The following is a 50769-nucleotide window of genomic DNA, read 5'->3' on the forward strand; positions in this document are numbered from 1 at the left end:
TTGCAAAACATTCCATGGTTCAAAGCATGTCGCGAAAGGCGAACTGCTGGGACAATGCACCGATGGAAAGCTTCTTTGCGGTGCTGAAGACGGAGTGTTTCTATCGTGCAGGGGAATTGACGGTGGACGAATTGATGAAGCAGATAGATGATTATATGGATTACTACAACCGCGAGCGTTGCAGTTTGAAATTGAAAAAGCTGAGTCCTGTCGCATACAGAACCCAGCTTGCACAGAGCGCCTGAATAGGCTTTTATGAGTGTCCAAGATTTGGGGGCCAGTTCAAATATTTTCAGACGACCTTTTTATTTCAAGCCAACCATTCCGGCTGACAGATTCCGTATCTCAATCTTTTTTATGTTCGATGTAAGCCTGATGCTTCGTATCCGAATCTTCACCCGTTACCGTATATTCGCCCTCAATCACATCATCATCTTGTGCTTTAGTTGAAAACGGCCGCTGCCCAAATATATTCCCATCCGTCTCCGCTTGCACAACCGGGCGACCTTTAAACGGCAACAACAGCAATAATGCCAATCCCGTCGAAATAAAGCCCGGACTCATCAGGCACACCGCTGCCACAGCATAGCGTATCGGCCATAGCATCTGATAAAGCGAAACCTTTCCTCCGCTCCGTATCGTCGCTCCTGCCAGTAAAATTCCGGACAGACCCGTATTGCGCAGCATAAATACGCCGGATACGAAACTGACGACCATCAGCAGCAACGCCACGCTGCCGCCAAGCCAGTCGGCAACCCAGACAATCGACATGATTTCCAAAAAAATCAAAACCAAAAAACCGATACCGAAAAATTGCATAATTACTGTTCCTTAATCTCTAAGCCGAAGCGATTCTGACCAATCCGTATTTATATTCGAAGCCATAGCGGATACTAACATAAAGATAAAATCCCTGCTTTCAAGCAAGGAAAATGTGAAAAACGGTAAGTATTTCCCACCTTTTCAAACCCAAGCCGATAGATATATCGATAAGATGTTTATTATCCAAATATTTATCCGAATCCCGACAGTTTCTCCGACAAAATCCGTGCATCCTGCCGAAAATTCCTCTATAATGCCTGCTCATTCGGAATGTAGCGCAGCCCGGTAGCGCACTTCGTTCGGGACGAAGGGGTCGGAGGTTCGAATCCTCTCATTCCGACCAAATATCAAAACCTGCTTTGATTTCATGATCAAAGCAGGTTTTTTCATATCGTGGTTTTAAGTATGGTTCCTGACATTTTAATAGGGTGGAAAATGACAATGGTTTTTAGTGTATCCAGCTATATCCCCTGTTTTGTTTTCAGACGACCCTTTTCTTTATGGTTTTCCCCTGAAAAATGCAAAATTCCCAGATATTTTCACTATACTGCTTTTTGATATTCAGTTAAGAACCGTTAATCCGTTCGCGTATAATTTCAAGTTTTCCCAATAAGGCAGATGGTGTTTTATGTCTTCCAACCAACCCCGTCAAACTTGGTCCAACCGTTTGACTTATATCCTTACCGTTGCCGGCGCGACTGTCGGTTTCGGCGCGACGTGGCGTTTCCCGTATTTGGTCGGTGAAAACGGCGGCGGCGCGTATGTGTTTTTATTCTGTATCGCCATGTTTGTTATCGGTATTCCGATGATTTTGGTGGAAAACGTCATCGGACGGCGCAAAGGTGTGAACGCGCTGGATGCGTTCGGCGGCTCGATGAACGGCAAACCCGTCGCCAAAATTTGGAAACTGGTCGGCTGGATGGGCTTGCTCGGCTCGTTCGGCATCATGGCTTATTACATGGTACTCGGCGGCTGGGTGATCAGCTATATCGTTAATATTATTAGCGGAAATCTGAATATTTCCAGCCCTGTCAGCGGCGAAATAACGAAAAGCTTCTTTACCGAACACATCGAAAACAGCCCTTGGGAAATTGCGTTCTACACGTTCTTGTTTGTCGTTGTGAACCAATGGATTTTGGTCAAAGGCGTCATCGGTGGTATTGAAAAAGCGGCGAAATACCTGATGCCGCTGCTGTTTCTATTCCTGATTGCCATGGTCGTGCGCAACGTTACCCTGCCGGGCGCGATGGAAGGGATTACTTTCTATCTGAAGCCCGATTTCAGCAAGATTACCGCCGAACTGTTCGTCTTTGTTTTGGGGCAGGTATTTTTCGCCTTAAGCTTGGGTTTCGGCGTGATGATTACTTTGTCCAGCTATCTGGATAAAAACGAAAATTTGGTGCAAACCGCAGTCATTACCGCAATTACCAACACCATCATCGCCGTACTTGCGGGCTTTATGATTTTCCCGTCGCTCTTCAGTTTCGGCGTCGCGCCCAATTCCGGCCCGACTTTAGTGTTCCAAAGTTTGCCGATCGTGTTCTCGAATATGTGGGCTGGACCTGTGTTCGCCGTGATTTTCTTCTCGCTGCTTCTGATTGCCGCGCTGACGACTTCGCTGACGATTTATGAAGTGTTGATTACGACGATTCAGGAGAAAACCAAAATCCGCCGTACTGCCGCGATTACGATTGTGTTGGCTGCTATCTTCATCTTCGGCAATATTCCGTCCATTCTGAGCTATGGTCCGTGGAAAGATGTTTCCGTGTTCGGCAAAAATATTTTCGATGCCTTTGACTACATCAGTGGCAATATCTTGTTTATGCTGACCGCGCTCGGCTCCGCGCTGTTTGTCGGTTTCGTGATGAAGGACGAAGCGAAGGACGAATTGCTTTATAAAGGCAACCATACGACGGTCAATATTTGGTTTGCCTATGTGAAATACCTTGTGCCGTTGGTGATTTTGCTGATTTTTGTCAGCAACCTGTTCTAAAGTCTAATTAGGACAACAAGGTCGTCTGAAAACCTTTTCAGACGACCTTATTTTATCAGAAACGGTAAATACGGTATAATTTAGACCTTACACACATTACACCCGACGGATTGATTCCCCGTCGGTTTTCCCTTTTCAGACGACCTATACCGAATATCAAAAATCCATCCATGACCGCAAAATCCTCTAAAACCGCATCCAAACCGAAAGCCAAAACAAACGCCAAACCGACTACGCGCCGTCAAAGCCAAACCAAGGCGCAGACCGAGCCGAACAAGGTTTCCGAGCGTTTGAAGGCTGCCAAAGCGCTGCAAAAAAATGAAGAAAAAAAAGCGCGCCCCGAACATGTCGTCAATCTGATTAACGATGCGCTGTGGCTTTTCGGGCTGATGGTAACGGTCTTCATCGCCATTTCCCTTGCCAGCTTCAAAATGACCGATCCCGCATGGTCGCGCAGCGTGCCGAAACCGGACGGCATCGCTAATTTCGGCGGGCTTTTTGGCGCGTATGTTTCCGATGTCGGCTATTATCTCTTTGGTTTGTCGTTTTGGTGGTGGATCGCCGCTTCGTGCGTGTTCCTCTATAAAAATTTCCGCCCGCTGCAAAAGCGTGAAAACTACAAATCCTACAACCACGGTGTTGCCGCGCTGGCTTTGTTCCTGCTTTTGGTGTGCAGCCCGATTCTCGAATACTTCACCCTTCAAAATACCTTGGACGAAACCCTGCCTGTCGGTGCGGGCGGTTTGGTCGGTGCTTTGGCAGGTTCGGGCTTGGCTTGGCTGTTGGGCAAATCCGGCAGCCTGCTGATTATGTGCGTCATGCTGCTACTTTCCGTTTCCTTACTGGCACAAGTGTCTTGGCTGGAAGTGATGGCGAAAACAGGACGCAATACCGAAAGCCTTTTTTCAGGCATTTGGGGTCGTCTGAAAAAGGCATTGGGCAGACGAAAAGACGACGGCTCGACCGCCGAAGCCTTGGAGACGGAAAACACCCGCCGCATGGTGAAAGAAGCCAAAAACATCACCGCCACACCCGTTGCCCCGCTTGCAGGCAGTACCAGCAACCGCAAATCCGTCGCGGTCTCCGTTGCGCCGCCGCCCAAAATTCAGGCTTCTTTGTTTGAAGACAACGAGCCGCAACAGACAGGCGAATACCACAAACCCAGCATGAGCCTGCTGCGCCTGCCCAACGGCGAACCCGTCAGCATCAATCCTGCCGAATTGGAGCGCACTGCCGAACTGATTGAATCCAAGTTGGCAGAGTTCGGCATCGGCGTGCAAGTCGTGTCCGCCACTTCCGGCCCTGTAATTACGCGTTATGAAATCGAACCCGCGCAAGGCATAAAAGGCAGCCAAATCGTTGCCCTGTCTAAAGACTTGGCGCGTTCCATGTCGCTGCAAGCCGTGCGTATCGTGGAAACCATCGCGGGTAAAAACACGATGGGCATCGAGTTGCCCAACGAAAAACGCCAAGACGTCATGTTGAGCGAAATTTTGTCTTCGCCCGTGTTTACCGAAGCCAAATCCAAGCTGACCGTTGCATTGGGCAAAGACATCGCCGGTACGCCCGTCGTCGGCGATTTGGCAAAAATGCCGCATCTTTTGGTCGCCGGTATGACCGGTTCGGGTAAATCCGTCGGCGTGAACGGCATGATTATGTCCATGCTTTTCAAAGCCACGCCGGAAGAAGTCCGCTTTATTATGATTGACCCGAAAATGCTCGAATTGAGCATTTATGACGGCATTCCGCATTTGCTTTGCCCAGTCGTTACCGATATGCGTGAAGCGGGGCAGGCGTTGAATTGGTGTGTCGCAGAGATGGAAAAACGCTACCGCCTGCTTTCACACGCCGGTGTGCGTAATCTGGAAGGCTTCAACCAAAAAGTCGAGGCCGCCAAAGCATCGGGCAAACCCATGCCCAACCCGTTCAGCCTGAATCCGGACGATCCAGAACCGCTGGAAAAACTGCCGATGATTGTGGTCGTTATTGACGAGTTGGCAGACCTGATGATGACCGAACGCAAAGCCGTCGAGCAACAAATCGCCCGCCTCGCCCAAAAAGCGCGTGCCGCCGGTATCCATATGATTGTCGCGACTCAGCGTCCGAGCGTCGATGTCGTCACCGGCTTGATTAAGGCAAACATTCCGACGCGTATGGCGTTTACCGTACAAAGTAAAATCGACAGCCGCACCATTCTCGACCAAATGGGCGCGGACGAGTTGCTGAAATACGGCGACTCCCTGTTCTTGCAACCGGGCAGCGCCGAGCCGACCCGCCTGCAAGGCGCGTTTGTTTCAGATGACGAAGTGCATCAAGTCGTCAACTACGTCAAATCGCAAGCTCCTGCCGACTATATCGAAGGTCTGCTCAGCGGAGAAGCCGCGCTGGAAACCACCAATATCGTCAATCCGAATGCAGGCAGCGACGAATTGTTCGACCAAGCCGTCGCCTACATTTTGGAAAGCAAAAAAACTTCCATCTCCTCCCTGCAACGCCAGTTGCGCATCGGCTACAACCGCGCCGCCAACCTGATGGAAGCGCTTGAAAACGCCGGTGTTGTCTCCCCCGCCGACATCAACGGCAGCCGCAGAATTCTGGCGCAAAAAGACCAGTTGTAATCTCAATAATTATCAAAGGTCGTCTGAAAACCGAAATATTGGTTTTCAGACGACCTTTTTATCAAACATAAGTAAACCTACCGTTCACCCTTAAGAAATGATTCTCATCCTTTCCTATGTTAAGATAAACATCTTTACAACCTCATACAAAGGACGACCATCATGAAAAAAATCATCTTCGCCGCGCTCGCAGCAGCAGCCATCGGTACTGCCTCCGCCGCCACTTACAAAGTGGACGAACACCACGCCAACGCCCGTTTCGCCATCGACCACTTCAACACCAGCACCAACGTCGGCGGCTTCTACGGTCTGACCGGCTCCGTCGATTTCGACCAAGCCAAACGCACCGGCAAAATCGACATCACCATCCCCGTTGCCAACCTGCAAAGCGGTTCGCAACACTTCACCGACCACCTGAAATCTGCCGACATCTTCGATGCCGCCAAATATCCGAACATCCGCTTCGTTTCCACCAAATTCAACTTCAACGGCAAAAAACTGCTCTCCGTTGACGGCAACCTGACCATGCACGGCAAAACCGCTCCCGTCAAACTCAAAGCCGAAAAATTCAACTGCTACCAAAGCCCGATGGCGAAAACCGAAGTTTGCGGCGGCGATTTCAGCACCACCATCGACCGCACCAAATGGGGCGTGAACTATCTGGTTGATGCAGGCATGACCAAAACCGTCCGCATCGACATCCAACTCGAAGCTGCCAAACAATAAGCCGCTTCGCAACACAAAAGGTCGTCTGAAAACGAAGTTTGCTGTATCCGTTTTCAGACGACCTTAAAATATTTCACAACGCCTTTTAGAGATTTCACATAAAATCCGCGATAATAACGTTTAATTTTCAGACTACGAGAAACACTCCAATGAACAAAACCCTTAAACTCACTTTCGCCGCCCTTGTCCTTGCCGCAGCCTTCAACGCCCAAGCCGAGACACGCGCCGTCATCGAAACCAATATGGGCAATATCAACCTGTCGCTCGACGAAGCCAAAGCGCCAAAAACCGTCGCCAACTTCGTCAGCTACGCGCGCAAAGGCTTTTACGACAACACCGTCTTCCACCGCGTTATCGACGGCTTTATGATTCAAGGCGGCGGCTTTACCCCGGACCTTGCCCAAAAAGCCACAGATAAAGCTGTTATCAACGAAGCGGACAACGGCTTAAAAAACACTGTCGGCACCATCGCCATGGCGCGTACCGGCGATCCTAATTCCGCCACCAGCCAGTTCTTCATCAACACTGCCGACAACGCATTCCTCAACTTCAAAAACAAAACCCCGCAAGGCTACGGCTATGCCGTCTTCGGCAAAGTAACCTCGGGCATGGATGTTGTACGCCAAATCAGCAAAACCCCGACTGAAACACGCGGCTTCCATCAAAACGTCCCAGTCAAACCCATTATTATCAAACGTATAACCGTCACCCAATAAATATCGCGAATCCAAATAAAAAGGTCGTCTGAAAAATCGAAATAACGGACTCCGATTTTCAGACGACCTTTTTTTGTCTTAAATGGCTACGCCACAAAAATCAACTCAATGACTTACAACGATTTCAAGCGGTTCCAAAACGCCCTGACCTGACCGCCATACAAATCAGCGGACGTACAATACGCAATTTCCAAACCACATTGACCTTGCGTCCCATATTTTTTAATACATTGGTTCAACGCAGTCTGATGGACGCTTTTAAAACGCGGGGAAGTAATGGCAACCACATTTTCCGCCGTGAGGCCGCCTTGCACTTTCGGATAAGCAAGCGCGATACAGGTATTGTGAAGTGGAATAACCGACTTACACCCCGTCGCCTGCCCCTGCTGCACGCCCGAAAGTGTATCTTGTGCGCGGCAAAAAGCCTCCAATTCGGCATTTGCTTCCAGTTGCGAAGCATTTTCTTTGGTTGTTTTGAGCTGTACGGCACTGCCGCCATCCGCAGGATTCTGCCACATGACCAAGTAGCCATAAGTATCCGCCGCCCCCGCAGTACCTGCACATACGGCAAGAAGCAATGCAATAACTGTTTTTTTCATATTCATCCCTGATTACTTTATTTACATCGGCTATTGTCATTATAAAACAAAAGAACGGCATGATATATGCCCCTTTCAGACGACCTTATCCTGCTCGGACGGACTAAAGGTCGTCTGAAAGCTGCTTACTCCTGCGGCTGCTTTCTGTGTTTCACACATTCTGCGGCGTATTGCACGCCCCAACGGTGCATCGCCTCGATAACGGGCATCAATGTCTGTCCGAACGCCGTCAACGAATACTCCACCTTCGGAGGAACCTGCGGATACACTTCACGATGGACAATACCGTCGTTTTCCAGCTCGCGCAGTTGCAACGTCAACATCCGCTGGGTAACGCCCGCAAGCAGACGCTGCAACTCATTGAACCGTCGGATTTCTCCGTTTAAATAATATAAAATCAACACCTTCCATTTTCCGCCGATAATGTCCAAAGTATTGACAACCCGACAGCAGGCGCCATGTGGCAGTTCTGTTTCCGCCATTATCGATCTCCAAATGACAGTATAAAAATTGTGCGTACTTGTGAATAAGTTTGTACCCCATATAATACATGCAACACAAGTGGCTAACACGATATTTCATGACACAAAGGTCGTCTGAAAATTTTCAGACGACCCCACAAGAAGGAACCTCATCATGCGCAACGTTAAACAAATCTACCGTGCAAACAGCCAACACTGGGTCGGCGACGGATTCCTCGTCCAACCCCTGTTCTCCCACATGGGCGACGACCGCGGCACCAATCCCTTCCTGATGCTGGACTACGCCGCACCGCATGAATTTTCCCCCAACGAAACCCGCAACCCGCGCGGAGTCGGACAACATCCGCACAAAGGCTTTGAAACCGTTACCATCGCCTACCACGGCGAAGTGGCACACCGCGACTCCAGCGGAGGCGGCGGCATCATTTACGAAGGCGACGTGCAATGGATGACCGCAGGCTCGGGCATCATCCATGAAGAATTCCACTCCGAAAACTTCAGCAAAAAAGGCGGACTGTTTGAAATGGTTCAACTTTGGGTCAACCTGCCCGCCAAAGACAAAAACACGCCGCCGCGTTATCAGCATCTCGCCAAAGCCGCCATTCCCGTCGTCGAGTTCCCTGACGAGGCAGGTTATCTGCGGCTGATTGCGGGCGAATTTGAGAGCGTAAAAGGCGCAGCCGACACCTTTACTGAAATGAACGTTTGGGACATCGTTTTGAATGCCGGTAAAAAAACCGTATTGGAAATACCCGAAACCCACAACCTGTCCATGGTCATCCTGCGGGGCAACGTTACCCTAAACGGCAAAGAGCAGGCGGGCGCAGGAGAGCTGGTCGGCTTTGAACAAAACGGCGGCAACGTGCATATAGAAGCCGGCAGCGAAGAAGTCAAAATCCTTTTGCTGTCAGGCGTCCCGATTGACGAACCCGTCGTCGGCTATGGTCCGTTTGTGATGAATACCACCGAAGAAATCCGCCAAGCCATCAGCGATTTCAAAAGCGGCAAATTCGGCAACATAGATTAAACAGTTCAAAGAAATCTTAGCTATGGGCAGCCTACCTGCCTTCCATCTTAATTATATTTTTATTTAAGGTTGTCTTAATTGCTTGGGACAACCTCTTTTTTATCTATGAAACATAAAATATAGCTCGACTAAAATGATGCAAAACATGACATACAAGCCTTATTAATATTTAATTACTTACATTAGTAAATTTATATAACCAGGCATACAAATATCTGATACTTATTCAAATATTACCTTATTTAAACAATGGGTTACATATTAAAATATTAGCATTACCGTTTGTTGGTATTCATACCACATTGATTTTTAGACTTCCCAAACACTCATAAAATAGTTTTCTAAACTCATAATATTGATATAAAATGAAAAAAATTAACCCAAACTAACCCTCTCTAAAGATAAGTGGATCTGTATATGTTGAAAAAAACTGTTTTGATGTCCCTCGTGTTATCTGCACTGGTCGGCTGTTCTCCCACCTATGGCAATATGCGCTTCTTACCTTCACCTGAACAAGAAGCAACAATGCGAGCTGATTCCCAAAGAGTTCAGCGCGATGAACGAGTAGAGCGTGCCGAACGCCGTCGCGAACGCCGCGAGGAAATGATGGATGAAGCAGATGCCATCAAACGTGCTTACGGTAATCAAAAAATTTATATCCTCCACTAAATTTACAATACACCCGCTTAATTTTTTTACTAGGTCAAAATCATGAAAAAAACAATTGCTACCCTGCTTCTTTCTTCTCTGGTAGTAACAGGTTGCGCTACTCAAGGAAGCTCCGTAGGTGACTTGGCTATCGGTGACGATTCCGCAGCCATCAAAGCAGGCCGTAACCGCGCCTCTGCCCAACTCTCCCGTGCGGAACTGGAACAACACCGTCGCCAACGTGCAAACGTTTCTGAAGAGTTGGCATTGGAACGTGAAAAACGCGCCAACAAACGAGACCAAGTCAACGGTGCAATGGGTACCGCAGCCAATGCAGTCGGCTTGATCGGCGGTATCGCAGGTACTGCTGCTCTGATCAAAGCTTGGTTCTAATTTAGCAGGTATTCGTAAAAACGACCGGTACAGCGTATCGGTCGTTTTTCTTATTCTCGGCTTCAAACTCATTCATCCCGAATAAAGTCATAAACAAAACCCAAAAGGTCGTCTGAAACTTGAAACCCAAGTTTCAGACGACCTTTATCTATTGAATATCATCAAGCCGCTTTGCGGTGGTAATGCCGTAGCGCGTGTTCTTTGCGCCGACCGCTACTGAAGGCGGATACGCGTTTCAGGTAGCCGATGACGCGGGTGCCGTAGTCGATGTCGTGCGAACCGCAAGCGGAACAGGCGTGCAGGGTGCGTTTGTCGATGTGGCCGCATTCGTTGCAGATGGTGATGCGCACGTTTACGCAGAAGTAGTTGCAGCCGGTTTGTGCGGCGATGTCCAGCAGCGAGCGGTAGCCGGATTTGGGCAGGGCTTCGTCGAGGTTCAGGTGCAGCGCGGAGCCGCCGTCGAGCCAGTCCACCAGTTCTTTGCCGTGCAGCAGGAATTTGTCGAGCGCGTTGATTTCTTCGTCTTCGACGACGTAGAAATAGGAGTTGTAACATTCGCGGCTGACTTTGTAGCCGTCGGCTTTGTCCCATTTGGCGTTTTTCACGCCGAGGTTTTCGGCAGGGACAAACTCGGTGTTGAACTTTACGCCGTAGCGTTTGCTGGCGGCTTGGTTGGCTTCAAATATGGTTTTCAGACGACCTTGGACGAAGTGGATGTAATCATCGTTGTAGCCGACTTTGATGCCTTGCGATTCGGCGGCTTCCGCCATGCCGTTGATACCGATGGTGAGGAATTGTTTGTCAAGCGTGATGAAGCCTGCATCGTAAACGGGCAGCATTCCGGCGGCTTGGTATTCTTCCATCAGTTTGCGGTAGGCGTATTGGTATTTGTGGATTTTGGCGACTTCGGCGGCAAGGTCGCGCCCGTCTTGTTCCAATCGGTTCATGTTGATGGTGATGACGTTGATGGAACCGGTTGCCACTCCGCCCGCGCCGAGGGTGTAGCTGAAGGTGCGGTCTTCAATGGCGTTGCGCAGACGGCAGCAGGAAGCCAAGGAGTCGGGGTTGTCGGAAAGATAGACGAAGAAGGAATTGCCCTCCGCCAACTCTTTCGCCATTTCGTCGGCGAACACGGTGTCTTTGCATTTGCCTCCGTCAGTCAGCATTGCAGCGGTCACGACAGGGAAGGTCAAAACGGCTTTGGTGCGCTCTTGATTGAACCATTTGAGGAAGAAGTTTTGCAGCTTCGCCACGCTCGCCCACACCGGTTTGCTGAAATCGGGGAAGACGAAATCGCCGAACATCGCATCGAAATAGTATTGATCGTAAACGGAAATATTCCAGAATACGCTCTGATAGCCGCGCGCGGCGGCGGGCTGGTTGATGCTGTACACCACCTGCTGCATGTGGTTGGCGATTTCTTTGCCGTGGGTTTCCAAATAATCGTCGCCGTAGTCTTTGCGGGCGAAGTAGTCAAAATAGGTCAGAAATTCCACCGTCGCCACCGCACCGGCAAACTGCGCGCTGATAGCAAACACCAGGTTGATAAACGAACCGCAAAACGAAGCCAGATGCTGCGGCGCCTTGGATTCGCCGCCGAGTTTGCTTAACCCGTCGAGCAGGAAGGGATACAGCGTAACCGACACACAATAAGGCTTGAGGCTGGTTTCGTCGTGCACATAAATCTCATGCGCCTCAATCTGGCGGATGTATTCGTCGGCAACGGATTGGTCGAAAATTTCGGCAATTTTGCGCGACACTTGGGCGCGGTTAATCTGCACGAAAAAGTCTTTCATGATTTCCGCTTCCATCGTGGCGATGTTTTTCTGGGTAACGTTGGCGTTGGCGTCCATTTTCGAACCGTCCGCCGCGTTTTGCGCGCTGATGTAGTCGTGCATGAATTGCAGTTTGCCGTTTAACTGTTCGGGATGCAGCCGAATCATGTTAAGTCCTCCTGTGTGGGTTGGATAAAAAGCCTCAGGCCGTCTGAAAAGCCGCTGCCTGCGGCTGAGTTGTAATCGGGATGATTTTGGGCGCGGGTTTGCCTTTGATAAACAAGCGGTTCAACACCTCGCCCGTGCGCAAATCGATAAACTTCTGATTGGTTGTCGGGCTGTCCAAGCCGCCCAGCTCCATCTGCCAGCGACCGGTTTTCAGATACGTCAGATAAGGCAGGATGCCGTCTGAAACCGCCTCCAGCTCCTCACGCTCCAAACCGGTATACAAACAGGCTTTCAGACCCGCCTGCGTCACGATGCCCAACATTTTCTGCAAGGCTTCCGGCTGCCATTCCCCGCCCATAAACAACACGCAGCTAATCAGCCCGCGATAGCGTTTCAGACGGCCTCTCAAATAATCCTCGGTCAATTCCGTGCCGATACCCTCTTTCCACGCATCGGCACTGTGGCAGCCCTTGCAGCGCAACGGGCAGCCTGAAAACAGAAACGCCAGCGACACTTCGCCCGGCACTTCCTGCCATACGATTTGCTCGATTGTGAATTTCAACGTTTTCATGATTTATCACACAAACACAACATATGGTGTAAATTAAATCACAAAGACACAATATATGGTATTTTTATTTAACAATACAACAAACAGTGGTAATAGCTTTTTATAATTATCTATATTGATTTTTCAAATTAAAAGCAGTGTGAATAAAGAACTCGTATCCACAACCACGGTTTAAAATACAAATCAAAAGATAAGCAAACTCCGTTGTAGCAAAAACACTCAATAACCCTAAAATCAAAAATACAAAAAGTCGATTCCTTCGCAAAATTCCCTAACCTCTTCCGAAGATATTTAAGGGAGCTTTTCAAGAGCATCTGTTCCCAGCAAACCACACAAGCCATGATGAGATCTTTCATTATTGAACAAGAAAAATGATGTTCTCACTAAAATACCAAATAAAACAAAGTTGCTATTTAAATAATTTTAGATTTTTTTCTTATAAATTCAATTAAGAAACACTATTTAATAACGGAAATTATTAAATAAACCTCATACTTTAATATGCTATAAATATACTTAATCACATGATTTTAAACAAAGAAATAGAATAACCATACTTGACACACTACCAAAATAATTTAATATATCGTTTCTTTTAACCAAAATTCAAAAGAGAGACTCATGAAAACATCAGCTTTATTGGCAACTCTGCTAACCGCACTGTCTTTGTCCGCATGTGGCGGCAGCTCTTCTTCTGCTGTTTGCGACGAATACGAAAAAGCCTTTGCCGACATTACTAAAGGCGTTGATGCAGGCACAAAAGACCTGATGCAAAAATCATTTGAGCAAACTAAAGCAGCCTTGAAAGATATGCCTGCCGATCAAAGAGACGCTACCTGTAAAGCTGCTTTGGATGGATTGAAAGGCAATGCCCCTGCCGCTTCTCCGGAAGATAAAGCCGAAGAAGCAAAAGAAGCTGCTGAGGAAGCAAAAGACGCTGCGGAAGAAGCCAAAGATGAAGCTGCGGCAGCAAAAGAAGAAGCTAAATAATACGAGACATCTTATAGCGAAAACGGATTCCGACTACTCGGAATCCGTTTTTTATTTATACCTTTCAATCTGCAACTTGCTTTCAGACGACCGTAAAGGTCGTCTGAAACATTCAAAACGGCAAACCGCCAATTAGATGACCACGTTTGTGCTGCCGCTTTTTACTAGCAGACAGGTTTTCGGCACGAGGGAAATGTGCGGAGAATTTGGTTTTAATCAGCCGCCAGCGCAGGGAATAATCCGCATCGTCGGGCGGTAGCGTCCAAATAGCGTGAATGTGGTTCGGCAGCACGCATACGGCGACGGTTTCAAAGGGATATTGTTTTTGCACATCCATATAAGCCGCACGCAATAAGCTGATATGTTCGACAAGCAGGCGCGATTTCGGGTTGGCGAGTTTGACGGTGAAAAAAAATGTGCCGCCGGCAATGAAGTTTCTGCGATAACGCGCCATAGGTTTTTTGCTTGTGGGTTGGGGATGTAGACTACGGCTTGCTTGTTATAGGTTAGAGTTCAATAAATTTATTAACTCTTCTTCTAAGTAGAAAATTTTTGTACTTAAATTTCTATAATCCTCTGTAATTTGTTCTTGACTTTTTGTTCCAAGAAAAAATAAATTTTCACTAATTTCTATTAGTTTATGTACAATTAAATCATTAATATTCTGGTTATTATTTTTCCATCTTTTAATAGCCAAACTGGATAAACTGTATAATTCCTCATTCCAAGGATAAGAATTAACAATATCTAGAATTTTATGCTGAGTATCTATCCTATTTTTAAAATCAGATTGCATAACAAAGCCTTTCCATATTCACCATCCAAATATCAATATATTTAATATTATTTTTTACTTTCAAAATCATCTCTTGATTAATTCTTTCACCGATACCCCGTGTTGATAAAATTCTTGCACTTTCTAATATGTGAAAAATAGATTTTTCAATTTGTATTGGATGATCAATCAACAAAGGAGAGCGCCTTGAAAATATTGGTTTGTTACAGGCTAAGGAATAGCATGTAGAAATATTTCTTAGCGCTAGAAATATACAAGATAGGTTGAATACGATATTTTTCCCTTTCATAAAATTATTTACGGATTCGATATAGATAGTTTTAAACTTTTCAAAATCTATAATTATATTTTTGTAGTTATTTGGCATGCCTAAATTATCAATAAAGTTTGTATTATCAGATGAGTAAATTAATTTAGACTCTGAATATAAGTGCCAAGCAAAAGGATTACCTTCTTTCCATAACTCAACTATTCGTTCGTAACGATAAATTGAAAATTTTTCTAAGCTAAATTCATGATATTCATGGCTACCGATGCAAATAAGCAGATCTATATCAGAATTTTGACTGTATTCACCTCTACAGATTGAACCAAACGCATAAATATGCATAGTATTATCTCGAACTTAATTTTTTTATAACAATTGCTAATAATAAACCAAACGATATTGTTCTTGATAAAGTTAATATCATAGCGACCCATTCTCCAAATTTTATACTCGATTCAGAGCCTATAAAGTACATAAAAATGTATTTAAAATTTTGCAAAAAATTTGTTCCACTGTGTACTATTGAAATAATAGTACTGCAAAGAATTAGAAATACTAATATGCTTATAAGACATTGGGAAAAATTTTCTCCATGTCCCCAAATTAATTGATTGAATTTAAAAAATAACCAGCTAAAAAATTTATGAATTTTTTTAATTCCTGGGTATTTTTTCTGGTAATAAGGTTTTTCCCCAGTCCAACTTTTATACAAATATATTCTTTGTGCTTCTAGCTCTTTAACTAGAGCAAAATTTTCTTCTTTTAACAATCCTAATTCAAAATAATTTTTTCTTAAATTTCTAGCTAGCTTAAATTGTAAATTTTCTTCTCTTGGACCTGAATCATCTAGAATCTCTTTGTAAACATAAGTTGATTCAAATTTTGCATACCATAATTTACAATTTATAAAAGTACTACCTTTAAAGTCACAATTTTTAAATTTACAACCTGTGAAATTACAATCTTGAAATTCAACATTTCTCATCGCGCAGTCTTCGAAAAAAGAATGTTCAAAGTTAAAATTTTTGAAAATTATTTTTTTTTTTCAGGATAAACACGGATATAAACAGAATTTCGATATAAATTTTGTTGCTCTTTAGAGAAGGTGAGCATATCTAGAGTATTACTATTATCAAGATTTGAAAAACATAAATCTATATAGATTCTTTTTCCACTTGGTTTCAATGCTTCAGGAATTTGTTTTTTATTACATGGCTTATACATATATATCGTGACTTTCAATTCTAGGTAAATATATAGCAGGCAACATATTTAGAATATTTATAGAATAAATTTCAAATACTTCCCAGTATAACTCCCCTTAACCTTCGCCACCTGCTCAGGGCTACCTGAAGCAATAATCCTCCCCCCGCCATCACCACCTTCCGGCCCCAAATCCACAATCCAATCCGCGGTTTTAATCACATCCAGATTATGCTCGATAATCACAATCGAGTTGCCTTTGCCTTTCAGACGACCTATCACTTCCAGCAATAGGGCGATATCGGCGAAGTGCAGGCCGGTGGTGGGTTCGTCGAGGATGTAGAGCGTTCTGCCGGTGTCGCGTTTGGAGAGTTCCAAGGCGAGTTTGACGCGCTGGGCTTCGCCGCCGGAGAGGGTGGTGGCGGACTGGCCGAGGCGGATGTAGCCGAGGCCTACGTCCATTAGGGTTTGCAGTTTGCGCGATACGGTGGGGACGGCATCGAAAAATTCGCGGGCTTCTTCGACGGTCATGTCGAGGACTTGGCTGATGTTTTTGCCTTTGTATTGGATTTCGAGGGTTTCGCGGTTGTAGCGTTTGCCGTGGCAGACTTCGCAGGGGACGTACACGTCAGGCAGGAAGTGCATTTCGACTTTAATCACGCCGTCGCCTTGGCAGGCTTCGCAGCGGCCGCCTTTAACGTTGAAGGAGAATCTGCCGACGTTGTAGCCGCGTTCGCGGGAGAGGGGTACACCGGCGAAGAGTTCGCGGATGGGGGTGAACAGGCCGGTGTAGGTGGCGGGGTTGGAACGCGGGGTGCGGCCGATGGGGGATTGGTCGACGTTGATGACTTTGTCGAGGTGTTCGAGGCCACGGATGTCGTCGTATGGGGCGGGTTCTTCTTGGGCGCGGTTGAGTTCGCGGGCGGTGATTTTGGCGAGGGTGTCGTTAATCAGGGTGGATTTGCCGCTGCCGGATACGCCGGTGATGCAGGTAATCAAACCGAGCGGCAGTTCGAGGGTTACGTTTTTGAGGTTGTTGCCGCGCGCGCCTTTGAGGACGAGCATTCGGTCGGGATTGACGGGCGTGCGTTCAGACGGCACGGCAATGGATTTTTTGCCGCTGAGGTATTGTCCGGTAATGGATTTTTCGCATATGGCGACGTTTTCGGGCGTATCGGCAATCAGTACGTTGCCGCCGTGTTCGCCTGCGCCGGGGCCCATATCGACGACGAAATCGGCTTCGCGGATGGCGTCTTCGTCGTGTTCGACCACAATCACGCTGTTGCCTAAATCGCGCAGGCGTTTGAGTGTGGCGAGCAGGCGGTCGTTGTCGCGCTGGTGCAGGCCGATGGAGGGTTCGTCCAAAACGTACATCACGCCGGTCAGGCCGCTGCCGATTTGGCTGGCGAGGCGGATGCGCTGGGCTTCGCCGCCGGAGAGGGTTTCGGCGGAGCGGGAGAGATTGAGGTAATCCAGCCCGACGTTAATCAGGAAGCCGAGGCGCTCGGTGATTTCTTTGAGGATTTTTTCGGCGATTTGTTTTTTGTTGCCGTCCAAATCCAGCGTTTCAAAAAAGTGGTGGGTTTTGGTCAGCGGCCAGGCGGAGACTTCGTGCAAGGGTTCGCCGCTGACGTAAACGTAGCGCGCTTCTTTGCGCAAACGTGCGCCGCCGCAGCTCGGGCAGGCGCGGTGGTTTTGGTATTCGCGCAGTTTTTCGCGCACGGTTTCGTTGTCGGTTTCGCGGTAGCGGCGTTCGAGATTGGGGATGATGCCTTCGAAGGCGTGGCTGCGGTTGAAGGTGGTGCCGCGTTCGGACAGGTAAGTAAAATCAATGACTTCTTTGCCCGAGCCGTGCAGCACGACTTTTTTGACTTTTTCAGGTAGCGTTTCCCAAGCAGCCTGCACATCGAAACCGTAATGCCGCGCTAATGATTGAATCATTTGGAAATAGAATTGGTTGCGCTTATCCCAGCCGTCAATCGCGCCCGTTGCCAACGACAATTCGGGATGCGCGACTACTTTTTCGGGGTCGAAGAAATTGGTGTTGCCCAAGCCGTCGCAAGTCGGGCAGGAACCCATCGGGTTGTTGAACGAAAAAAGGCGAGGCTCTAATTCGGGCAGGCTGTACGAACACACGGGGCAGGCGAAACGCGCGGAAAACCAATGCTCTTCGCCGCTGTCCATCTCCATCGCCAGCGCGCGCTCGTTGCCGTGGCGCAGCGCGGTTTCAAAACTTTCCGCCAGCCGCTGCTTGATGTCCGCCTTCACTTTCACGCGGTCGATGACCACGTCGATATTGTGCTTGATGTTTTTTTCCAGCTTCGGCACTTCGTCCAACTGATAGACCTCGCCGTCCACGCGCACCCGCGCAAAACCCTGCGCCTGCAAGTCGGCAAAGAAATCGACAAACTCGCCCTTACGCTCGCGCACCGCCGGTGCCAGAATCATCACGCGCGTGTCTTCCGGCAGCTTCAACACGGCATCGACCATCTGCGATACGGTCTGGCTCGACAGCGGCAGATTGTGTTCGGGGCAATACGGTGTGCCGACGCGGGCGTACAAAAGGCGTAGGTAATCATGGATTTCCGTTACCGTGCCGACGGTGGAACGCGGGTTGTGGCTGGTGGATTTCTGCTCGATGGAAATTGCGGGCGACAGGCCTTCGATCAAATCGACATCGGGCTTGTCCATCATCTGCAAAAACTGCCGCGCATAGGCGGACAGGCTCTCGACATAACGCCGCTGCCCTTCGGCATACAGCGTGTCAAACGCCAGCGACGATTTGCCGCTGCCCGACAGCCCCGTGACCACTACCAGCTTGTGGCGCGGAATGTCCAAATCAACGTTTTTCAAATTATGCGTGCGTGCGCCGCGGATGCGGATGGTGTCGTTGTCGCGGGCTTCTGAACGGGGAGTTTTGCTGTCGTTTTGATGATGGTGGTTGCACATGGTCGGACTGTCTTAAGCGGCTAAAATAAAACGGCTATTGTAACACTTTTCGCTTGGGTTTCAGATTGCGGCAGGTCGTCTGAAAAGCAGAGGAGACAGGTTTTCAGACGACCTTCTTTCGCATTCCGTCTGAAAAACGGGCGCAGCCGCTAAAAGCGTATCGGATTCCGTTATAATGGCGGCGATTTGAATAAAATTTGAATAGAAAAGGATTAATTTATGAACCGTCTATACCCCCACCCGATTATCGCCCGCGAGGGCTGGCCGTTTATCGGCGGCGGTTTGGTATTGAGTTTGCTGGTGTCTGCCTGCTGCGGCTGGTGGTCGCTGCCGTTTTGGATTTTCACCGTATTTGCCCTGCAATTTTTCCGCGACCCCTCCCGAGAAATCCCGCAAGACCCCGAAGCGATTTTAAGCCCCGTTGACGGACGCATCGTCGTCGTCGAACGTGCGCGCGATCCTTACCGTAATACCGAAGCGTTGAAAATCAGCGTGTTCATGAACGTTTTCAACGTCCACTCGCAAAAATCGCCCGCCGACTGCACCGTAACCGCCGCCGAATACAATAAAGGTAAATTCCTCAACGCCGATTTGGACAAAGCCAGTACAGAAAACGAACGCAACGCCGTACTGGCGACTACTGCTTCAGGTCGAGAAATTACCTTCGTCCAAGTCGCAGGCTTGGTTGCCCGCCGTATTTTGTGTTACACCAAAGTGGGTGAAAAATTGACCCGCGGCGAACGCTACGGCTTTATCCGCTTCGGTTCGCGCGTCGATATGTATCTGCCGGTTGACGCGCAGGCACAAGTTGCCATCGGCGACAAAGTAACCGGCGTACGCACCGTTTTGGCACGCCTGCCGCTTCAAGGCCCTGAAACTGCGGTACCGACTGAAACCACAACCGCCGCACAAACGGAAACAACCGCTCCGGCGCAAACTGCTGCCGAAGTTGCTCAATCCGAAATCGAAGCGGCTGCCGATAAAGTCCGCAATGCCGCCAAGCAGGCTTTAAAAGATTAACATTCCTACAAACAAAAAAGGTCGTCTGAAAATGAGTTGAGCGGGTCGCGCTCAAACTTTTCAGACGACCTTTTTATATGGCTGCAAGGTCAAAAGACATCCGTCCTTACCATCCCCTGCCCGAATATCCCGAACCTTGCGGAACATAGTATAGTGGATTAAATTTAAATCAGGACAAGGCGACGAAGCCGCAGACAGTACAGATAGTACGGAACCGATTCACTTGGTGCTTCAGCACCTTAGAGAATCGTTCTCTTTGAGCTAAGGCGAGGAAACGCCGTACTGGTTTAAAGTTAATACACTATAACCACCCTCTTCCGATGCAGGCGGATAAGAACCCGGATACAGACCGTCGTCTGAAACAGGACGGCGGTTTTTGCCTTTATCCTTTTCTCTGTCTTTCTTTTTGTCCCTGTCGGGAATGGCGGCATCAATGACTGCGCCCGTACCTTTGACGACAACCTTGCCCGCCGTCATGACGGTCGTTGCCGCCAAATCGACCGCCGCCCTGACGACGCAGCCGTTCAGCGCAAGGCAGACCAAAGGCAGAAGCAAGGTTTTCATCTTTATTTTCATGAATGCGAACATCCGCAATAGCCGTCATGCCCGCCATCGCAGCCCGCCGCGTGTTCGTGCCACGCGTCATCGTCGCCGTCAAACTCTTCCATTTCGTCAAACTCGCCGTTTTCGACCAATTCGACCAGCTCTTCCAAACTTTGCGCCCCTTCCACCCAAAAACACGGAATATCGGGCGGCGTATCGGGTGCCAGCAGTGCTGCATTACCCTCGTGCCAAGCTATCCAATAGCCGTTGGCCGTTTGAACAAATTGCGCGTCGGGATGAATGGTTTCGCCTTCGGTGCCAACCAGCATACGCTCGGCAATTTCAGTCTGATAAGGCAGGATGTTCATAATCTTCTTTCTACGGTCGGTAAAATCCATATTGTAGCCGAAATTTCTACTCTCATTGCGTCCCGCCCATTCCTGCTTGAAGCTTTGTTTCAGGCGGCGCATAATTCCCGCTTATTTTCAATAAATTCACTGCAAAGGAAATCGGATGCAAAACTACCTGACCCCCAATTTTTCATTTGCTCCCATGATTCCCGAACGCGCCCTCGGTAGCCGCGTCTGGGATACCGAAGGGCGCGAATACATCGACTTGTCGGGCGGTATCGCGGTCAACGCACTGGGACACTGCCATCCCGATTTGGTTGCCGCGCTGGCGGAGCAGTCGCAAAAATTGTGGCACATTTCCAATATCTACACGACCAAGCCAGCGCAGGAATTGGCGCAAAAGCTGGTAGAGCATACATTCGCCGACAAAGTGTTTTTCTGCAATTCCGGCGCGGAAGCCAACGAAGCCGCGCTGAAACTGGCACGAAAATACGGGCGCGATCATTTTGGCGGACACAAAACCGAAATTATCTCCTGCCTGAACAGCTTCCACGGCCGTACGCTGTTTACCGTCTCAGTCGGCGGCCAGCCCAAATACAGCAAAGACTATGCGCCGCTGCCGCAAGGCATTACCCACGTTCCGTTCAACGATATTGCCGCATTGGAAGCCGCCATCAGCGAAAACACCTGCGCCGTAATCATCGAGCCGATTCAGGGCGAAAGCGGCATCCTGCCCGCCACGCAGGAATATCTGCAAGCCGCGCGCCGTTTGTGTGATGAACACGGCGCATTGCTGATTTTAGACGAAGTGCAAACCGGTATGGGGCACACAGGCAAACTGTTCGCCTACGAACATTACGGCATTACGCCCGATATTCTCAGTTCCGCCAAAGCATTAGGCGGCGGCTTCCCCATCGGCGCGATTCTGACCACTGACAAAATCGCTCCGACCTTCGGGCCGGGGACGCACGGTTCGACTTTCGGCGGCAATCCGATGGCGTGCGCCGTCGGCAGTCGCGCGTTCGATATTATTAATGCCCCCGAAACCTTGGCTTATGTCGAAAAACAAGGACAAAAACTTCAGACGACCTTGCGGGAATTGGGCGAGAAAACCGGCGTATTTAAAGAAGTCCGCGGCATGGGGCTGCTCATCGGCTGCGTACTGTCAGACAAATACCAAGGTCGCGCTTCGGAAATCACCGCCGCTGCATTGAAACACGGCTTGATGGTATTGGTCGCCGGAGCCGACGTCATGCGCTTTGCTCCCAGTCTGCTGCTAAACGATGAAGATATGGCGGAAGGTCTGAAACGCTTGGAGGCCGCATTAACGGAATGGATAGCCTGATTTAAGAAATTACGAACCAAGGCTTTCTTGGCTATTTCAAAAACTTTTATCAATCACCGTGGCTTATTCATATTAAAGGTCGTCTGAAAACAAGCAAAACAGGTTTTCAGACGACCTTTGTGCGTCTTCCTTTCATCACCTAAAACAACATTTTCCTACATCCCCTGTCATTTGATATTCGTTAAAAAATGCCTTGCCTATTCGTGTTACGCTTCGCAAACAAATTGATTTTTCAAGGGAAAGGAGCAGTGTATGCCGTCATTGAGAACGCAAATCGCCGGTTTTTCTTTTGACAACTGTCTGATGAACGCCGCTGGTGTGGCGTGTATGACCGTGGAAGAATTGGAAGAAGTCAGGCAATCCGCCGCGGGCAGCTTCGTCACCAAAACGGCGACGCTTGAAGCACGGGCGGGCAATCCCGAACCACGTTATCGTGATGTACCGCTGGGCAGCATCAACTCCATGGGTTTGCCGAATCAAGGCATTGATTACTATTTGGATTATTTGCTGAGCCTTCAAGAATCGCAGCCCGAACGGACATTTTTCCTCTCGCTGGTCGGTATGTCACCCGATGAAACACACACGCTGCTGAAAAAAGTGCAAAACAGCGGGTTTAAAGGCATTACCGAACTCAACCTTTCCTGTCCGAATGTCCCCGGCAAGCCGCAAATCGCCTACGATTTTGAAACGACCGAGCGGCTTTTGGGCGAAGCCTTCGGCTACTTCGACAAGCCTTTGGGCATCAAACTGCCGCCGTATTTCGACATCGTCCATTTCGACCAAGCGGCGGAAGTGTTCAACCGCCATCCGCTGAAATTCGTCAACTGCGTCAATTCCATCGGCAACGGCATGTATATCGAGGACGAATCCGTTGTGATCCGGCCTAAAAACGGCTTTGGCGGCATAGGCGGCGAATACATCAAACCGACCGCGCTTGCCAACGTCCACGCGTTCTACCAAAGATTGAATCCGTCCATCCAAATCATTGGCACAGGCGGCGTTTATACCGGTCGCGATGTGTTCGAGCATATCTTGTGCGGCGCGAGCATGGTGCAAATCGGCACGGCGCTGCATCAGCAAGGCGTCGAAGTTTTCGAACGCGTTTCGCTTGGCTTGAAAGCCATCATGGCGCAAAAAGGCTACGAGACGCTCGAAGACTTCAAAGGCAAACTGAAATATCTGGGGTAAGTCTGCTCAGATGAAGGGGAAAGGTCGTCTGAAAACCAGAATTGTGCTTTCAGACGACCTTAGTATTTTGGATTTAGAAATACTCTTCATCTCCCGAACCCGGGTAACTTGCTAAACAACCATTTTCTTTATATGCAAAGCTTTTCTGTGCTTTTTGATTGACATCCCATTCCCAAGAACGGTAAGCGGATCAACACCATCTACGAAAGCGGAACAAACCAATAAGAATCTTTTTCGCTGCCGTATTTTTCCTTTTACCCCACTAAAAGCGAAGTCATACTGAGCGAACCGGCGACAAGGTTGTCGTTGAAAAACGTAATGGAATCATCCGGTTCACGTAATGCCATAATACAAAGAAAAGGCAGATAGTGATCCGGCGTCGGCACGGAAAGCATCGCCTTTTCACCCAGCCGTTCGTAATGAATCAACGTGTCGTCATCCCGTTCAACAATCGCCTGATTGACCGTTTCGCGGAACGCAAACGCCCAGTCATAACCCGCGCCAATTTGATTGATATGCGCCCTGCTCATCACGCTCAAATTATGAATAATATTGCCGCTGCCGATAATCAACACACCCTGTTCGCGCAAAGCGGATAATTTTTTCGCCAAATTGAAATGCCATTCCGCCGATTGCAAGCGGTTGAGACTGAGCTGCACCACAGGAATATCGGCATCGGGATACAGAAATTTCAACACCGCCCAAGCGCCGTGATCAAAACCGCGCGTTGGGTTCAGCCCGACATTTTCCGGCTGCAGCAACGACCGCACTTGCTCCGCCAATTCGGGCGAACCGGGCGCCGGATACTGCACTTGGCTGAGTTCTTCAGGAAATCCGTAAAAATCGTAAATCATTTCAGGATGTTCACCCGATGTAACCTGCAAACGGCTGCTGTACCAATGCGCCGAAATCATCAAAATCGCTTTGGGTTTGGCAAACTTTTGCGTAATCAGGCTGAGATTTTGGTTGAACGGATTTTCCTTATCCAACACATTCATCGGACTACCATGCCCAACAAACAATACAGGCATTTTTTTCATCATTGCCTCCTTAAAATATTTGATGAGGTGGATTGTACGGATAAATGATTAAGCAATAAATCTCAATTTATGAACAATATAATTTCCCAATAGGAAATGATGAAGTATTCTTTGGCTTTGCTGCAAAGTTAAAAAGAGGTCCGAAGATTCGGATTTCAATAGCAATACCTAAATCAATCTAACAAATCTGCCTAAAAGCACTTAATTCTATGACTGATAACTCAACGCCAGAATATTATTTTTTAATAGCAAATTGAGACCTTTGCAAAAAAGCCCTTCCCCCGACAGCCGAAACCCAAACACAGGTTTTCGTCTATTTCCGCCCCTAATTGCTCCTGATTTTACCCAAATATCCCCTTAATCCTCCCCGAATACCCGATAATCAGGCATCCGGGCCGCCTTTTAGGCGGCAACAGACACACTTAGCCTGTTAGCCGCTTTCAACAGGTTCAAACACATCGCATTCAGATGGCTTTGCGCACTCACTTTGAGCAAACCAAAATAGGCTGCCCGGGCGTAGCGGAATTTACGGTGCAGCGTAGCAAAGCTTTGTTCGACCGCATAACGGGTCTTCGACAAATAGCGGTTACGTTTGGTTTGCGCTTCCGTCAGCGGACGGTTGCGGTGGGCTTTGCGCATAATGCCGTCCAGCAACTGATGCTCTTTTAGATGTTGCCGGTTTTCCTTACTGTCATAGCCTTTATCGGCATAGACGGTCGTACCTTCGGCAATGCCTTCCAACAAAGGCAACAGGTGGTTGCACTCATGTGTATTGGCCCCAAGCCGCCTAACGCTCCTCCAGCCCGGCCAAAATCGCACAATCCGGGCAGTCGTCTCCCGCGCAGGCATCGTGCCAGCGTTGCAGCTCGGCCACCATGCCCTGCAAGCGTTCGATTTTGGCTTCCAGCTCGGCGATGTGCCGCGCGGTGAGCGTTTTCACTTCGCGGCTGGTGCGCTGCGGGCTGTGTTGCAGGCTCAAAAGCTGCCCAATCTGCGGCAGCGAAAAGCCCACTTCCCGCGCATGGCGGATAAAGCGCAGCCGGGCAAGGTCGGCCTGTCCGTAGCGGCGGTAGCCCGCTTCGCTGCGCGCGGCCGGGGCGATTAGGCCGTGCTTTTCGTAGTCGCGGATTTGTTTGGCGGAAAGGCCGCTCTCGGCCGCGGCCTGACTGATGTTCATCATGATGCTTGACCTTTACTTCGGGTGAAGCTTTATAGTGGCGGCACTTAGCGGGAAAGCAAGAGCCGACCCATCATTTCAGGCTACCTGAAAGCTTTGGCTGCAACGGGCTTTAAAACCTCAGCCTCATTCCAACAGAAAGGAAACCCTATGCAAACCATCACATTAAACATCGAAAGCATGACCTGCGGCGGCTGCGTGAAAAGCGTTACCAGCATCCTCGAAGGCGTAAACGGCGTGGACAAGGCCGAAGTGAGCCTGGAAAACAAGAACGCCGTCGTGGAATTCGACCCCGCCCAAACCAACCCCGCCGCGCTGATAGAAGCGGTGGAAGACGGCGGCTTTGATGCGGCTTTGTAAATCGAATCGCAACAAATCGACTGCAACACCCCAAAGGCTACCTGAAAACCCTGCTCCGCTTTTTTCAGGTAGTCCAACCACATTCAGAAGGAAGAAACCATGCAACAAAAAGTCCGTTTCCAAATCGAAGGCATGACCTGTCAGGCCTGCGCTTCGCGCATTGAAAAAGTGTTGAACAAAAAAAATTTTGTCGAATCGGCGGGGGTGAACTTCGCCAGCGAGGAGGCGCAGGTGGTGTTTGACGACAGCCAAACCTCCGCCGCCGACATCGCCAAAATCATCGAGAAAACCGGTTACGGTGCAAAAGAAAAAACGGAAGACGCGCTGCCGCAACCCGAAGAAACCGCGCATATCGGCTGGCGGCTGTGGCTGCTGTTCGCCATCAACGTCCCGTTCCTTATCGGTATGGCGGGGATGATGATCGGCAGACACGATTGGATGATTCCGCCGTTGTGGCAATTCGCGCTGGCAAGCGTGGTGCAACTTTGGCTGGCAGTGCCGTTTTACAAAAGCGCGTGGGCGAGTATTAAAGGCGGGCTGGCGAATATGGACGTGCTCGTTACCATCGGCACGGTCTCGATTTATCTGTATTCCGTTTATATGTTGTTTTTCAGCCCGCACGCGGCACATGGTATGGCGCATGTGTATTTTGAAGCGGGCGTGATGGTGATTGGTTTTGTGTCGCTGGGCAAATTTTTGGAACATCGCACCAAAAAATCCAGCCTGAACAGCTTGGGCTTGCTGCTGAAACTTACGCCGCCCCAAGTGAACGTGCAACGCGAAGGCGAATGGAAACAACTGCCCATCGACCAAGTGCAAATTGGCGACCTTATCCGCGCCAATCACGGCGAACGCATTGCCGCCGACGGCATTATCGAAAGCGGCAGCGGCTGGGCGGACGAGAGCCACCTCACCGGCGAATCCAATCCCGAAGAAAAAAAAGCGAGCGGCAAAGTGTTGGCGGGCGCGCTGATGACCGAAGGCAGCGTGGTTTACCGCGCCACGCAGCTCGGCAGCCAAACCCTGCTCGGCGACATGATGAACGCGCTGTCCGAAGCGCAAGGCAGCAAGGCGCCGATTGCGCGCGTGGCGGACAAGGCGGCGGCGGTATTCGTGCCTGCCGTCGTGGGCATTGCGTTGTTGACTTTTATCGCCACTTGGCTGGTGAAAGGCGATTGGACGGTTGCGCTGATGCACGCCGTTGCCGTTTTGGTGATTGCCTGCCCGTGTGCGCTTGGTCTGGCGACGCCCGCCGCGATTATGGTCGGCATGGGCAAGGCGGTGAAACACGGCATTTGGTTTAAAGACGCGGCGGCGATGGAAGAAGCCGCCCACGTCGATGCCGTCGTGTTGGACAAAACCGGCACGCTGACCGAAGGCAGGCCGCAGGTTGCCGCCGTCTATTGCGTGCCCGAAAGCGGCTTTGACGAAGACGCTTTGTACCGCATCGCCGCCGCCGTCGAACAAAACGCCGCCCACCCGCTCGCCCGCGCCATCGTCTCCGCCGCTCAAGCCCGCGGTTTGGAGATTCCCGCTGCACAAAACGCGCAAACCGTCGTCGGCGCAGGCATTACCGCCGAAGTCGAAGGCGTTGGATTGGTGAAAGCGGGTAAACTTGATTTTGCCGAATTAAGGCTACCTGAAAACCTTTCAGACGACGTCTGGCGCATCGCAAGCATCGTCGCCGTTTCCGCCAACGGCAAACCCATCGGCGCATTCGCGCTTGCCGACGCATTGAAAACCGACACCGCCGAAGCCATAGGCCGTCTGAAAAAACACGGCATCGACGTTTACATCATGAGCGGCGACAACCAAGGCACGGTCGAATACGTCGCCAAACAACTGGGCATCGCACACGCCTTCGGCAACATGAGTCCGCGCGACAAAGCCGCCGAAGTGCAGAAACTCAAAACCGCCGGCAAAACCGTGGCGATGGTCGGCGACGGCATCAACGACGCACCCGCCCTCGCCGCCGCCAACGTCAGCTTCGCCATGAAAGGCGGCGCGGACGTTGCCGAACACACCGCGTCCGCCACGCTGATGCAGCATTCGGTCAACCAGCTCGCCGATGCCCTGCTGGTGTCGCAGGCGACGTTGAAAAACATCAAGCAAAACCTGTTTTTCGCCTTCTTCTACAATATATTAGGCATCCCGCTCGCCGCACTCGGCTTCTTAAATCCCGTCATCGCAGGCGCGGCAATGGCGGCAAGCTCGGTGTCGGTGTTGGGCAATGCGTTGAGGCTGAAACGGGTGAAGATTGAGTAATATAGCCGCGTAATATGCCATAATATAGTGGATTAACTTTAAACCGGTACAGCGTTGCCTCGCCTTGCCGTACTATCTGTACCGTCTGCGGCTTCGTCGCCTTGTCCTGATTTAAATTTAATCCACTATATAAAACAAAGGTCGTCTGAAATCCCCTCCCCTCTTTCAGACGACCTTTCTTTTCTAATATGCGGTTTCCAAACGCTTTTTGCGGTACAATACCGCCCTTAAATTTTCCTTATTTCAAAGCACAAACCGCCATGTCAAAAAAAACCAAACAAGAATTAGAGAACAACAAACTCAACAAACGCCTGCGCCACGCCGTCGGCGACGCGATTAACGATTTCAACATGATAGAGCCGGGCGACAAAATCATGGTCTGTCTCTCCGGCGGCAAAGACAGCTACGCCCTATTAGACATCCTGCGCCAGCTCCAAGCCAGCGCGCCGATTGATTTTGAACTGGTTGCCGTCAATCTCGACCAAAAGCAGCCGGGCTTTCCCGAAGAAGTGTTGCCCACCTATCTTGAAAGCATAGGCGTACCGTACAAAATCGTCGAAGAAGACACCTACTCCACCGTCAAACGCGTCTTGGACGAAGGCAAAACGACTTGTTCGCTGTGCAGTCGCCTGCGCCGCGGCATCCTCTACCGCACCGCAAAAGAATTGGGCTGCACCAAAATCGCCTTGGGACACCACCGCGACGACATACTCGCTACCATGTTTTTAAATATGTTTTACGGCGGCAAACTCAAAGCCATGCCGCCCAAGTTGGTGAGCGACAACGGCGAACACATCGTCATCCGCCCGCTGGCGTATGTGAAAGAAAAAGATTTGATCAAATACGCCGAGCTGAAACAATTCCCGATTATCCCGTGCAACCTCTGCGGCTCGCAGCCCAACCTGCAACGCCAAGTCATCGGCGATATGCTTCGAGATTGGGACAAACGCTTCCCCGGCCGCATTGAATCGATGTTCTCTGCCCTGCAAAACGTCGTCCCTTCCCACCTTGCCGACCCCGAGCTTTTCGACTTCGTCGGTTTGGAACGCGGTCAAACCTTGAAACACGGCGGCGACTTGGCGTTTGACAGCGAAAAAATGCCCGAACGCTACTCCGACGGCAGCGAAGAAGACGAAAGTGAAATCAAAATCACCCCGTCCAAACCTGAACGCAAAGTCATCAATATTCTGGCGAACAAGCCAAAAACTTGCGGCGCATAAAACAAAAATCCGGATGCCTTGTCCGGATTTTTTATTTCTTTGCACAAACCTGCCTTGAATCATCAGGACGTGCAACCATAATACGGTGAGTCGTCTGAAAACTGAGATTTTACGGGAAAGACGATACAAACCGTTCCATTTTAATCCGCCGCAAAACATGCAAGCGGAGTTCACACACGCTTTTCCCTTCCATCAAACAAGGACTGTTATGACTGCCATTTTTATCCTGCTCGGTTTAATCGCCATCTGTATCGGACTGCTCGGCACGGTTTATCCCGCCATTCCCGGATTGGGATTGATGTTCGGCGGCGCATGGTTGCTTGCATATGCCGGCGATTATCAGATTTACGGTACAAACACCCTAATTTTTCTCGCCGTTGTCGCCGCTATCGGCACGGCGATGGATTATGTCGCAGGCGCATTAGGGGCAAAATATACGGGAGCCAGTAAAACAGCAGTTTGGGGAGCGCTAATCGGTGGTATCGTCGGCGCGTTTTTTTCCATCCCCGGACTGTTGTTCGGCCCGCTCATCGGCGCGGGTGTCGGAGAATTCTTGGCACGCCGCGATATGTGGCAGGCGGGCAAAGTCGGACTAGGGACGTTTATCGGCTTCATCATCGGTACGGTGGCCAAAATCGGTTGCGCCTTGACGATTGTAATGACCCTGCTCGTTATGTGGGCGGCAAGCTGGTTTTAACCTGATCATCAATAAAGGTCGTCTGAAAATGGTTTTTCAGACGACCTTTTGATTTTTTATCTGATCGGAAAGTTATCCCTTGCCGCAACAGGCTTTGTATTTTTTACCGCTCCCGCAGGGACAAGAATCGTTTCGCCCGATTTTTTCGCCTTCGCGACGTACGGTTTGCGGTTTGTTGATGATGGCCTGCCAATACCAGTAAATATCCAGCAGGACATGCGGCAGGTCGGATTCGAGCTGTGAGAGTTCTTTTTCAGTCAGGTGCAAAATGATTTCTCCGTTTTGCTCTTCATCATAAATGCCGCCCAAAGCCATAATCGGATAGAACAGGTCTTCGAACTCCTCCTGATCGACCGCTTCAAACCAATCGGTCGGCACCACATCCAAAGCATATAGATAGGCGTTACACCAAGTGTACACGTCGGGATTGCCCGCTGCATCTTCATAAAGCCACAAATCGGGCAACATTTTACTGCCGAGCTTGATACGCAAATCAGCCGCCAGTGCCATCACCAAACGCTCGATTTCGGTACGCTCTTTCGCGTCAAACAATGATTCTTCACCCAAAACTTCAGGCAGCCAATCGTTCGGATTTAAGGCATCGGGACCGCTCAACAAAGCCATCATAAATGCCTGTACCTCATCGCAGCGCATGGTGTTGTGTTGTTCCGATTTGGCATCGAGCAGCTGCATCAGGCGCACGCGGGATGTCTCGTCAAATGCTTGTAATTGCATGATTTTTCCTTATTTTGAATGATGTATCCGTTATCCGAAAGGTCGTCTGAAAACCTGTTTCAGACGACCTTTTCATCAACCCGGCCTATTTCGAACTGCTGCCGAACAAGCCTTTGAACCACAATACGATATCATCCCACATCCGTCTGAACCAGCTGCCTTCTTCAACGGAATGGAGTGCGACGACGTTTTTCTCGGTAATGACTTTGCCGTCTTTGACGATTTTAAGTTTGCCCAAGCTTTGACCTTTGCGTATCGGGGCGACAACGGGCTGGACGGTTTCTAAAATCGGTTTGATGTTTTGTCCGGCATCGTGGGGAATCGTGATGTACACGTCTTCGAGGAAGCCGACGTTCACCGATTTGCTGCTGCCTTTATAAACTTTGACCTTAGAAATGATTTCGCCGCCGTTGTAGAGCTTGGGCGTGTCGAATGCCTGCAATGCCCAGTTGAGCAGTTTGCCGCTTTCGGACGCGCGTGCTTCGGTAGAATCGGTACCGACAACGATGGAAACGATGCGTCTGCCGTTGCGTTTGCTAGAAGCGGCAAGGTTGTAGCCCGCGCTTTCGGTGTGTCCCGTTTTCAGGCCGTCCACGCTGGAGTCGCGGTAGAGCAAAAGGTTGCGGTTTGGCTGCTCGACATTGTTGTATTTGAAGGATTTAATCGAAAATACGGGATAGTATTTCGGATAATCGTGTATCAGCGCGGCAGACAAAATGGCTAAATCGCCGACGGTGGAAACATGACCTTCGGCAGCCAATCCGGTCGGGTTTTTAAAGTGGGTTTTGGTCATGCCCAAACGCTTGGCTTCTTCGTTCATTTGTTGGACGAACACGTCCACCGAGCCTCCTCCCATGGCTTCGGCAAGCGTGGTGGCGGCATCGTTGCCGGATTGGACAATCATGCCTTTAATCAAATCGCTGACGCTGGCGGGAACTTTGGGATTGAGGAACATCCGCGAGCCTTCGATTTTCCAGCCTGCATCAGACACGGTCAGCATTTGGTCGGCGCGCAATGTGCCGTTTTCCAAAGCCTTGAACGTTAGATAAGCGGTCATCATTTTGGTCAGCGAAGCGGGTTCGATCTGCGTGTCGATGTTGCTGGAGGCAAGCACTTGATGGCTGTGCAAATCGGTAACGATGTAGGCGGCAGCGGCAATGGCAGGCGGCGCATCGGGGCTGTTGATGCTGGGCATCATGGCTTCGGGCTGGGATGCGGCGGCAGGAGCCGGCTCGGAAGCGGCAACTGCGGGAGCTGCGTTATTTTTGGCCGCTTGCGGCGCGGCTTGCGCGGCGGTAATCATCATCGCCGCGATCAATACGGATAATGTTTTTTTCATTGGAATGTGGTGCGGAAATAGAAATAAAAACAACCGCGTCGTGCGGTTTGGCGCAAAAGGTAGTCATTATACCGCCGCATCTTCGCTTTGCTAAGATTTTTCTTGATTTCAGACGACCTCACGGGTATGGTTTTACCTTTCCGCCGTTTTGTTGACAAAGTTTGACGCGGACGGCGGACACTCTTTTCGAAAATAATCCTCCGGCACACAAAACCATGAACAACCGCCCATCTTATTCCGATTACCTCATCCGCATCCTGACTGCCTCCGTTTACGACGTTGCCGTTGAAACCCCGCTCGAACCCGCCGTCGGGCTGTCAGGTCGTCTGAACAACAACGTCCTGCTCAAACGCGAAGACCTGCAACCCGTGTTTTCCTTCAAAATCCGCGGCGCGTACAACAAAATGGCGAAGCTTCCCAAAGAAGCACTCGCCTGCGGCGTCATCGCTGCCAGCGCGGGCAACCACGCACAAGGCGTCGCACTTTCGGCACAACGTTTGGGCTGCCGCGCCGTCATCGTGATGCCCGAAACCACGCCCCAAATCAAAATCGACGCCGTCAAAAGCCGCGGCGGCGAAGTCGTCCTCAAAGGCGTTTCCTACAACGATGCCTATGATTACGCGATGGAATTGGCAGAAAAAGAAAAACTGACCTACATCGCCCCGTTTGACGACCCCGACGTGATTGCCGGACAAGGCACAGTCGGCATGGAAATCGTGCGCCAACGTCCCGACGACATCCACGCCATCTTCGTCCCCATCGGCGGCGGCGGGCTGGCGGCGGGTGTTGCCGCATTCGTCAAACAGGTTCGCCCGAGCATCAAAGTCATCGGCGTACAAACACACGACTCCTGCTGCATGAAGCAATCCGTCGAAGCCGGAAAAGTCGTCAGCCTCAAAGACGTTGGCCTCTTCTCCGACGGTACCGCCGTCAAAGTCGTCGGCGACGAAACCTTCCGCCTCTGCCGCGATCTCTTGGACGACATCATCACCGTCGACACCGACGCCATCTGCGGCGCCATCAAAGACATCTTCGACGACACCCGCAGCATCACCGAACCCGCCGGCGCGCTCGCCCTCGCCGGCTTGAAAACCTATGCCGCCCGCAACCGCATCCAAAACCAAACCCTCGTCGCCGTCACCAGCGGCGCCAACATGAATTTCCACCGCCTGCGCCACGTTTCCGAACGCAGCGAATTGGGCGAAGGCAACGAAGGCATTTTCGCCGTGACCATCCCTGAAGAGCGCGGCAGTTTTCTCAAGTTCGTCAACCTGCTCGGCAGCCGCAACATCACCGAGTTCAACTACCGCTACGGCGACGACCAAAAAGCCCATATCTTCGTCGGCCTGCAAACCGCAGGTTCCCAAGACCTTGCCGTCATCAGCCGCCAGCTGACTGAAGCCGGGCTGCCCAATGTCGATTTGACCGAAGACGAAATCTCCAAAATCCACATCCGCTACATGGTCGGCGGACGTACAACAAAAGTCGCCCACGAACGCCTAATCAGCTTCGAGTTCCCCGAACGCCCCGGCGCACTCGCCCGCTTCCTCAATCATATGCAGGGCGGCTGGAACATTACCCTCTTCCACTACCGCAACCACGGCGCCGACTACGGCCGCATCCTCGTCGGCATCGACGTCCCGCCCACTGACGATGAAGCATTTGAAAACTTCCTCGAAAGCCTCGGTTACAGCTATCAGGACGAAACCCAAAACGCCGCATACCGCCTGTTCCTCGCTTGATAGGAAGGCAAAATAAAAGGTCGTCTGAAAACCTTTTTATGGTTTCAGACGACCTTTCATCTTTCGGACAACCGACACGAATCCGTATCAACCATCCTGAATTTGATGTACTTAACGCCAGTAGCGCCACCAAGGCATGTCGTTCGGCTGCCATTGGTGTTGCAGGAATGGGCTTTGCGGGAAGTTGGTTTCCAAGACGCGGCGGGTATCGGCAGCGAGTTGGGGTTTGTCCAGTTTCTTGTAAGCCAGTTCCATCATGGCGAGCGATTCTTCTACGTAGCGGGTGTTCTGGTAACGCTCGACGATTTTTTGGGCGCGGTTGACAGCGGCGAGGTAGGCGCCGCGTTTCATGTAGTAGCGGGCAACGGAGATTTCGTTACCGCCCAATGCGTCCACCAGTTTTGCCATGCGCTCGGTTGCGTCGGCGGCGTATTTGCTCTCCGGATAGCGTTGTACCAATTCGGCAAATGCTTGGTATGCGCTGCGGTTGGCTTTAGGGTCGCGGTCGGACCAGTCTTGAGAGGCGAGTTTGTTGAGGAAGGATTGGTCTTCATTGAACAAAACCAAGCCTTTGAGGTAAAGCGCGTAATCCATATTCGGATGTTGCGGGTGATGACGCTGGAAGCGGTCGATGGCGGCGAGGGCTTTTTCAGGCTCGTCGTCTTTGTAATAGGCGTATGCGGTGTCCAGTTGCGCCTGTTGCGCGTAGCGGCCGTTGGGGAAGCGGGATTCTAAAATTTCGTATAACTTGATGGCTCGCGTATAATTGCTGCTGTTCAACTCGTCATGCGCTTCGGCATAGAGTTTTTCCACGTTCCAATCTTGTGTGATTTGCGCGTCTTTATCGACCGTACCTTTATTGCTTGCACAGGCACCCAGTGCCAGACTTAACGAAACTACTAAAAGAATTTTTTTCATGCAGAATACTTCCTTTGATAATGAAGCCGATTATAGCGACGATTTAGACTTTACGTCAGCCCCCGAAGCAGAAAGTTGTGTTAATTTGACTGTTCCGCTGGAGCTTGCGGGCGGGCGGTTGGATGCGGTGTTGGCAAAGCTCATGCCTGATTATTCGCGCAGCCGCCTGACATCGTGGATTAAAGAAGGCGCGGTCATTGTAAACGATAAGCCCGCCCAACCCAAAGACAAAATGATAGGCGGGGAATCCATCAGCGTAACGGTACGTCCGAGCGAAGAGAATCTCGCGTTCAAACCCGAAGCGATGGATTTGGATATTGTGTACGAAGACGATACCGTCATCGTCGTCAACAAACCCGCCGGACTGGTCGTCCATCCCGCCGCAGGCAACTGGACGGGGACGCTGCTCAACGGTTTATTGGCGCATTGTCCCGAATTGAGCCAGATTCCGCGCGCGGGCATCGTCCACAGACTAGACAAGGAAACCAGCGGCCTGATGGTGGTCGCCAAAACCCTGCCCGCACAAAATTCCCTCGTGCAACAGCTTCAAGAGCGCACGGTCAAACGCATCTACCGCGCCGTCGCCAACGGTATTGTTCCCTTTGACGGAAAAATCGAAACCCAAATCGGACGCGATCCGCACAACCGCCTGAAAATGGCAGTCGTCAAATTCGGCGGCAAACCTGCCGTGACACACGTCAAAGTGTTGGAACGCTATCTTGCCCACAGCTACATCGAATGCTCGCTCGAAACCGGCAGGACGCACCAAATCCGCGTCCATATGCGCGAAGCCAACCACCCGCTTGCCGCCGACCCCGTTTACGGCAACCTGCGCCATCCGTGCAGCGAACCGGTGAAAGAAGCCGTCAAAAGTCTAGGCGCGCGTCAGGCTTTGCACGCCTACCGCTTAAGTTTCGTCCATCCGAAAACCGGCGAAACCGTTTCCTTCGAAGCCCCGATTCCCGACGATATGTATCACCTGCTCTCCGTCCTGCGCCTCGAAGCAGGCTTGGATTCGTCTTTGAGCAACGAAGAAGAGTGGCAGGACAAACTCGGCACAGATGACGACGATGATTGGAACGAAGACGATTACGATGTCGAAGTGGTTTATGTGAGGGATTAAGCAGGTGTTTTCAGACGACCTGTTACTCAAGGGTCGTCTGAAAACGAACTTCATATAAAGTTTAGATAAGGTTTATCCAACGGCATCATTCATGCTGCACCGGCAAGAATCCGAACCTCTGATTTCTCAGCGACAATTAAGAATTTACAGCAATCCCGAATCTCTGGATTCCCGCCTGCGTGGGAATGACGAAAAACCAAACATCCATTTACCCTAAGGGCAGTTAATAAACCCTTACCGCTACGCACCTATTCCGACACCCCATGAAAACCATCACAGAAACCTTAAACCTCGCCCCGCAAGGCAAAAATTTCCTGACAGCCGATTGGCCTGCGCCCGCCAACGTGAAAACCCTGATTACCACCCGCAACGGTGGTGTCAGCCAAGGCGTGTATCAAAGTTTGAACCTCGGTTCGCACGTCGGCGATGATCCTGATGCCGTGCGCCGCAACCGTGAAATCGTGCAGGAACAGGTCGGGCTGCCTGTTGCCTACCTCAATCAAATCCACAGCACCATCGTCGTCAATGCCGCCGACGCATTGGGTAACGCGCCCGACGCAGACGCTTCGGTGGACAACACAGGCAAAGCCGCCTGCGCCGCGATGACTGCCGACTGCCTGCCTGTCTTGTTCTGCGATAAAGCCGGTACGGTCGTCGCTGCCGCACATGCAGGCTGGCGCGGTTTGGCGGGCGGCGTATTGCAAAACACCATAGCCGCGATGAATGTCGCGCCCGTCGAAATCATGGCATATCTCGGCCCTGCCATCGGCGCGGACGCGTTTGAAGTCGGACAAGACGTGTTCGACGCATTTTGTGCCCCCATGCCCGAAGCGGCGGACGCATTCGAAGACATCGGCGGCGGTAAATATCTTGCCGATATCTACGCGCTGGCGCGTTTGGTTCTGCGCCGCGAAGGTGTGGACATGATTTACGGCGGCACACACTGCACCGTCCTGGAACGTGACACTTTCTTCTCTTACCGCCGCGACGGACAAACCGGCCGCATGGTCAGCCTGATTTGGTTGGAACAGGCATAAAAAAATCGTCTGAAACGCCCCATCCTCTTTCAGATGACCTTCGCAAGACTTAATCCGCCAACATTCAAACCCACCCAATCCGCACCGCTCAAAAGGATATTCTCATGACTCAAAAAAACGAACACCGCTCCCACCCTCAAGGCGAGCTTCTGCTGCGCACCGTCGCCATGCCGCAAGACACCAATCCCAACCAAGATATTTTCGGCGGCTGGATTATGTCGCAAATGGATTTGGGCGGCGGCATTTTGGCGGCAGAAATCGCGCAAGGCCGCATCGTTACCGTCGCCGTTCAGGAAATGAACTTCATCCGCCCCGTTAAAGTGGGCAACGTCGTTTGCTGCTACGGACGCTGCGTGCGCGTGGGCAACACTTCGCTGCAACTGAAAATCGAAGTTTGGGTGAAAACGTTGATGAACGACCACCTGACCGAAGACCGCCAACTCGTTACTGAAGCCATCTTTACCTACGTCGCCATCGACAGCGAAGGCAACACACGCCCTATTCCAAAAGAAGGCAACCCTAAACTGCAAGGTTTGATTTAAACCCTGATTTAAGCAAAGGTCGTCTGAAAACCCATATTGGAGATTTTCAGACGACCTTTTGACTTAAGGCGATACAGGGCTTGCCATTGACTGACGGGATGAAACAGAAACGCTCACTCCGGATCATCCGTAAACGCATTCGCCCGAAAGATTGGTACAAACGTCAACAGATAAAGCACGAACACGGCAGCGGTCAGAATCGCGGGAACGGTGATGAAGAATATCGGATTCACGTTCATTAAAAAGGCGCGCGAGACGGCGGCGGCGAAGAGGATGGGGACGGCAATGCGGCAGAGTTTAGGATAATCGAGTTTGGTAAAGCCGCTGTGCCACAGTCCGGCGGTCAGCCACACCATCATCACGCCGCCCATCATGCCGCCGAGGGTAATCAGGTGCAGGGGCGCGGAGGCGGGCAGGTTTTGCAGTTTCGCCGCGCCTGCCCACAAATAACCTGCGGCGGCAAAAAGCTGGAGCAGGTAATAAGTGCGGACGTAGTGTTTGCGCAAGAGTTCGTGATGGTGCAGTTCGCGCAGCTTGGCGAGCAGGATGAAGCCGACGGCAAGCGCGGTAAAACCGGCGGTTTGCGCGGGCAGCCAAAGTTCGGCGGCGGCGTTCAGCAGCAGAAAGGTGATGGCGATGTTTTTATAGACGACGTTGGGGATGAATACGGGGTCTTTCAGACGGCATTCTTTAAGGGCTTCCGCGCCCAAAAGGACACTGACGCGGACGGATACGAACATCACCGCCGCCATATTCAGATGCACTTGCGCGCGCAACAGGTTCAAATCGCCGCTGACGGCATAGGTCGTCTGAAAAACGGTGAACGCGGCAAGCAGCATCAGCAGGGCAAAGTTGTCAGTATTGCGGTCGAGCCAAATCAGCCAAGCGCAGAACAGCAGCAACACCAGCCAATAGGCGGCAACGAAAAACGAAGCGGTTTGCGGCGCAAACGGCAGCAGGATGGATGCGGCAAGCAACAACGCCGCCAAGACGGTGGCGACGGGTTTCAGACGACCTTTATAGCCCGTCCATTCGAGCATGGCGGCAGTCAGAAAACCGCCGTATGCTGCAGGCAGCATGAGTTCTAAGAAGATTTGGCGGTGCAAAATGACGGCACCGGGGCTGATGAAAAACACCAACGCGCCGAGTATGGCAAGCACCGCCGCACCGACGAAAAACGGCCGCATGGGGTGGGTGAAAAACTTATTCATGGTTTGGCTTGATTCTGCATGAAGATGCTTTCGGATATAGATTTATTGGGAGGACAGGGTTGTATCTTGTATTGAAGAAGCAAACCTTCGGCTTGCTTGCCCTCTCCCTAACCCTCTCCCACGGGGAGAGGGAATTGGGCTGTCGAGCCTGAACATTTTCAGGTTTACCTGCCATCTGATTCCCAATCCTGCGCCCTCTGATTTTCAGCAACCTGATCCCCTCTCCCCGTGGGAGAGGGTTAGGGAGAGGGTAACGAACCGCAAGGTTTGTCAGATACTCAAATGCCCGTATCATTCATATTATTGATATTATTGTTCGAATTGTATTATTTTCAATAATAATAAATAACCCTAAACCAATATAAATAACAGCCATTATCCAACGACTAAACTTCTCTACAATTTCACCAACACCTGAAATATTAGCCAATCTTTGTGCTGTATATACTAAAACAAAAATCAATATTAAAAATACAAGAAGAGTAACTAATAAGTCGACAAGATCTAAAGTCACAAAGTAAGGAACAAAAAGTCCAATATTATCTGCACCACAACTAGCAACTGTAACCAAAGCAACAATACCGACTAATTTTGACAACCCTTTTTCATCCAATTCTTTTTTAGCTCTTTTTTCGCCCTCACAATCGTCGTAAATAGCAACTTTAATACCTAAGTAAATCGGTATTAAACCTAATAAACCCAACACCCATTTTTCCGGAACATAATTCAAAACAAAAGCTAGAAATAAACTAACTAATATTAAAATTACAGAACCTAAATATTGTCCGATATAAATATCTCGATATTCTTTTCTAGTATTTGCTCTAGCAAAAAATACTAATAGTATTACCAACAAATCTACTGCTGTAGCAATATATAAAACAGCAGCAGTAATCACAGTCGAAAACATAAAGCACCTCATAATGAATCCCCTGCCCCCTTGGCACCACGGCTTTTTCAAAAACCGAATCGCGTTCGGATAACAGATTCGTATCTTTCGCTAAAGAGGCAAGCGTGCGGCTTGCTTACCCTCTCCCTAGCCCTCTCCCACGGGGAGAGGGAATCGGGCTGCCAAACCCTAACATTTTCAGGTTTACCTGACATCTGATTCCCAATCCTGCACTCTCTGATTTTCAGCAACCTGTTACCCTCTCCCCGTGGGAGAGGGTTAGGGAGAGGGCAACGAACCGCAAGGTTCGTCAGATATTCAAATCCCCTCATCACTCATAATAATGAATCCCTTGAAACTCTCTTGCCACCACAGCCTCTTCAAAAGCCGAATCACGTTCGGACAGCGGCGTGGGCAGGGTAATTACGTTTTGCACGTTCATGCCCTTAGTGGAAAGCAGCATGATTTCATGGCTCAGGCGCGCGGCTTCGAATCGGTCGTGCGTCACCAGCATACACGCCATGCCCTGTCGCTCGATTTTTTCCACCAGCATGGCAACCAAAATATCGCGCAAATCGCGATCCAAACCGACAAACGGCTCGTCCAGCAAAGCAAGGTCGCAGCCGCACAGCAGCAGGCGCAAAAACGCCACCCGTTTCGCCATGCCGCCGGACAATTCGGTCGGATATTTGTTCAAATCGCCCGCAGTCAGCCCGACTTTCGCCGCCAGCGCGATGATTTCGCCTTCATCGGGTTTGTCCATAAAAATAGCGATATTCTGCATCGCGGTCAAGTTTTCCGGCAGGCGGTTTTCCTGAAACAGAAAACCCGTTTTGCGGAAAGTATTGCGTATCGAGCCCGATTTCGGCGTTTCCAAGCCCGCAATCAGCCGCAAAACCGTCGTCTTGCCGCAGCCGCTCGGCCCGAACAAAGCTTTTACTTCGCCATGTTGCAGGTTCAAACTGAAATCGCGCACAATGGGATCGCGGAGAATTTCAAAACGCACGTTTTCAAGACAGAGCATCATCTCCTCCACGGCATAAACAAAATTTCCAAAGGCTTGGTAATCAGGTATTCAAACAGCGACACAAACACGATAACCAACACCACATAAGCCATCACCGTCGAAGTCTCCAACATCGCCCTCGCGTCCGCAATCCGCGCGCCCACGCCTTCGCTCGCGCCCAAGAGTTCCGCCATAATCACCACCTTCACCCCCATCGCCACCGCCACGCCGATGCTGGAAATCACATAGCCCGTCAGATGCGGAATATACAGATAACGGATTTTTTTCAGACGGCCTAATTTATAAGCGTCAAACAACTCCTCATGCTGCTTGTTCACGCTCGCCATCCCGACCGCCGCACTCGCAAACGTCAGCGGCGCAACCAACACAATGATGGTAAACAACACGCTCGGATTGCCGAAACCGAACCAAAACAACGCCATCACCACCCAAATAATCGGCGGCATCGCCAACAAAATCGTAATCACAGGCTTAAGCAACGCCATCGCCGTCTTAAAACTGCCCGCTACCAGCCCCGCCGCCAATCCCGCCGCCAGCGCAACCGAAATCCCCACCACCGACCGCCACAGCGAAATCCCGATTTCGTTTTCCTGAAAATGTTTCAATAAATCCAAAGAATTTTGAAACACCTCCACCGGCGCAGGCAGCATAAACTCACCAAACACGGCGCTGCCCCACGCCCACAACGCCACCACCACCATCGCCACGCTCAGACCGGCAAAGCCGCTCCAAAGGTAGTCGATGATGTAAAACACCGCAGGCTGCGGTTTGCGTATTTTGTCGGTTTTAATCATGGTTTGGGTGTTGGTTTGTCGTTATGTCTAAAAATGCAGGCCGTCTGAAAGCGGTAGGTCGGATACTTGTATCCGACAGCTTTGTTCAGCCATACCGAAGTGTCAGATTCAAGAATCTCGACTATGATTACCCTAAATTTGCAATTTATTTGATAAATTTCTTAACTCCATAATGTCATCCTGTATTGCATAAAATTCACTACCATATTTAGATATTAAAATATGCAATGGCAATTTTCTTTTCCCTGGTGAATTTCTATAAGTTCCAACCAATGCTTTTGTGTCAGTCAATATTATTGATGTTCTAAAATACCCCTTTGAATATGCATAAATCTCAAAATTATGTTTTGGATATTTAGTTGCAAAATTTTTTATTTCAGAAATAGCTTGATTAATTTTATTTTTGTATGTATCAGTATCATCTTTACCATTAGCATAACATAACAATTTGGCCGCATCAGATTCATCATCCAGCAAAATAAATGTAGTAGTTATTCCTTTTTTTTTAAATCTACTATTTAAATTCTCAGCATTATTTGAAATAAAATTCTTTCCATCATTCATGGCTACAATAAAATCTTTCGACCCCTCAAAATCAAGAACTTCAATACTTCCATTTTCGGGAATGGAAACAATACCAATTTCATTAGTTTTTTGAAGAAGTGGGATTTCATTAAATATTAAATCTTTAGTCTCTTTTTGTAGAAACTTAGATATAGATAAAGCTGAAAAAAGAGCTATTCCAATATTGGACGATAAGTTAATCCACATATTATTATCTTTAAATAACAAAGGAATAATTATAGACATTACAAGTAATGCTAGTATTCCCCACAAAGACAATTTTTCTAGCCATAAATTAATGGGTTTTTTCTTCATTTCATAATCCTTTCAAAATAGAAGTAACATTTCCCTCATTTCCCCCCAGCATAAAATGCCGATCTATCCTGTTTTCCCAACAACCCCAATTAACAAATCTACCAACAAGCAGGCTTGCAGCATTTGCCGTAGTCGGGCGGTAGTATTTAACTGCTGTTTAAGAGTTCGATCACGGCGGTGATGGTAGTGAGAGTTTGGGGGCGCAGCAAGCGTAGATTGGGGCATAACCCAACATTTCAGACAGTTTGACGGTTTTGTTGGGTTTGACAACCCACAGTTACCACCCGCCGTCATTCCCGCGTAGGCGGGAATCCACAAGTTTGACGTTGCTGCAATTTTAAAACATTCCTGCAATATCGAGGACTGGATTCCTGCCTACGCGGGAATGACTGCTTTTGGTGTATTGTTCCGACTGTTATCTGATAGGTCGTCTGAAAAGAGTAGGTCGGATACTCGTATCCGACAGCCCCTTTTAACCGAAATGTCAGGTTCAAGAATCCGACCCACGCTGCTGATAATGTCCTAACAAGTCGTCTGAAAAATGATAAATCAGGTATTCACGACCACCCTACCCTTTTCAGACGACCTCTCCTCCTTTTAAGCCAAGAAGAACCCGTTATCAGGCAGCTTGCCGCCCAAGAGTTTTGGATTGAACTGCATCAGGATTTCGTAAAACTTCAAAATCTCATTCTTCACTTCGCTGCCTTTGGTTACCGTCAGCCGTGCGCCGTCCAAGCCCATGACTAGGGCGGGTTCGGGGGCGGGGAGGTAGTTTTTGCCGATTTTCGCCGCGCTTTGGCGGTTGGCGAGTATCCAGTTGAGGGCGTTTTTCAAATCCTGATGGAAGAGGTCAAACTGCGCCTTGTGCGCGTGGAAATATTCTTCGTTGGCGATGATGCCCGCCATCGGAATCAGCGGTTTGGTGTCAAACGCCTGCCCCCATGCCTTCACCAAATCAAAACCGCGCACGACGTTCACGCCCATGGTTTTTCCTTTGAGCATACCCGCGCTCGCCATCGGTTCGGGCAGGATGGCGGCGTGGTAGTCCTTGCTTAAAAACAGCCCCACCGCTTCGGGCGGCGTGGCGGTGTAAGTGATGCCGACTTTATGCGCGTCGATTTTCAGTTTTTTCAACAAGGCTTGCAGTACGATGTCGGGCATGTCGTTTTTAAACGGCACGAGGATTTTTTTGCCGACCAAATCCTGCGGCGAGGCAATCGCACTGCCTTTGCAGACTAACTGCGTGATGCCGTTGGTCAAAATATTCACCATGCCGACTTTCTGCCCTTGGTTGCGCAGGTTCACGCCGACATTGCTCGGACTCATCATCACTTTAAATTGCCCGCTCGCCACGCCCGCGCGAAGCTGGTCGGGCGATCGCCAAACCTTCAGCGACACATCCGCCTGCTTCGCCAGCTTGCCTTGCAACGCCGCTACGGCGATGGTAACGCTGGGCATCGCCGGCGCGCCGTAAACGGTAAACTGCTCTTTCCCCGCCGCCAACAGCGAAGGCGAAACCCCTGCCGCTGCCAGCGCGGCGGTCATTTTTAAGAAATCGCGTCTTTTCAGTTCCATTTTCCAATCTCCTGGTTAGGTAGCGCGGACTTCAGCCCGGCTGTTTAACAGAATCCCTCTAAGATGAATTTGAACTGCGCCAAATATAGGAATGGACACGCCACAGCCTATCTAGATTCGCAACTCTGTTTTACCATCCATATTCTGATAATAATTTTTATTCATTATGCTATTAAAGAAAATGGAAGTAAAGGCACGATTGTTCCGACATCCGTTTATATATGGAAACGCAAATCTTTTTCGGCATTACGCCTATTAATAATATTGAAATAAAAGGTCGTCTGAAAACGGTTTTCAGACGACCTTTCGTTCTCCAATACGGCTTAATTTGCGTTTTTCGGTTTTAAAGAACCAAGATAAATCGCCGACAAAGTCAAAACAACACCAAACCACTGCAAAGTGTTAATCGGCTTGTCCAACCAAAAATAATCAATCAGTAAAGCGGCAACGGGTTCGGAAAGCAGCAGCAAACCGGTTAAAGACAGGGACAGCAGCGGGATTGCATAGGCAATCATCCCCCATGCCAAACATTGCATGACCACGCCGTATATCAAGACCAAGCCTATATCGCGCCATTGCGTCGGGTATAGGGCGTTGCTGTCGAAAATCAGCGCGGGAACAATCAGGGACAACGCGCCGCCGAAACTCAAAACCATCATCATCGGGAAAAGCGCCACCCTTTCAACTTCATGCGTTTTGCGGACGAACACCATAGACAATGCCAAAAGCCCGCCCGACGCAATTCCGCTGACAAAGCCCCATAAGGCGTGGGCATTGTGGTTGAACTCAGGACTGCCGATTAAGACAACCCCTCCAACTGCCAATATCAGGCTCACAACTTGCAGGCTGTTCAAGCGTTCTTGAAAAAAGAAAAATCCGATGGCGGACAGAAAAAATATCTGCAAGCTGTTGAGCAATGTGGAAATCCCGGGCCCCACCGCATATACGCTCTCATGCCACAATGACAAATCAAACGCCAGAAATATGCCGGACAACATGGCATATTTGACCGCCCTTCTGCTTTTGGGCAGCTTTTGTCCGAAAAAACGGCAGAGCAGCCAAAACACGCCCGCCGCAATCAGCAGCCGCCAAAATGCAACTGCATACGGGCCTACGGGGACGAATCTGACGATCAGGCTTCCCAGCCCGAATAAGACGCAGCCGAAGATGAGGAATGGTGCTGCATAAGAGTCGGAACGGATATTCATGAACTTACTCCGCAACGGATTGGCATGAGGATTTAAAGTGATGAAAAGGATTGTGCATGGTAACGCGAATCCGAAAGAATAATAAGTAGGTGCAATATCTTATTTCCCTTCCAACTTCTCCTGAGGAAAATCAGTACGCTTCAGAAACTTAACATACCGGCTGGATTTCAAAATAAAGCCGCTTCCCGCATAGATATAGTGGATTAAATTTAAATCAGGACAAGGCGACGAAGCCGCAGACAGTACAGATAGTACGGCAAGGCGAGGCAACGCCGTACTGGTTTAAAGTTAATCCACTATAACTATAAATTGGCAATGATGGAAACTTGCTTTCAATTTATTCTGCCGAAAAGCCAAAGGTCGTCTGAAAACTGATTTTCAGACGACCTTGTGTTTTATCGAAATGAAACGGGCAACTTAGTGGATGCTGCTGCCGATACGGCTGTAATCGCCTAAGTTCATCCATACGAAGAAGGCTTTTCCGACGATAAGTTTGTCGTCCACAAAGCCCCAGTAGCGGGAGTCGGCGCTGTTGTCGCGGTTGTCGCCCATGGCGAAGTAACGGCCTTCGGGCACTTTGCAGGTAAAGCCGCTGCCGTCTTCGGCGTATTGACAGTGTTCCAAACCGCTTTGCTCTACGGAATAACCGTTTTCAGGCATGATTTCCATACGGTATTTGTCGAGCGCGGGGATCGAGATGGTGGGCTGCCCGGGCTCTTTCAGGATGTTGAAGCTTTTGCCGTTGAGGGTCGTCTGAAAAAGTTCGGGGCTGTGAATCGCGGACGGCTCGGTATCGTCAGGGTAGGAGTAGGTGCCGTTCGGTTGGTCGGGGGTGGCTTGTCCGTTGACGGTCAGGACTTTGTCGCGGTATTCGACGGTATCGCCCGGCAGTCCGACGATGCGCTTGATGTAGTTCATTTCAGGCTGGACGGGGTAGTTGAACACGACGACGTCGCCGCGCTCGATTTGTCCGGTCGGAATCAGGACGTTGTTGATAATCGGGGTTCTGATACCGTAGGCGAATTTGTTCACAAGGATGAAGTCGCCTTTAACCAAGCCGGGACGCATGGAGCTGGACGGGATTTGGAAAGGTTCGGCGATAAAGGTGCGCAGGATGAAGACGACGAGGATGATCGGGAAAAAGCCGCTCATGTAGTCGGTAAAGTGGGCTTTGTCCTGATGCGACGGGTCTTTTTTCAGACGACCTTTGTGAATGGCCCAAACGATGCCGGTGAATACGACAAATATCAGCAATACGGCGGTAAAGCTCATGTAAAAAGACAGGATGCCGAAAACGCCGATCATGCACAAAAGATACGCCCATTGCAGGCCGGAACTCCATTCTCCGTTTTCTTGGCGCTCTTTGCTGCTTATGAAATAAAGGAAAATGCCGATAACGATGGCGGCAATCGCGCCGTAGATTAAATTTGTGCTCATTATTTGTCGCTCACTTGCAGAATCGCCAAGAACGCGCTTTGCGGGATTTCCACGTTGCCCACTTGTTTCATGCGGCGTTTGCCTGCTTTTTGTTTTTCGAGAAGTTTTTTCTTACGGGTAATATCGCCGCCGTAACATTTCGCCAAGACGTTTTTACGCAGGGCTTTGACGTTTTCGCGGGCAATGATCTGACTGCCGATGGCGGCTTGGACGGCGATGTCGAACATTTGGCGCGGAATCAGCTCGCGCATTTTCGCTGCCAGCTCGCGGCCTCGGTGAACCGCGCTTTGACGGTGCACAATCAGGCTTAGGGCATCGACTTTTTCGCCGTTGACCATGATGTCGAGCTTAATCAAATCAGACGGTTGGAACTCTTTGAAATGGTAGTCCAACGAGGCATAGCCGCGCGAAGTGGATTTGAGTTTGTCGAAAAAATCCATCACGACTTCGTTCATGGGCAAGTCGTAAGTCAGCATGACTTGACGGCCCATGTATTGCATATTGACTTGCACGCCGCGCTTTTGATTACACAAAGTCATGACGTTGCCGACGTATTCCTGCGGTACGAGGATGGTCGCGGTAATAATCGGCTCGAGGATGGTTTCGATGCTGCCGATGTCGGGCAGTTTGGACGGGTTTTCAACTTCGATTTTTTCGCCGCTTTTCAACACGACTTCGTAAACCACCGTCGGCGCGGTGGTAATCAAATCCATGTCGAACTCGCGCTCCAAGCGTTCCTGCACGATTTCCAAGTGCAGCAGGCCCAAGAAGCCGCAGCGGAAGCCGAAGCCCAATGCCTGAGAAACTTCAGGCTCGAATTTCAATGAAGCGTCGTTAAGCTGCAATTTTTCTAAAGCGTCGCGCAAGGCTTCGTAATCGTGGCTTTCTACGGGGTAGAGACCCGCGAATACTTGACTTTGTACTTCTTGGAAGCCGGGCAGCGGCTCAGAGGCGGGGTTGGCAACCAATGTAACCGTATCGCCGACTTTCGCCTGTCCCAATTCTTTCACGCCGGTAATCAAAAAGCCCACTTCGCCGGCTTTGAGTTCTTGTTTTTGAACCGATTTCGGCGTGAATACGCCTAGCTGCTCAACCTGCGTTTCCGCTTTGGTGCTCATAAAGCGCACTTTGTCTTTCAGCTTGATGGTGCCGTTTTTCACGCGAATCAACATGACCACGCCGACGTAGTTGTCAAACCACGAATCAACGATAACGGCTTGCAGCGGCGCGTTTTCATCGCCGGTCGGTGCGGGGATTTTGGCAACGATTTCTTCCAAAACATCTTCCACGCCGATGCCGCTTTTGGCTGAACATTGCACCGCACCAACGGCATCGATGCCGATAATGTCTTCGATTTCCTGTTCCACGCGGTCGGGGTCGGCGGCGGGCAGGTCGATTTTGTTCAAAACCGGCACGACTTCCACGCCCAAATCAATCGCGGTATAGCAGTTCGCCACGGTTTGCGCTTCCACGCCTTGCGATGCGTCAACGACCAAGAGCGCGCCTTCGCAGGCGGACAGCGAACGGGAGACTTCGTAAGAGAAGTCGACGTGTCCCGGCGTGTCAATCAGGTTGAGCTGATACACCTGTCCGTCGCGTGCTTTGTAGTTGAGCGCGGCGGTCTGCGCTTTGATGGTGATGCCGCGCTCTTTTTCGATGTCCATGGAATCGAGTATCTGCGTACTCATTTCGCGCAAATCCAGGCCGCCGCAGTATTGGATGAAGCGGTCGGCAAGCGTCGATTTGCCGTGGTCGATGTGGGCAATGATGGAGAAATTTCGGATATTTTTCATATTGTTATTTTGAAAGATAAGCAGTGATTCTGAAAAGGTCGTCTGAAAATCAAATAGACCGTTCAGATGACCTTCAGGTAAAGTGAAATAGCCTGACATTCTAGCGGAAATTTACTGTTTCCGCATGATTTTATGCGTGTTTTACAGCGACGCGACAATCTTTTCCACCATTTTTGCCGAGCTTGCTGCCGCCGTTTTCAAAAACTCTTCAAAGCTGATGTCCGCTTTTTCGTCCGCCGAGTCGGACATGGCGCGGATCACGACGAAAGGCGTGTTCAACTGGTGGCAGGCCTGCGCAATCGCCGCTGCTTCCATTTCCACTGCTTTGACTTCGGGGAAATAGCTGCGGATTTCCGCCACGCCTTCGCTGCTGTGGACAAAGCGGTCGCCGCTGACAATCAAGCCTTGCTCTACCGCCGCGCCTTCAAACACTTCCGCCGCCTGTTTCGCCTTGCCGACCAAGAGGTCGTCTGAAACGAATACGGCGGGCAGTTGCGGCACTTGTCCCCAAACATAACCGAATGCCGTTACATCGACATCATGGTGCGCGATTTCCGTGCCGACCACTATGTCGCCGACTTTCAACCCCTTGCCCAAGCCGCCCGCGCTGCCGGTATTGATGACGCAGTCCGGCGCGAATTGATGGATAACCCAAGCTGTTGAAACCGCTGCGTTGACCTTGCCGATGCCGCTCAATACCAACACCATGCGCTTGCCCGCCATTTCGCCTTCGTAGGCGGTAAACTTACCGAAAGACACGCTTTTGACATGATCCATTGCTTCGCGCAAAAGCTCGATTTCCTGTTCCATCGCGCCGATGACCGCTACTGTTTGTACAGACATTTTTTACCTTTCCATAAAATTGTGGGCGGTATTATAACAGCAGCGGCGGCATTCCATACCCGTATTGAATCCGCCGTATTGCCCGCCTGTCTTATTATTCGATACGGTAATCTTGCCATTTTTATGTATCATGATTTATTTGATATAATCCATTTTAATAAAATAACCACCGAAATTATCAAATATCATGATGACCAATCCTCCCAGTGCAAAAGACGAATTGTTCACTTGGCTGCGCCATATGAACAAATACAAAGGCTCCGACCTCTTTATTACGACCAATTTCCCGCCCGCTATGAAAGTGGACGGCAAAATCACGCCGATTACCGATGAGCCGCTGACCTCTGAAAAATGTATGGAAATCGCTTTTTCGATTATGTCCACCAAACAAATCGAAGAGTTTTCTTCCACCAACGAATGCAACTTCGCCATCAGCCTGCCCGACACCAGCCGCTTCCGTGTCAATGCGATGGTGCAGCGCGGCGCGACGGCGTTAGTGTTCCGCTCCATTACCAGCAAAATCCCTAATTTCGACAGCCTCAATCTGCCGCCCGTTTTGAAAGACGTGGTGATGAAAAAACGCGGCCTCGTGATTTTCGTCGGCGGTACCGGCTCGGGCAAATCGACCTCGCTCGCCGCAATGGTTGACCACCGCAACGAAAATTGCCAAGACCACATCATCACCATCGAAGACCCGATTGAGTTCGTCCATCAACACAAAAAAAGCATCATTACCCAGCGCGAAGTCGGTGTGGATACCGAAAACTGGTTTGCTGCGCTGAAAAACACTCTGCGTCAGGCACCAGACGTCATCCTGATCGGCGAGATTCGCGACCGCGAAACCATGGACTACGCCTTGGCGTTCGCCGAAACAGGCCACCTCTGTCTCGCCACGCTGCACGCCAACAACTCCAACCAAGCGCTCGACCGCATCATCAACTTCTTCCCCGAAGAGCGCCGCACCCAACTTTTGACCGACTTGTCGCTCAACCTGCAAGCCTTCATCTCGCAACGCCTGATTCCCCGCGAAGGCGGCAAGGGGCGCGTGGCCGCTGTGGAAATCCTGCTCAATTCGCCGATTATTTCCGAGATGATTCAAAAAGGCGAAATCCATGGCATTAAAGAAATGATGAAAAAATCGACCGCCATGGGCATGCAGACCTTTGACCAAGCGCTCTACGAGCTGTACGAACGAGGCGACATCAGTTTCCAAGACGCCATTAAAAACGCCGATTCCGCACACGACCTGCGTTTGGACATCCAACTGCGCAGCCGCCGCGCCCAAAACGCCGGCCCGGATTTGGAACTGATTTAAAAGTTGTCGGAAATGAACAAAGGTCGTCTGAAAACCACTTTTCAGACGACCTTTTAAACAACTAATTAACTTACATAGTTCACAGCATAACGGCTTTCATAGGACATTAGTTTCCTAACTATATCAAACAGCTTTAATTAATCCAGCCAACAGAATTATAGTGGTATTTCCTACACAACCCTGTCAGTATTGTGTAGAAAATCGTCGCGTTGTTTTCACTCATATGCTTGTCAGGGTCTTTTACCGATGGGAACAGATAACTGCTATGTCCTGTCAGTTCCTTCATTTCTGCCAAAAGCTCAAGCGTCCAATCGGCAAGGGGGACGATATGCGGGGCTTTCATCTTCATCTTGGCGGCGGGTATGCTCCATTCTGCCCCATCCAAATCAAATTCCGCCCATTCCGCCGCCCTA

General features: G+C 50.1%; 49 protein-coding genes, 1 tRNA gene and 1 pseudogene. 22 read left to right on the forward strand and 29 right to left on the reverse strand.

The features are described 5' to 3' along the window. A partial coding sequence (locus DBY90_RS09820; protein WP_234405084.1) for an IS3 family transposase occupies positions 1-245 on the forward strand: 245 nt, incomplete at its 5' end. Between the two features lie 100 nt (positions 246-345). Here the strand turns inward: DBY90_RS09820 and DBY90_RS09825 are convergent. Continuing rightward, entirely contained in the window at positions 346-819 is a 474-nt protein-coding gene (locus DBY90_RS09825; RefSeq protein WP_070441738.1) for an FxsA family protein, read from the reverse strand. A gap of 269 nt (positions 820-1088) precedes the next feature. On the opposite strand from DBY90_RS09825, the gene DBY90_RS09830 reads away from it, so the two are divergent. The 5 genes from DBY90_RS09830 (at position 1089) to DBY90_RS09850 (ending at position 6875) form a co-directional block, all read left to right on the forward strand. Continuing rightward, positions 1089-1165: transfer RNA gene (locus tag DBY90_RS09830), tRNA-Pro, on the forward strand. Positions 1166-1450: 285 nt separating this feature from the next. Continuing rightward, entirely contained in the window at positions 1451-2815 is a 1365-nt protein-coding gene (locus DBY90_RS09835; protein WP_070492395.1) for a sodium-dependent transporter, read from the forward strand. A 170-nt stretch (positions 2816-2985) separates the two neighbouring features. Further along, positions 2986-5433: a DNA translocase FtsK gene (locus tag DBY90_RS09840; protein WP_003743029.1), complete on the forward strand. Its 2448-nt coding sequence runs from the start codon at positions 2986-2988 to the stop codon at positions 5431-5433. 162 nt (positions 5434-5595) lie between these two features. Continuing rightward, the gene (locus DBY90_RS09845) at positions 5596-6159 is read left to right on the forward strand and encodes a YceI family protein (RefSeq protein ID WP_070492394.1); all 564 of its coding nucleotides are present in this window, start codon (positions 5596-5598) and stop codon (positions 6157-6159) included. Between the two features lie 149 nt (positions 6160-6308). Beyond that, positions 6309-6875: a peptidylprolyl isomerase gene (locus DBY90_RS09850; RefSeq protein ID WP_003743024.1), complete on the forward strand. Its 567-nt coding sequence runs from the start codon at positions 6309-6311 to the stop codon at positions 6873-6875. 113 nt (positions 6876-6988) lie between these two features. Here the strand turns inward: DBY90_RS09850 and DBY90_RS09855 are convergent, their stop codons facing one another. Both DBY90_RS09855 and DBY90_RS09860 read right to left on the reverse strand, forming a co-directional pair. After that, a complete protein-coding gene (locus DBY90_RS09855; protein WP_070492393.1) occupies positions 6989-7474 on the reverse strand; it encodes a DUF4189 domain-containing protein in 486 nt (161 codons plus the stop codon). A gap of 125 nt (positions 7475-7599) precedes the next feature. Then, positions 7600-7956, reverse strand: a complete 357-nt coding sequence (locus DBY90_RS09860; protein ID WP_070492392.1) for a winged helix-turn-helix transcriptional regulator — start codon at positions 7954-7956, stop codon at positions 7600-7602. A 154-nt stretch (positions 7957-8110) separates the two neighbouring features. On the opposite strand from DBY90_RS09860, the gene DBY90_RS09865 reads away from it, so the two are divergent. The 3 genes from DBY90_RS09865 (at position 8111) to DBY90_RS09875 (ending at position 10024) form a co-directional block, all read left to right on the forward strand. Next, positions 8111-8983 carry a pirin family protein gene (locus DBY90_RS09865; RefSeq protein WP_107987104.1) on the forward strand — a complete coding sequence of 291 codons (873 nt, stop codon included), beginning with the start codon at positions 8111-8113 and terminating at the stop codon, positions 8981-8983. A gap of 417 nt (positions 8984-9400) precedes the next feature. After that, complete coding sequence (locus DBY90_RS09870) at positions 9401-9652, forward strand: hypothetical protein (protein ID WP_003743019.1); 252 nt, start codon at positions 9401-9403, stop codon at positions 9650-9652. Positions 9653-9694: 42 nt separating this feature from the next. Next, complete coding sequence (locus DBY90_RS09875) at positions 9695-10024, forward strand: NGK_0946 family protein (protein WP_070492391.1); 330 nt, start codon at positions 9695-9697, stop codon at positions 10022-10024. 161 nt (positions 10025-10185) lie between these two features. On the opposite strand, the gene nrdD is transcribed toward DBY90_RS09875, so the two are convergent. Both nrdD and nrdG read right to left on the reverse strand, forming a co-directional pair. Next, positions 10186-11967, reverse strand: a complete 1782-nt coding sequence (gene nrdD, locus DBY90_RS09880; protein ID WP_070492390.1) for an anaerobic ribonucleoside-triphosphate reductase — start codon at positions 11965-11967, stop codon at positions 10186-10188. Positions 11968-12001: 34 nt separating this feature from the next. Further along, positions 12002-12538 carry an anaerobic ribonucleoside-triphosphate reductase activating protein gene (gene nrdG, locus DBY90_RS09885; RefSeq protein WP_070492389.1) on the reverse strand — a complete coding sequence of 179 codons (537 nt, stop codon included), beginning with the start codon at positions 12536-12538 and terminating at the stop codon, positions 12002-12004. A 621-nt stretch (positions 12539-13159) separates the two neighbouring features. Here nrdG and DBY90_RS09890 point away from each other — a divergent pair. After that, a complete protein-coding gene (locus DBY90_RS09890; RefSeq protein WP_003743010.1) occupies positions 13160-13528 on the forward strand; it encodes a DUF5339 family protein in 369 nt (122 codons plus the stop codon). 112 nt (positions 13529-13640) lie between these two features. Here the strand turns inward: DBY90_RS09890 and DBY90_RS13195 are convergent, their stop codons facing one another. The 5 genes from DBY90_RS13195 to uvrA form a co-directional block, all read right to left on the reverse strand. Beyond that, positions 13641-13982 carry an REP-associated tyrosine transposase gene (locus DBY90_RS13195; protein ID WP_234405134.1) on the reverse strand — a complete coding sequence of 114 codons (342 nt, stop codon included), beginning with the start codon at positions 13980-13982 and terminating at the stop codon, positions 13641-13643. A gap of 45 nt (positions 13983-14027) precedes the next feature. Then, entirely contained in the window at positions 14028-14324 is a 297-nt protein-coding gene (locus DBY90_RS09900; RefSeq protein ID WP_070492388.1) for a hypothetical protein, read from the reverse strand. Then, positions 14314-14934, reverse strand: coding sequence for a nucleotidyltransferase domain-containing protein (locus tag DBY90_RS09905; protein ID WP_070492387.1), 621 nt, complete (start codon positions 14932-14934; stop codon positions 14314-14316). Before DBY90_RS09905 ends, DBY90_RS09900 begins: the two co-directional genes overlap by 11 nt. Before the next feature lie 4 nt (positions 14935-14938). Next, the gene (locus DBY90_RS09910; protein WP_141743837.1) at positions 14939-15628 is read right to left on the reverse strand and encodes a pentapeptide repeat-containing protein; all 690 of its coding nucleotides are present in this window, start codon (positions 15626-15628) and stop codon (positions 14939-14941) included. A gap of 245 nt (positions 15629-15873) precedes the next feature. Next, positions 15874-18744: an excinuclease ABC subunit UvrA gene (uvrA, locus tag DBY90_RS09915; protein WP_107987106.1), complete on the reverse strand. Its 2871-nt coding sequence runs from the start codon at positions 18742-18744 to the stop codon at positions 15874-15876. A gap of 219 nt (positions 18745-18963) precedes the next feature. Here uvrA and DBY90_RS09920 point away from each other — a divergent pair, with 219 nt between their 5' ends. After that, on the forward strand, positions 18964-19764 hold the full coding sequence (locus DBY90_RS09920; protein ID WP_107987108.1) for a phosphatidylserine decarboxylase: 801 nt from the start codon (positions 18964-18966) through the stop codon (positions 19762-19764). Positions 19765-20025: 261 nt separating this feature from the next. On the opposite strand, the gene DBY90_RS09930 is transcribed toward DBY90_RS09920, so the two are convergent. Both DBY90_RS09930 and DBY90_RS09935 read right to left on the reverse strand, forming a co-directional pair. Next, positions 20026-20328 carry an NF038104 family lipoprotein gene (locus tag DBY90_RS09930; RefSeq protein WP_411713480.1) on the reverse strand — a complete coding sequence of 101 codons (303 nt, stop codon included), beginning with the start codon at positions 20326-20328 and terminating at the stop codon, positions 20026-20028. An 8-nt stretch (positions 20329-20336) separates the two neighbouring features. After that, positions 20337-20675: a hypothetical protein gene (locus tag DBY90_RS09935; protein WP_039855944.1), complete on the reverse strand. Its 339-nt coding sequence runs from the start codon at positions 20673-20675 to the stop codon at positions 20337-20339. Between the two features lie 145 nt (positions 20676-20820). On the opposite strand from DBY90_RS09935, the gene DBY90_RS09940 reads away from it, so the two are divergent. Then, on the forward strand, positions 20821-22002 hold the full coding sequence (locus DBY90_RS09940) for an aspartate aminotransferase family protein (protein WP_070493246.1): 1182 nt from the start codon (positions 20821-20823) through the stop codon (positions 22000-22002). Positions 22003-22254: 252 nt separating this feature from the next. Next, positions 22255-23190: a dihydroorotate oxidase gene (locus DBY90_RS09950; RefSeq protein ID WP_070493243.1), complete on the forward strand. Its 936-nt coding sequence runs from the start codon at positions 22255-22257 to the stop codon at positions 23188-23190. A 254-nt stretch (positions 23191-23444) separates the two neighbouring features. Here the strand turns inward: DBY90_RS09950 and ygiD are convergent, their stop codons facing one another. From ygiD to cueR, 3 genes and pseudogenes are all read right to left on the reverse strand, one after another. Then, the gene (gene ygiD, locus DBY90_RS09955; RefSeq protein WP_070493240.1) at positions 23445-24230 is read right to left on the reverse strand and encodes a 4,5-DOPA-extradiol-dioxygenase; all 786 of its coding nucleotides are present in this window, start codon (positions 24228-24230) and stop codon (positions 23445-23447) included. A gap of 402 nt (positions 24231-24632) precedes the next feature. Further along, a pseudogene (locus tag DBY90_RS09965) lies at positions 24633-25007 on the reverse strand (transposase); the annotation flags it as partial. Between the two features lie 10 nt (positions 25008-25017). Then, positions 25018-25410: a Cu(I)-responsive transcriptional regulator gene (cueR, locus tag DBY90_RS09970; protein WP_049229623.1), complete on the reverse strand. Its 393-nt coding sequence runs from the start codon at positions 25408-25410 to the stop codon at positions 25018-25020. A gap of 147 nt (positions 25411-25557) precedes the next feature. On the opposite strand from cueR, the gene DBY90_RS09975 reads away from it, so the two are divergent. From DBY90_RS09975 to DBY90_RS09990, 4 genes are all read left to right on the forward strand, one after another. Beyond that, positions 25558-25767, forward strand: a complete 210-nt coding sequence (locus tag DBY90_RS09975; RefSeq protein ID WP_107987112.1) for a heavy-metal-associated domain-containing protein — start codon at positions 25558-25560, stop codon at positions 25765-25767. A gap of 99 nt (positions 25768-25866) precedes the next feature. Continuing rightward, positions 25867-28032 carry a heavy metal translocating P-type ATPase gene (locus tag DBY90_RS09980; RefSeq protein ID WP_070492548.1) on the forward strand — a complete coding sequence of 722 codons (2166 nt, stop codon included), beginning with the start codon at positions 25867-25869 and terminating at the stop codon, positions 28030-28032. 260 nt (positions 28033-28292) lie between these two features. Beyond that, on the forward strand, positions 28293-29252 hold the full coding sequence (ttcA, locus tag DBY90_RS09985) for a tRNA 2-thiocytidine(32) synthetase TtcA (protein ID WP_003742981.1): 960 nt from the start codon (positions 28293-28295) through the stop codon (positions 29250-29252). A 208-nt stretch (positions 29253-29460) separates the two neighbouring features. Continuing rightward, positions 29461-29949, forward strand: coding sequence for a DUF456 domain-containing protein (locus DBY90_RS09990; protein ID WP_039855941.1), 489 nt, complete (start codon positions 29461-29463; stop codon positions 29947-29949). A 72-nt stretch (positions 29950-30021) separates the two neighbouring features. Here DBY90_RS09990 and DBY90_RS09995 read toward each other — a convergent pair whose 3' ends face one another. Together DBY90_RS09995 and DBY90_RS10000 are read right to left on the reverse strand one after the other, a co-directional pair. Then, positions 30022-30684: a YecA family protein gene (locus DBY90_RS09995; protein WP_003742979.1), complete on the reverse strand. Its 663-nt coding sequence runs from the start codon at positions 30682-30684 to the stop codon at positions 30022-30024. A gap of 85 nt (positions 30685-30769) precedes the next feature. Beyond that, a complete protein-coding gene (locus DBY90_RS10000) occupies positions 30770-32023 on the reverse strand; it encodes a D-alanyl-D-alanine carboxypeptidase family protein (RefSeq protein WP_107987114.1) in 1254 nt (417 codons plus the stop codon). A 215-nt stretch (positions 32024-32238) separates the two neighbouring features. Here DBY90_RS10000 and ilvA point away from each other — a divergent pair, with 215 nt between their 5' ends. Next, on the forward strand, positions 32239-33765 hold the full coding sequence (ilvA, locus tag DBY90_RS10005) for a threonine ammonia-lyase, biosynthetic (RefSeq protein WP_107987116.1): 1527 nt from the start codon (positions 32239-32241) through the stop codon (positions 33763-33765). A gap of 111 nt (positions 33766-33876) precedes the next feature. On the opposite strand, the gene DBY90_RS10010 is transcribed toward ilvA, so the two are convergent. Then, a complete protein-coding gene (locus DBY90_RS10010; protein ID WP_003755523.1) occupies positions 33877-34683 on the reverse strand; it encodes an outer membrane protein assembly factor BamD in 807 nt (268 codons plus the stop codon). Between DBY90_RS10010 and rluD the strand changes: the two genes are divergently transcribed. The 3 genes from rluD (at position 34682) to yciA (ending at position 37385) form a co-directional block, all read left to right on the forward strand. Beyond that, positions 34682-35806 (forward strand): 23S rRNA pseudouridine(1911/1915/1917) synthase RluD, encoded by a 1125-nt coding sequence (gene rluD / locus DBY90_RS10015; RefSeq protein ID WP_070493221.1) that lies wholly within the window; start codon positions 34682-34684, stop codon positions 35804-35806. The genes DBY90_RS10010 and rluD overlap by 2 nt on opposite strands. 263 nt (positions 35807-36069) lie before the next feature. Next, entirely contained in the window at positions 36070-36843 is a 774-nt protein-coding gene (gene pgeF, locus DBY90_RS10020; protein ID WP_070493224.1) for a peptidoglycan editing factor PgeF, read from the forward strand. A gap of 104 nt (positions 36844-36947) precedes the next feature. Beyond that, positions 36948-37385 carry an acyl-CoA thioester hydrolase YciA gene (gene yciA, locus DBY90_RS10025; protein ID WP_045073417.1) on the forward strand — a complete coding sequence of 146 codons (438 nt, stop codon included), beginning with the start codon at positions 36948-36950 and terminating at the stop codon, positions 37383-37385. 113 nt (positions 37386-37498) lie between these two features. Here yciA and DBY90_RS10030 read toward each other — a convergent pair whose 3' ends face one another. The 10 genes from DBY90_RS10030 to DBY90_RS10080 form a co-directional block, all read right to left on the reverse strand. Further along, entirely contained in the window at positions 37499-38596 is a 1098-nt protein-coding gene (locus DBY90_RS10030; RefSeq protein WP_070493227.1) for an NnrS family protein, read from the reverse strand. 295 nt (positions 38597-38891) lie between these two features. Continuing rightward, a complete protein-coding gene (locus tag DBY90_RS10035) occupies positions 38892-39506 on the reverse strand; it encodes a CadD family cadmium resistance transporter (protein ID WP_199904710.1) in 615 nt (204 codons plus the stop codon). Between the two features lie 310 nt (positions 39507-39816). Beyond that, positions 39817-40509 carry an ATP-binding cassette domain-containing protein gene (locus tag DBY90_RS10040; protein WP_193616601.1) on the reverse strand — a complete coding sequence of 231 codons (693 nt, stop codon included), beginning with the start codon at positions 40507-40509 and terminating at the stop codon, positions 39817-39819. Then, positions 40509-41306 (reverse strand): ABC transporter permease, encoded by a 798-nt coding sequence (locus DBY90_RS10045; RefSeq protein ID WP_070493341.1) that lies wholly within the window; start codon positions 41304-41306, stop codon positions 40509-40511. Before DBY90_RS10045 ends, DBY90_RS10040 begins: the two co-directional genes overlap by 1 nt. Positions 41307-41438: 132 nt before the next feature. Beyond that, positions 41439-42185: a hypothetical protein gene (locus DBY90_RS10050; RefSeq protein WP_070493344.1), complete on the reverse strand. Its 747-nt coding sequence runs from the start codon at positions 42183-42185 to the stop codon at positions 41439-41441. A gap of 597 nt (positions 42186-42782) precedes the next feature. Further along, complete coding sequence (locus tag DBY90_RS10055; protein ID WP_070493347.1) at positions 42783-43760, reverse strand: ABC transporter substrate-binding protein; 978 nt, start codon at positions 43758-43760, stop codon at positions 42783-42785. Positions 43761-44083: 323 nt separating this feature from the next. Then, on the reverse strand, positions 44084-44968 hold the full coding sequence (locus DBY90_RS10060; RefSeq protein WP_070493350.1) for a DMT family transporter: 885 nt from the start codon (positions 44966-44968) through the stop codon (positions 44084-44086). Positions 44969-45385: 417 nt separating this feature from the next. Beyond that, positions 45386-46405, reverse strand: a complete 1020-nt coding sequence (gene lepB / locus DBY90_RS10070; protein WP_070493353.1) for a signal peptidase I — start codon at positions 46403-46405, stop codon at positions 45386-45388. Beyond that, positions 46405-48198, reverse strand: a complete 1794-nt coding sequence (lepA, locus tag DBY90_RS10075) for a translation elongation factor 4 (RefSeq protein WP_070493508.1) — start codon at positions 48196-48198, stop codon at positions 46405-46407. The genes lepB and lepA overlap by 1 nt, the downstream gene beginning before the upstream one ends. A 141-nt stretch (positions 48199-48339) precedes the next feature. Further along, positions 48340-49041 (reverse strand): 5'-methylthioadenosine/adenosylhomocysteine nucleosidase, encoded by a 702-nt coding sequence (locus DBY90_RS10080; protein ID WP_070493356.1) that lies wholly within the window; start codon positions 49039-49041, stop codon positions 48340-48342. Between the two features lie 187 nt (positions 49042-49228). Between DBY90_RS10080 and DBY90_RS10085 the strand changes: the two genes are divergently transcribed. Then, positions 49229-50356, forward strand: coding sequence for a PilT/PilU family type 4a pilus ATPase (locus tag DBY90_RS10085; protein ID WP_003742946.1), 1128 nt, complete (start codon positions 49229-49231; stop codon positions 50354-50356). 133 nt (positions 50357-50489) lie between these two features. Here DBY90_RS10085 and DBY90_RS10090 read toward each other — a convergent pair. Further along, positions 50490-50769 (reverse strand): tyrosine-type recombinase/integrase (locus DBY90_RS10090; RefSeq protein WP_411713481.1); only part of this gene is annotated, 280 nt, incomplete at its 5' end.

The sequence above is a fragment of the Neisseria mucosa genome (assembly GCF_003044445.1).
Classification (GTDB): domain Bacteria; phylum Pseudomonadota; class Gammaproteobacteria; order Burkholderiales; family Neisseriaceae; genus Neisseria; species Neisseria mucosa_A.

Excerpts from the sequence above, each read along its gene's own strand:
- DBY90_RS09825 (WP_070441738.1), bottom strand. The coding sequence starts at position 819 with ATGCAATTTTTCGGTATCGGTTTTTTGGTTTTGATTTTTTTGGAAATC.
- DBY90_RS09835 (WP_070492395.1), top strand. The coding sequence starts at position 1,451 with ATGTCTTCCAACCAACCCCGTCAAACTTGGTCCAACCGTTTGACTTAT.
- DBY90_RS09840 (WP_003743029.1), top strand. The coding sequence starts at position 2,986 with ATGACCGCAAAATCCTCTAAAACCGCATCCAAACCGAAAGCCAAAACA.
- DBY90_RS09845 (WP_070492394.1), top strand. The coding sequence starts at position 5,596 with ATGAAAAAAATCATCTTCGCCGCGCTCGCAGCAGCAGCCATCGGTACT.
- DBY90_RS09850 (WP_003743024.1), top strand. The coding sequence starts at position 6,309 with ATGAACAAAACCCTTAAACTCACTTTCGCCGCCCTTGTCCTTGCCGCA.
- DBY90_RS09855 (WP_070492393.1), bottom strand. The coding sequence starts at position 7,474 with ATGAAAAAAACAGTTATTGCATTGCTTCTTGCCGTATGTGCAGGTACT.
- DBY90_RS09860 (WP_070492392.1), bottom strand. The coding sequence starts at position 7,956 with ATGGCGGAAACAGAACTGCCACATGGCGCCTGCTGTCGGGTTGTCAAT.
- DBY90_RS09865 (WP_107987104.1), top strand. The coding sequence starts at position 8,111 with ATGCGCAACGTTAAACAAATCTACCGTGCAAACAGCCAACACTGGGTC.
- DBY90_RS09870 (WP_003743019.1), top strand. The coding sequence starts at position 9,401 with ATGTTGAAAAAAACTGTTTTGATGTCCCTCGTGTTATCTGCACTGGTC.
- DBY90_RS09875 (WP_070492391.1), top strand. The coding sequence starts at position 9,695 with ATGAAAAAAACAATTGCTACCCTGCTTCTTTCTTCTCTGGTAGTAACA.
- nrdD (WP_070492390.1), bottom strand. The coding sequence starts at position 11,967 with ATGATTCGGCTGCATCCCGAACAGTTAAACGGCAAACTGCAATTCATG.
- nrdG (WP_070492389.1), bottom strand. The coding sequence starts at position 12,538 with ATGAAAACGTTGAAATTCACAATCGAGCAAATCGTATGGCAGGAAGTG.
- DBY90_RS09890 (WP_003743010.1), top strand. The coding sequence starts at position 13,160 with ATGAAAACATCAGCTTTATTGGCAACTCTGCTAACCGCACTGTCTTTG.
- DBY90_RS13195 (WP_234405134.1), bottom strand. The coding sequence starts at position 13,982 with ATGGCGCGTTATCGCAGAAACTTCATTGCCGGCGGCACATTTTTTTTC.
- DBY90_RS09900 (WP_070492388.1), bottom strand. The coding sequence starts at position 14,324 with ATGCAATCTGATTTTAAAAATAGGATAGATACTCAGCATAAAATTCTA.
- DBY90_RS09905 (WP_070492387.1), bottom strand. The coding sequence starts at position 14,934 with ATGCATATTTATGCGTTTGGTTCAATCTGTAGAGGTGAATACAGTCAA.
- uvrA (WP_107987106.1), bottom strand. The coding sequence starts at position 18,744 with ATGTGCAACCACCATCATCAAAACGACAGCAAAACTCCCCGTTCAGAA.
- DBY90_RS09920 (WP_107987108.1), top strand. The coding sequence starts at position 18,964 with ATGAACCGTCTATACCCCCACCCGATTATCGCCCGCGAGGGCTGGCCG.
- DBY90_RS09930 (WP_411713480.1), bottom strand. The coding sequence starts at position 20,328 with ATGAAAACCTTGCTTCTGCCTTTGGTCTGCCTTGCGCTGAACGGCTGC.
- DBY90_RS09935 (WP_039855944.1), bottom strand. The coding sequence starts at position 20,675 with ATGAACATCCTGCCTTATCAGACTGAAATTGCCGAGCGTATGCTGGTT.
- DBY90_RS09940 (WP_070493246.1), top strand. The coding sequence starts at position 20,821 with ATGCAAAACTACCTGACCCCCAATTTTTCATTTGCTCCCATGATTCCC.
- DBY90_RS09950 (WP_070493243.1), top strand. The coding sequence starts at position 22,255 with ATGCCGTCATTGAGAACGCAAATCGCCGGTTTTTCTTTTGACAACTGT.
- ygiD (WP_070493240.1), bottom strand. The coding sequence starts at position 24,230 with ATGAAAAAAATGCCTGTATTGTTTGTTGGGCATGGTAGTCCGATGAAT.
- cueR (WP_049229623.1), bottom strand. The coding sequence starts at position 25,410 with ATGATGAACATCAGTCAGGCCGCGGCCGAGAGCGGCCTTTCCGCCAAA.
- DBY90_RS09975 (WP_107987112.1), top strand. The coding sequence starts at position 25,558 with ATGCAAACCATCACATTAAACATCGAAAGCATGACCTGCGGCGGCTGC.
- DBY90_RS09980 (WP_070492548.1), top strand. The coding sequence starts at position 25,867 with ATGCAACAAAAAGTCCGTTTCCAAATCGAAGGCATGACCTGTCAGGCC.
- ttcA (WP_003742981.1), top strand. The coding sequence starts at position 28,293 with ATGTCAAAAAAAACCAAACAAGAATTAGAGAACAACAAACTCAACAAA.
- DBY90_RS09990 (WP_039855941.1), top strand. The coding sequence starts at position 29,461 with ATGACTGCCATTTTTATCCTGCTCGGTTTAATCGCCATCTGTATCGGA.
- DBY90_RS09995 (WP_003742979.1), bottom strand. The coding sequence starts at position 30,684 with ATGCAATTACAAGCATTTGACGAGACATCCCGCGTGCGCCTGATGCAG.
- DBY90_RS10000 (WP_107987114.1), bottom strand. The coding sequence starts at position 32,023 with ATGAAAAAAACATTATCCGTATTGATCGCGGCGATGATGATTACCGCC.
- ilvA (WP_107987116.1), top strand. The coding sequence starts at position 32,239 with ATGAACAACCGCCCATCTTATTCCGATTACCTCATCCGCATCCTGACT.
- rluD (WP_070493221.1), top strand. The coding sequence starts at position 34,682 with ATGCAGAATACTTCCTTTGATAATGAAGCCGATTATAGCGACGATTTA.
- DBY90_RS10010 (WP_003755523.1), bottom strand. The coding sequence starts at position 34,683 with ATGAAAAAAATTCTTTTAGTAGTTTCGTTAAGTCTGGCACTGGGTGCC.
- pgeF (WP_070493224.1), top strand. The coding sequence starts at position 36,070 with ATGAAAACCATCACAGAAACCTTAAACCTCGCCCCGCAAGGCAAAAAT.
- yciA (WP_045073417.1), top strand. The coding sequence starts at position 36,948 with ATGACTCAAAAAAACGAACACCGCTCCCACCCTCAAGGCGAGCTTCTG.
- DBY90_RS10030 (WP_070493227.1), bottom strand. The coding sequence starts at position 38,596 with ATGAATAAGTTTTTCACCCACCCCATGCGGCCGTTTTTCGTCGGTGCG.
- DBY90_RS10035 (WP_199904710.1), bottom strand. The coding sequence starts at position 39,506 with ATGTTTTCGACTGTGATTACTGCTGCTGTTTTATATATTGCTACAGCA.
- DBY90_RS10040 (WP_193616601.1), bottom strand. The coding sequence starts at position 40,509 with ATGCTCTGTCTTGAAAACGTGCGTTTTGAAATTCTCCGCGATCCCATT.
- DBY90_RS10045 (WP_070493341.1), bottom strand. The coding sequence starts at position 41,306 with ATGATTAAAACCGACAAAATACGCAAACCGCAGCCTGCGGTGTTTTAC.
- DBY90_RS10050 (WP_070493344.1), bottom strand. The coding sequence starts at position 42,185 with ATGAAGAAAAAACCCATTAATTTATGGCTAGAAAAATTGTCTTTGTGG.
- DBY90_RS10055 (WP_070493347.1), bottom strand. The coding sequence starts at position 43,760 with ATGGAACTGAAAAGACGCGATTTCTTAAAAATGACCGCCGCGCTGGCA.
- DBY90_RS10060 (WP_070493350.1), bottom strand. The coding sequence starts at position 44,968 with ATGAATATCCGTTCCGACTCTTATGCAGCACCATTCCTCATCTTCGGC.
- lepB (WP_070493353.1), bottom strand. The coding sequence starts at position 46,405 with ATGAGCACAAATTTAATCTACGGCGCGATTGCCGCCATCGTTATCGGC.
- lepA (WP_070493508.1), bottom strand. The coding sequence starts at position 48,198 with ATGAAAAATATCCGAAATTTCTCCATCATTGCCCACATCGACCACGGC.
- DBY90_RS10080 (WP_070493356.1), bottom strand. The coding sequence starts at position 49,041 with ATGTCTGTACAAACAGTAGCGGTCATCGGCGCGATGGAACAGGAAATC.
- DBY90_RS10085 (WP_003742946.1), top strand. The coding sequence starts at position 49,229 with ATGATGACCAATCCTCCCAGTGCAAAAGACGAATTGTTCACTTGGCTG.